The sequence below is a fragment of the Nesterenkonia flava genome, from assembly GCF_031432335.1.
GTDB lineage: Bacteria > Actinomycetota > Actinomycetes > Actinomycetales > Micrococcaceae > Nesterenkonia > Nesterenkonia flava.
In genome coordinates this window covers 1-41,976 of sequence record NZ_JAVKGT010000028.1, presented here as the reverse complement: position 1 = coordinate 41,976, position 41,976 = coordinate 1, and the positions used below count along the sequence as shown (strand labels likewise).

Genomic DNA, 41,976 nt, shown 5'->3' with positions numbered 1-41,976 from the left:
TTCTGAATCCCCTGGACACGCCCGGACCAGCAACACATTTATGGCCTATAACCCGACTCCGGCCCGGAGCACATATCCGAAACACATAAAGGGAAGGCCCTCCACGATTTTCGTGGAGGGCCTTCCCTTTTCACCAGAGCGGATGACGAGATTCGAACTCGCGACCCTCACCATGGCAAGGTGATGCTCTAGCCAGCTGAGCTACATCCGCATGAATCCACATATTACCGTGGATCCGTGCGCGATACTGGGATCGAACCAGTGACCTCTTCCGTGTCAGGGAAGCGCGCTACCGCTGCGCCAATCGCGCCTATTCAACTGTTGCACATCAGAGGCAAGCCTCTGACAAGCGAGGTGGGGACGGGAATCGAACCCGCGTATACGGCTTTGCAGGCCGCTGCCTCACCACTCGGCCACCCCACCGGGTCCCGTTTCCGGGTGTCGGGTTCGTGTCCCGCGAGCGGATGACGAGATTCGAACTCGCGACCCTCACCATGGCAAGGTGATGCTCTAGCCAGCTGAGCTACATCCGCATTATCGTCCTGCCTCAGCTGTTTTGCCGGGGCGTTTCGACGACATGACACTCTAACGCAGATCTTCGGCGAGAGTCCAATCGGACCCTTTCAGAGCGTGTCTGCCCAGTGTCCGAGGCACGTGGCAGACTTGTGGACAAATGACTGATCCCACCCTCGCACACGCCACAGAATTCGGGCGCATGTACTCCCGCTCGCTGTCCTCCGCCCCAGAAGTTCCTTCCATCACGACAGTGATCGGCCAGGAGGCTAAAGACATGACCGGCTGGGCCGGCCATATGGCAGCCACAGAGCTGGTCAACGATTCACGGCTGCCCGGCGCCGTGGGGTCTCCTGCGCAGCTGCGCACACTGGCGCGCAGCGCGTCGTCTGCGGCCGAACGGTTCCGCGACGCGGCTGCTGCACGGGGAGACCGGGTTCACGCCTATGCCGAACAGGTAGCGCTAGCAGCCTTGGGGCGGAGCGATGCGGACCCGGATGGCGCCCACGCTGTTCTTGCTGAGCACGGCGAGACGCGCTTCGCGGATCGCTTCGATGAATGGTGGGAGCTCTACGGCATCACGCCCCTGGCGGCTGAGGTCACCGTGTGGAATCACACGGTGGGCTATGCGGGGACTTTGGATTTGGTGGCAGAGGTCGGTGGACGGATCTGCCTGTTGGATTTCAAGACCAAAGGCCTCACAAGGGATGGCCGGGCCAAGCCGCTGAGCGAGTCGGTAGTGATGCAGCTTGTCGCTGGGATGCGTGCCGAAGAAATGCTCGTGGACGCAGCAGAGGGCACGTGGCAGCCCTGGCCGTATCAGGACGAGGCAATGCTGCTGGCAGTGGCCATCTCCGAGGCCGAGGTTGTACCGGTGCAGGCCTCCCCCGAGGTTCTGCCGGCCCACTGGCGCAAGTTCTGGGCGCTGCGTCAGGTGTGGGAGCACTCCCGAGTGGTCACGGAAGCGGGCCGAGCGCTGCGCCCCATCGGCCCTCCCCCGGCTGTCTCGGCTCCGCGGTAGCCGCTGACTGGCTGACTTTACTGACCCACCCAGTTGCCGTTGTGGTCGTACTGATCGGCAAAGATTGCAGGCGGCTGGTCGCCCTCTTCGAGCTCCACGGGACCGTTGCAGCCGAAGTGGCTCTGACCGCGGCAGGGGCCGGAGACTAATCGGCTCGATGAGCGCCAAATGTCGGCGTCGCCCGGTGCCCCGGAGACGGTGGCGGTGCCAGGGATTGCGACCCAGCCTGACGTTGTCCCCGTGTCGGAGTCAGTGACTCGGAATTCACCGTTGAACGTCGTGGTAAGGCTGACGGTGTAGACCCCGGTGTCGGTGTAGACGTGACTGGTGGGGGTTTGGGTGTCGGTCAGCGCTTGCTCGCCGGCGAGCGCCGCGCCCGTCGTCGTTGTGGTTCGCGTGGTTCCGTCGCCGTAGTCAAAGGTGTACCGGACTGGAACGGCCCTGATCTCGACTTGGAATCCCAGCATCTCTCGCTGGAGAACCTGACTCTCGACGTCCGCATAGACGTTGGTGTGCCGGTTGACATAGCCGAAGCCCAGCAGTGCTTCCTCGAACTCCACGCTGCCTCCGTCGATAGGCAGCTGGCTGAACTCCTCGACGACCTGCGTGTAGACCAGCTGTTCAGGAGGAAGAGAAGCTTCCGGTTCCTCTTCGTCGACGGCAGGCAGCACCGGGGGCTCCGGGCCAGGGCCATCACCCGAGGAAGGAAGCTCAATGAACATCAGTCCCGTTCCGGCACCACACATACTCAAGTAGTTAAGCGACTCGTTGCCGGTATTGACCCCGCCGAAGCCAGCGGACAGCACACACGGAACCGGCACCATCGCCTGGCACAGAGGATTAATCCGTTGCTCTTCCATGCAGTAGAAGGCAGAGCGCCAGTTAATCCCTGGTGACTCCCCGTCCGAGGATTGCGTGGGAGGTAAGTTCTCCCCAGCGGAGTCACCAGGCGACGGATTCGGTTGCTGTATTTGGTTGCTTCCACCGCCTCGACCTCCTTCTGAGCTTTCCCCGACATCAGCATTTATCTCGCCATTGCGCACCCACACTTCAAACGCCCGCTCACGCCGCTCGCCCCCAAAACCATCAGGTAGGTCCTGAGCCGCAACGACAGGGCTGGAACCATTCACCACTGCGCTAGCTATCAAAGCGAATAGGGCGACGACGTGAAGGAAGCGCCTCATCATCTTTCGTCCTCCGAAGTGATTTCCCCCGGATTTATTTCCTCGTCCTCCGGATCGTATACGCCGAGGTAGTGCAGCTCCGAGATACGCCATCCGTCATCAAAGACCAGCACTGCGCTCCAAGATGACTCTGGAGTCGCCCCCTTCTCCACCACGAGTTCATCCGCCCAGTAACCCTCAAAGGCTCCCTCTACGATGCGAAAAAGTCCGGAGGCAATATCGTCCTCCTCTAGGCGTACGTAAACACCGACAATTTCGCTGTCCTCTTGAACGAACCAACCGTTCTCGTAAGCCTCGACGAGATCCGTTTCGAAAGCTTCGCAAACCATACAATCTTCCGTCCCCAGAGACTCCAGGAGCTCCACGTCACCGGTATTTCGGGCGTAGTCATGAACTTTCCAGTAGTGCCGGAGGGCAGCCTCGGCTCCTTCTTCTGTCGGTTCGTAGATCTCCTCTGGCGGCTCAGGGGCGGGCCAATTCTGCGCTGGACCTTCCGATGAGGCGGGAACCGGCGTGGGATCCGACTCAGGCGTATCGGCACTCTCGGAGTCATCGGGCGCTTCTGCAGGAGATGTCTCCTCAGAGCCGACAGGCCCGACCTCATCAGCCGAGGCAACAGGCGTGCCGTTCTCGCAAAGATGCGGGGCACTCTCCATGGGTTCGCAGTCCTCATCGCCATTCCCGCAAGCGCTGAGAAGGACTGCGGCCGCAGCCACAGCTGTCGTCTGTCGAATCGTGCCCCACCGAGACTGGGGCGCCTCTGTTCTCACCACAGAAAATCCGTTCATTCGTCACTCACGATGCTCACCTTCGAACACCGACCCCCATCCCCCGATGAGCGTGTGATGTTCCCGAGCCTAACCAGGCCGTTACAGCCAACACCAGACCTTCAGAAGAATCTGTGGAGAACCTCAGGCCCGCCCGCAGGCCCTCGCCAGATCGCCACACATCACAAACTGCAGGTCATAGGCGTGGGGCAACGGAAAACACCCGCAGATGTTCCAGAGAGGCGTTGAAAAGTCCCCTCGGTGAAACGATCGCGTGATCGGGGCGGCGTACTGCCGGCCAAGAGGACCTACCGCACCCGACCAGCGGCCCCGCAAGATATCGCGACCCCCTCTCGGCGCACATGAGCGGAGGCAGATGAGAGAATGAAGGCCATGTCTGTTCTGAGCATCCGCATGATCGGTGACCCGGTCCTCCGCACCCCCTCCGCCCCCGTCGACTTGGAGGGAGGAGCCCCGGAACCCCGCATCACCAAACTCATCGCAGACATGTACGAAACCATGGACGAGGTCCGCGGCATCGGCCTGGCCGCGCCCCAGGTCGGAGTCGGACTGCGGATCTTCACCTACAGCGTTGACGGGGTGCGCGGCGCCGTCATTAACCCGCAGCTGGAGCTCTCTGGCGAGACGTCCTTCACCCCGCGCAGGGTGGAGGACGGCCCCGCCGAGGGAGAGAATCTCCTGCGCGAGGGCTGCCTCTCCATTAAAGAGATCTACGGTCCTGTCGCCCGTCCTCAGCGGGCGCGGCTGACCGGCACCAACGAGCACGGCGAACCCGTGGACGTCGAGGCCACCGGTCTGCTCGCTGCCTGTTTCCAGCACGAAGTGGATCACCTCGACGGCAAGCTCTTCATCGACCGCCTCACCGGTGACGACAAAAAGACCGCCTACCGTGCACTTCGAGCCCAGGAGGCCGCCCGATGAGTGAACTCGCCCCGCCCGCCGCACCCCTGATCTTCGCCGGGACTCCGCCGATCGCCGCCCAGTGCCTCCAAGGACTGCTCGAGTCCGGACAGCACATCGCCGCGGTGCTAACTCGCCCCGATGCTCCCGTGGGACGCAAGCGCACCCTCACACCCTCCCCCGTAGCTCAGGTCGCCGAAGACGCAGGGCTTCCCGTCATCAAGACCGCCAAGGTCACCGAAGAGACCACTCGCACACTGTCCGAGTATTCACCCGCGCTGGGCGTCGTCGTCGCCTACGGCGCCCTTCTGCCCCAGCACGCCCTGGACGTTCCGGAGCGCGGGTGGGTCAACCTGCACTACTCCGCTCTCCCCCACTACCGCGGCGCCGCCCCCGTTCAGCACGCCATGCTCAACGGGGAGACCACGACGGCGGCCACCATTTTCCAGCTTGAGGCCGGTATGGACACCGGACCGGTCCATGCCAGCGCCGAGTACCGGATCCCGGAGCTGACCTCCGCCGGCACCGTGCTGACCGAGCTGACAGACCTCGGCACCCGCTTGCTGGACCGCCTGATTCCCCAACTACTGAACGGGGACTCCACCCCCACCCCGCAGTCTGGAGTACCGAGCTTCGCGCCCAAGCTCACACGCGAGGATGCCTTCATCGATCCGAACCGCCCCGCACAGGAACTGGTACACCGCATCAACGCCACCATTCCTGAACCAGGGGCGTGGACCTTCAACGGAGAGAACCGCATCAAGCTCGGCGTGGCCCGCGCCTATGAGCAGGACCTGCCCGACGACGCCGAACCCGGGCAGGTCCTCCTCCTCGACTCCGACCGAGATGAGAAATCCACGCTTGTGGTCCTGGCCGCCGGCGACCGCCGCGGCGTGGTGCTGACCCAGGTCCAGCCGGCCGGTAAGCAGATGATGAACGCTGCCGACTGGCAGCGCGGCCTGAGCCGCGATGTACGCCTGGGAGGCACCCCGTGACCGAACACCGCAACAACCCCGGGACAGGCCAGGGCGGCGAGCGCCGCAACCACAAGGGCCGCCAGCGCTCCCGGGGACAGAACCGCTCCGGGCAGCCGCGCCAGTTCAGCAAGGCCGCACCCTCTCAGCGTCGTCGCAGCGCAGACCCGGCACGCCTGACCGCCTTCCGAGTCCTGCGCGCTGTCTCCCGGGACGACGCCTACGCCAACCTGGTGCTGCCCGCCGAGATCCGGCGTGCCAAGCTGGACAAGCGCGACGCCGGCTTCGCCACGGAGCTGACCTACGGCACCCTGCGTGCCCACGGCACCTACGACCAGCTCCTGGCCCAGTGCGTGGATCGCGAGCTCAGCGCTCTGGATCCCTCCGTTCTCGACGCCCTGCGTCTGGGAGCGCACCAGCTGCTCGCCATGCGCGTGAACACCCACGCCGCCGTCAACGAGACCGTGGGGCTGGTGCGGGACCAGATCGGTGCCGGCCCCGGAGGCCTGGTCAATGCGGTACTGCGCCGTCTCAGCGAGAAGACCTTCGATGAGTGGATCACCGAGCTCACCCAGGGCCAGTCCGAGGAAGAGGCCGTGGCACTGCGGCACGCACATCCGGCCTGGGTGGTACGCGCCCTGAAGCAGGCCCTGCGGCTGCATGGACGCGGGGACGACCTGGCAGACCTCCTGGCGGCCGATAACGCTGCCCCCGAAATTCACCTCGTAGGCCTCCCGGGAATGGCGGAGGAGGCCGGGCAGAAGCATCTCGCCGCCGCAGTGGAACACGGCGCCGTGCCCAGCCAGCTGATCGACGGTGCCGCAGTCTTCCGCGGCGGAGACGTGGGCCGGCTTGACGGCGTCCGCGAGGGCCAGTTGCGTGTGCAGGATATCGGGTCCCAGTGGATCGCTCGCGCGCTGGCCGAACCCGCCGTTCAGCCTGCCGAGAAGTGGTTGGACCTGTGCGCCGGACCCGGCGGAAAGGCCTCCCTTCTGGCGGCACTGGCCGCCGAATTCGACGTGACTCTCACCGCCAACGAGCCCGCGCCTCACCGCGCCGAGCTGGTGCGCAAGGCCCTGTCCCCTGTGGCGGAGCGGGCCTGGAACGTGCGCACCGGTGATGGACGCACCATCGGCCAGGACGCCCCCGGCCCCTACGACCGGATCATCGTAGATGCGCCCTGCACCGGCCTGGGAGCCCTGCGCCGGCGTCCGGAGTCCCGGTGGCGTCGTCGCCCCTCGGACCTCGCGGAGCTCACGGTCCTTCAGGAGCAGCTGCTCGACACCGCCGCTGACGTCCTCGCCCCCGAGGGGTTCCTGGCCTACGTGACCTGTTCACCGCACCCGGCCGAGACCGTCGCCCAGGTCCAGGATCTGCTGCGCCGACGCCCGGAGCTTGAGCTTCTCGACGCCCACGAGGTGATGGCCGACGTCGCCCTGCCCCAAGGCGCGGAGCTGATCAACTCTCGCCCGGCGGTCACCGATCCCACGGCTGCCCGCTGTGTGCAGCTGTGGCCGCACATTCACGGCACCGACGCCATGTTCTTCGCCCTGCTGCAGAAGACCGACTGACCCCCTGCAGCTCAACCTCAATACAGCTCAATGACGAGCCCGACCCGCGAAAGGGACCAGAGATGACTGCGATTCACCCGAGCATCCTCAGCGCCGATTTTGCCAATCTCAAAGAGGAGCTGGGGCGTATCTCCAGCGCCGACGCAGTCCATGTGGACGTGATGGACAATCACTTTGTTCCGAACCTGACCATTGGCCTGCCCGTGGTCCGTGCGATTCGCCAGGCTACAGACCTTCCCCTGGACATCCATCTCATGATCGACGACGCCGACAAGTGGGCTCCGGGCTATGCCGAGGTCGGGGCGGAGTCGGTGACCTTCCACGTGGAGGCCGCAGCCCGACCTCAGCAGCTGGCGCGGACTCTGCGCTCGCACGGGGCCAAGGCCGCCATGGCCATCAAGCCCGGCACTGACTTGGAACCGCACCTGAACATGCTCGGCGAGCTGGACATGCTGCTGATCATGACCGTAGAACCCGGGTTCGGGGGGCAGGCCTTCATGGAGGACATGCTCGCGAAGATCGCTGCGGCCCGGCGCGCGGTGAATGACCTGGGAGGCCGGGTCGCAGTGCAGGTAGACGGCGGCATCAACGCCGAGACCATCGCCCGAGCGGCCGAGGCCGGGGCCGACACGTTCGTGGCGGGTTCGGCGGTCTACTCCGCCGAGGACCCCGATGCCGCGGTGACGGCACTGCGGCAGCTGGCGGAGTCCGCGATCACCACCTCGCCTGAGGTCCGACCCCAGTAGCGGAGCGCCGCCCTCCCCTGAGGGCGGCGGATCACTGCTCGAGGATCTTCTCGACCTCATCCATCGTCAGGGGACGCCAAGGGGATCCGTCGGGGTCCACGGCAGCAGCCTCCGGGCTCTCTCCCTGTGTCCACCACTTGGCCTCGTACGGAATGTCCTCGACTACGACGCGCTCACCCCGTTCGTAGGTCTGCTCCCCTGACCATTCGTCGTACGTTCCTTCAGGGAGGGTGGGGCGCGGCATCGGCCGGTCGCCGGGCAGCACCGGCCCGATCAAGTCCCACGGGGTCTCCCACAGGTTCACCACCGGGTCATCGGGCAGATCCCCCCGGGTCCACCATTTGGCCTGGTAGACGCTGCCGCGCCACACCACCTTGGTGCCCTCCAGATAGGCCGCCTCTTCGTTCCAAATCGGATAGGGGCTGGTCTCCGGGTCATCGACGACGGGTGTAGTCTCCTCTGACACCTCAGCTGTGACCGTCCCAGCGGCTCCAGCAGCCCTCCCGGTGAACCCCGTGGCGAGCAGTTCGGAGAACCGGACACCATCCTGCTGAACGCCGCTGCATGCGTCGGAGACTCGGTCGGTGTTCGGGTAGTTAGGGCCGCAGGTGATGTCACGGTTCAGCGACCACATAGACATCCGGCCCAGGCCCTGCTCCTGAGCGAACTCGTTGAGGCCCCGCGCATCCTCGAGAGTGAAGATTTCGCCGGGCACATCGTTCTGCCCGATCATGGGAGTGGCACCGATCTTGTGCCACAGCTGATCGTCGCTCAGGGCTACGCCTGCCTGCCGGTAGAGAGCGCCCAGCTGACGGTGCAGCGACCGCAGAGAATCGACCGAGGCCTCCAGCATGGGCAGGTCGCCACGGGCCTCCCCGTAGTTCATGGTCATGACGTTGACACCCGCGAGGTCAACACCGGCTTCCAGCATCGCTGCGACGACCTCAGCGCCCTCAGAGCTGAGGCCCTGGGGCACCACCGGCAGGGTGAGCCAGACCGCAAGAGGCTTCTGTTGCTCACGACTCATGTGCTGCAGCTCGGCAACGGCCTCCGCCCGGCGCTGGATGCTCTCGGCATCCTGCAACGCGGGGCCCTCAATGTCGAGATCAATCGTGGTGATGCTATACCGGTCGATGACCTGACCATAGGCGTCGATGAGCTCATCGACGGAATCACAGGCCACGGCCAGCTCAGTGTTGATCGCCCCGCCGAAGGAGATGACGATGTCCCCGCCCGATTCCCGCAGTCGCGCTATCCGGCGATCCAGGTCCATCTCGTAACCCGCGGCGTCAAGCGAATAGTGTGTCCCCCAGCTGGGTGCGCATGTGTCCTCAGCTTCAGCGACGATGAAGGAGAGAACGACGTCGTCGGCCCGGGAGGGCACCTCAGCGGGCGCTTCCTCAGCACCCGTCTCCGAGGGTCCTTCGGGATGTGGTGCGCCGGCTTCGAAGGCGTAGCGGGGCACGGCAGTGACATCTACGTACCCTGCGTACCAGGAACCGCCGACGTCGTCTGCCTCAGCCCCACTCATCATCCGGACTCCCAGAACGGTACCCACGACGATGGTCGCGAGAACCACGAGGGCGAGAACCGTTCGAATCTTGGACAGCCGCGGTGCAACCGAACCGCTCATGCTGCCAGCTCCTTCTCGTCAGTTCTGATTCTGGTGTGCCGCGCGGGACCCGCGGAGCCGATACTCGCCAGAGCAGGGTCCGCGGCAGGACGGTGCCGGCGCACCGAGGGTGAGAGCGGCCGCTGCGAAGCCTCTCGGTAGGCGACCCGCCCTTCCTCCAGCACAAGGCGCCAGTCCAGCTCGGGAGCAGTCTCAAGACGATCCTTCGACTCCGTGGACTGGGCGGCGGCCTGACGATCACGGCGGCGTGGCCTGGTGGTGTGCAGCATCTGCCACAGACCCAGGACGAAGTCCACGACCGAGGCACGCAGCCCGATGTAGGCGATGATCGCCCAGCTCGCCCAGAACGCGTTAAAGCTTGCGTAGATCGCATTGCCCCAGTTCTGCTGGGAGAAGTCCCGCCAGAAGGTGAAGATTGAGAACACCACGATGAGGGCCGGGATGAGAACGTACAGCCACGGTGAGGCGGTCCTGTTCTTCACCTTGGGTGTGCGGGCGAACGGGATCTTCTGTCCTGTCATGCCTTGCTGGAGGGACTTCAGCACCCCCGCCAGGTTGACCGGGAGCAGGATCAGATTGAACCCGTAGATCCGGAAGATATCGCTGAACTTGTAGCCGGTCTGCCGCAGGTCTGCGCCCATGGTCAGGAAGTAGGGCACCGCCGCGGCGATGATGAGCGGGCTGAGCAGGCGGCTGTCATACGGATATGCCAGCAGGAACAGCAGCCCCACCGAAGCCCACGCGATCGATGCCATGTAGTTGACCCGCAGCAGCACCTCGCCGGCACGGATCTGTTCCCCGGCTCGGCGTCGTGCCTGGAGCTGGCGCCAGTACTTGGGCAGGATGAGTAGGCCACCGTTGGCCCAACGCCTGCGTTGGACCACCAGGGACCCGAAGTCCGGTGGGGTGGCGCTGTAGGACAGGCGCTCAGGGTAGTTGGTCAATGACCACCCATGGGTGCCCAGATCGATGCTGGACTCCGTGTCCTCGATCACCGTCCGGTCCTGCACGAATCGGGTGACCTCGAAGCCGTCCTCCCACGAGGTCTCTGCGATATCCCGCAGCGCCTCGGTACGGATGACCGCATTGGCCCCCACCCAGAACGTCGCGCCGAAGTGCGTCATCCCCTGGTGCAGCAGATGCTGGATGTCAGTGGTGGCCCCGGCAAGTCGCTCGATCCTGCTGCCGGCTCCGCGGAATGATGAGTAGGGGGTCTGCGCGACGGCGATCCGCTCATTGCCCGGACTCTGCATCAGGTGCACCAACCGCAGGCAGTACTCCGGCAGGAGCAGGGAATCTGCGTCCAGCGTCAGCACGAAGTCGGCCGCAGGGACCACCAGGTCCGCCTCGCCCGCCTCCTCGGATTCAGCCGAGCCGATCTTCTCCAGCACCCGGCCGCAGGGACGCTGCACCAGACGGTATGCCCCGTCCAGCAGCCCCAGATAGGCATTGAGATTCATCGCTTTATTGGCCTCGTGGGAGAGTGAGACATAGTGCTTGCGCTCGAAGCTGCTGAGGCGGGCGGTGAAGATGCGCTCCAGCCGGCGGTAGAGCTGGCGCATCCGATGAGCCCGGGGCAGCTCCCCCGCCTCAACCGCGAGCCGCAGTGCCTCGGCGACTGTTCTCAGGTCTCGGGCCAGCCCGCCCAGCACCTGATCGGTAAAGAATGTGTCCACGTGGTCTTCGTTCCGCTGTGCCTCGGCCAGACTGGTCAGCCAGCGGGAGGCCCAGTAGTAGTGGCCCGCCAGCACCGCGACCTGTTCCTCCGTGACGTACTCGCTGGGCACCGGGAGCACCGAGGTGCTGCGGTACCGGGCAGCCTGACGTTTCGCCGTCTGCTGCCATTCACCCAGCTCTTGCTCGAAGGCGTCCAGCGCTTCAGCCATCCGGGCGCGAGGGACCTCCAGCTGCGCTTGAATCGCCGCCGGAACGGCCCGGGTGCGTTCCAGTCTCTGGCGCAGTTCATCCTCGGTCGGGTGCGGTGCATCGTCGATGAGCAGCACGACGGAAAGCTCGGGGTACTCCTGCAGTGCCGCCGACCAGAGGGTCTGGGCGACGACCTCAGGCTCCTCCGCGTAGGAGGGCACCAGCACCGTCATCGGCGGCTCAGTGTCCGTAAAGTGCTCATCCAGCTCCACTCGGGTGGCACGGTGATGATCGCGGAAGCGAAGCAGCGCGCCGTGGCGAGCCAGAAGGTACATCAACGCGGAGAACGTCAACATGGTCACCACGACCACGTAGGACGCTGCCTCCATGTGGAAGCGGAAGTTGTGCCCGCCGTGCTCGATGAATTCGCGCAGCACGGTGGTGACGACATAGCTCGCCCAGAACAGCAGGGTGGCAAGGATCGCCAGTCGACTCATGGCGATCCTCTGAGCGGTGGGGCGCGGGTGCTCCACCGGTAGAGGTGTGAAGCTGCGCTCAGTGCCGATCTGTCGGCGACGGGCAGTAGCAGGCATAGGTGTCCTCGGGTACGGCTGAGCAGGCTGCATCAGGGCAGAGAAGGGAGGGAACCTGCGTTAGCTTAGGACCGAGCACCGGGGAAATCATTCAAAACTGAAGAAAACAGGTGGAACCAAGTAGTTCATTTCACGAAGTCCCGTGGTTTACCCCGTGGTTGCCACGGGGTAAACCACGGGTAACCACGTGGCGAACACCGGGCACCGGGCACCGGGCACCGGGCACCGGGCACCGGGCAGGAGACTACTGGCGGAGTAGCTGACGCAGCTCGCGCCGGGAGTGCAGCCCAAGCTTGGCGAGGATATTCGCAACGTGATACTCCACCGTGCGCACAGAGATCACCAGGTTTTCGGCAACCTCGCGATTGGTGCTGCCGCGAGAGACTGCTACAGCAATCTCCCGCTCCCGCGGGGAGAGCTGCTCCATCACCGGCAGCACGACCTGCGGAACCGGAGCCGTCAGGGCGGGCAGCGCTCGGTCCGAAGTCCGCTCCGGGGCGAGGCTGCGTGCCTGCGACCGTATGGTGTTCAGCAGTTCGGTAGACCGGGCCAGCAAGGTCTTGGCGTGGCATGACTGGAAGACCGTGGCAGACCAGACGAGGTGTTCCAAGACGCTGGAGCGATACCGATCTAGTCGTTCCGGGTACTGGGCCACCAGCGCCGCCATATCGAGGCCCAGCAGCGCCCTGTAGAGGCCCCGTCCACCGCCCTCTCCGGTCAGTTGGGTGGGACGGAGCGGGGGTGCGGCGTCGAAGTACCGCGCCACCTCTTCAAAGTGCGTCATCGCCTCCTCCGCCTCGCCGCGGCTCCACGCCTCGAAGGCTCGGGTTCCGGTGACTGCGGTGAGCGAGACATCATCCCGTGCAGGAACCTCGCTGGCCAGGGACCGCATGATGACCCGGAGCATCTCCGGCATGCCCGCGTAGAACAGCTCACGGGCAAGCATTCCGGCCGGCTCCACGCCCACAGTGATCCATCCCTCAGAGGAATGGCGCATGGTGGTGAGCAGCTGAGCCGATGCCTCAGCGTCCCCCGTGGCGGAGGCTCCCCAGGCCTTGACCCATGTAACCAGCCCTGTGACCACCGGCCCTGGGTGCGGCAGCCGCTCGAGAGTCTCGACGATCTCAGCCACCGCCTCCCAGTCTCCCCGAGCGGCGGGCACCAGGCATGCCACCGCGTAGGCCATCAGCGAGGTAGTGTCCTCGTTCTGCAGCAGGGTGTGTCCTGCCGCAGCGGCTGCGTACTCCTGCGCTTCGTGCCACAGCCCTGCGGAGAAGAGAACGAGCGCCAGCTGCACCTTGGCGTGGATGGCGTATGACGTCAGGGCGGCGTTGGTCACGGCGGCTGGAAGCAGGTCCTCATAGGCGGCCTGGATATCGCCCAGCTGGCGCAATCTGGCACCGCGAACGCTGCGCAGGGCTGTCCGGACGATCTCTGTGCCCGGATACTGCTCCAGTCGGTCGATGGCTGCCGTGATTTCATGGATGATCGCGCCGGCCTCGGCTGGGTTCTGCTGGCAGGCCACATGCCAGACCTGGATCATTGCCTTCAAACTCGTGACGTGTCCGAGCTGGTACGCCGGAGGCTTTTCACCCGTGGTCTGGGAGATGAGCTTTGCACGTTCATTGCGCAGCTGCTGCTCCCAGGATTCAAGCTGGCGCAGGGTTCGCTGCAGCAGCTCGTTGGACTGCAGCGGCGAGCCGCGCACCACCATATGGGCACTGGTATCTGAGACGGCGTGGGCGTAGACCGCCAAGCCCTCTGGGGACCAGTGCGCCGAGACGTACCTCTCCAGCTCGAAGAGCGCCTGGTCCGGCTCGTTCCGCTCCAGGGCGATCAGGGCCATGAGACCGGCACGGGTTTGGCTTGGCGGCAGGGCCTCGACCACGTCGGCGAACTCTGTCAGCTGCTTGGCCCGGCCGACCGAGACTCCGAGCTGGACCAGCTGGGCCAGGGTGCGCTCAGACGCACACACGGTCGAGGCGAGGTGCGTCAGCTCAAAGGCCTGCTCGATGTCTCCCGCGTGTGCGGCAGTCTGTGAAGCCTCCATCAGCTGCCCGTGCAAACGTTCGCGATGGTCGTTTCCGGAGTCCAGCATCAGGGCGGCGGTCTCGTGGCGCAGCGCGTCGAAGCCTGTGGTGATTCCCATGAGGGCTCGGTGGATCTCTGCCTCGGCCTCACGGGTGAGCTCCGCACGCAGCCCTCGGGCCACGGTGACATGCTCGATGGCGTAGCCGAATGTGGGAGCGTCCCATCGCACCACGTGAGTGCCCATCAGCGCTGCCACATCGACCTCCTGGGCCAGCACCTGCTCCATCTGATGCTTGGAGAGGGGCTGACCTGCGGCGGCAAGGACGTACAGAGCCTGGCGGGTCTGGGCATCCGGTGTCTCCACTGCGGCCGCGATGTCCCTCAGAAATGCGGTGGTCTCCGGGTCAGCGAACAGCGTGCGCAGCGTATGGTCGAGTCCGCGCTTCCCGAGGTGGCGAGCGCACAGCCGGTCCGCGACGGATTCGACGAGCCGTGGATACCCGTCTGTCGCACGCCGGACGGCCCGCGCCACCGCCATCCCCACGGGAAGCCGGAGGCGACTCTCCAGGTACTCCATAATCTGCCAGTCCGGCAGCGGATCCAGAGAAATATGGGTTCCGTGCGGGCTGGCCTGAGCCAGACGGATGAGCCTGCGCACCTCGGGCCGCTGGGTGGGGCGTACGGTCATGATGACCAGCACAGGCCCCTGATCCAGCACGCTGAGCCCCTGCCAGAAAAGCTCGGCGCTGCGTTCGTCCACGTGCTGAAGCTCGTGGACGGTCACCAGCGCCGGGGTGTCGAGGCGAGCTGCGTCCCGCAGCCGCACAGTCAGGACGCGATCCAGGTTCTCAAGGGTAGTTCCCGGAACCTGGAGCAGGTTCAGAGCCGCTCCCCCTGGTACCTCACGCATCCGCTCGTCCAGGACCACACCGAACTCAGGCCAGTCCTCCAGACCTTCAAGTGCCTGACGCAGCAGACTGGTCTTGCCCACTCCGGCGGGGGCTTCAATGACGACGAACTGGGTATGTCCGCGGCGCACACGGGAAACAGCCTCGGCGATCCGCTCCAGTTCGGCGGCGCGGCCGACAAAGGTATGCCCGGTGGTGACCGACATCGGTACATCCTCTCTGCACGGCAGTCATACCAACGACCTCACCTTAGCGAAAGCTGGAGGTGAAATGTACGCCGTCGCGATGAAAGGCACGGACTGCCGCCGGTCAGACCGCGGATCCGCCCCGGATACAGAAAAACCGGCGGCGGTCTCAACCTTCCCCTGAAGAGACCGCCGCCGGTATGGCTCATACTCTACCGATAATTCCTGCGCCTGTCATACCGGCGCCTCTCGGTTCAGTCGACTCAGCGGAAACCGAAGCGCGGCTGGACCACGGTCGGACTGGAACCGGCTGGTTCAAGCTCCTCGCGGCGAAGCTCCTCAATGGCCTTCTCAAAGTCTTCGAGGTTCTCGAAGCCCCGGTACACGGAGGCGAAACGCATGTAGGCGACTACGTCGAGCTTCTTCAGCGGGCCGAGGATGGCCAGCCCGACGTCGTTGGCGTCCACCTCGGCGTTGCCGGAGGCACGAATGGTCTCCTCAACCTCCTGGGCCAGCACAGCGAGGTCATCGTTGGACACGGGGCGCCCCTGGCAGGCCTTGCGTACACCATTGATGACCTTGGAACGGTCGAATGGCTCGGCAGCGCCGGAGCGCTTGATAACGCTCAGCGAGGTGGTCTCCACGGTGGTGAAGCGCTTGGAGCAGACTGGGCACTGGCGGCGTCGCCTGATTCCCGAGCCGTCCTCAAGGGTGCGCGAATCCACCACGCGCGATGAGTCATGGCGGCAGTATGGACAGTACATAGGGCCTCCTCTCCCTGAGCACCAGGATACCCACTACATATCGTGCCCCCAAAGCGGCTGGGCACAATATCTGGTGGTGGAGCGCTCTACTGCTGTCGCCGGGAACGCCCCAGGGGTTGCGCCGAGTCCTGGGCCCGGCCAAGATCGAAGCACACTGTCCGCTCGAGGCCCGGCAGGAGCATCTATGACAGGGTCTGGCCCAAGCACCCGCGAGGAGGCGGCCGCGCGCACAGCCCGAGCTACTGTGATCTCCGGAGCAGCGTTCGTCGGCGTGGCACTGCTGCTGCTCTACGCCGGATCCACCGGCCCCGTGGAGGAGCTGGCACGCAGTCGGGGCACCGACCAGATGAACGGCGCCGCACTGCATGCCTTCGTGGTCTCCATCATCACCGTGGTGACCCTGGGCATCGGCGCGGTGCTCTACCTATGGGTCTGGGTCATGCTGCGCTCGGGGTCCCGTGCTGGACGCAACATCGGCGTGGGCGCCCTTGTCCTCGGGGTGCTGTGGATGGTCCTCTACGCCGCACCCGAGGTCTTTGGCCTGGCGAGCTTGCAGCAGACCGCTGGACTGGGGATCACCGCCACCCTGATGTTCCTTCTCTGGGCCGGAGCCAGCCTCTGGTGGCTGGTGACAGCCTTCTCCTCCGCATGGCGCGGACCCGCACACGACCTCTAGGCCATTTTGAGACAGGCCGGGCCCAGCAGTGCCTTCAGGTCACCGAAAAGGGCGGGCGAGGGCGTGACCTGAAAGTCATTGCCCAACCGCATAATCTCGACCTTCTCGCCATTGACCAACCGGATGTGCACATCCGAGCTGCCTCGATGAGCCTTCAGCGTCTGCCCCAGCTCGGTCACGGTCTTCTCTGTGGCCTTCTGCATGGGCATCTGCAGGACCACCGGCCCTGAAGTGCCGTCCTCGCTGACCTCCGGCACGGTGACGTCCATGGCCTTGATGACCACTCCGCCGTCGTCGCGCCGGTCCACGTTGCCCTTCACCGCCACAATGAGATCCTCGGCCAGCACCATGGAGACGGCCTGGTACGTCTTGCCGAAGAACATGACCTCGATGGAGCCGACCATGTCTTCCACCGTGGCCCGAGCGTAGGGATTGCCGGACTTCGCCACTCGTCGCTCGAGTCCGGTGATCATGCCGCAGATCGTAATGACAGCGCCGTCGGGCGGGCCCTCCTCGGAGACGACGCCGGCAATGGAGCGATCCGCGTGCTGGGCAAGAACACGCTCCTTGCCCTGCAGCGGATGATCGGAGACGTAGAGTCCCAGCATCTCCCGCTCAAAGCCCAGCTTGTCCATCTTTTCCCACTCGGGGATCTCAGGGATGGGCACCGCATCAAAGTCGTCCATGCCGTCGTTGCCGGTGGACATGGCACCGAAGATGTCGGTCTCGTACTGCAGTGAGTCCTTCTTCTGCTTCACCGCCTGGTCGATGGCCTGCTCATGAACCGCCACCAGCGCACGGCGCGTATGACCCAGCTCGTCGAAACCGCCCGCCTTGATCAGGGATTCGATGGTGCGCTTGTTGCAGACGTGCAGCGGCACCTTCTTGAAGAAGTCACTGAAGGACTCGAAGGCGCCCTGTTCGGTGCGCGCTTCGACCATGCCAGCCACCACATTCGCACCCACATTGCGCACAGCCCCCATGCCAAAGCGAATGGTGTCGTCACCGACGGGCGTGAAGGTCAGGTCGGATTCATTGATGCTGGGCGGGGTCACCGTGATTCCCATGCGCCGGCACTCGGAGAGATACATGGCCAGTTTGTCGCGGTTCTCACCCACCGACGTCAGCAGAGCGGCCATGTACTCGGCCGGGTAGTTCGCCTTCAGGTACGCGGTCCAGTACGCGATAAGACCGTAGGCAGCCGAGTGGGCCTTGTTGAAGGCGTAATCGGAGAACGGCAGCAGGATCTCCCAGAGCGTGGTGATCGCCGCTTCGGAGTAGCCACGCTCCTTCATACCCCCCGAGAAGATCTCGAACTGCTTGTCCAGCTCAGACTTCTTCTTCTTGCCCATCGCACGGCGGAGAATATCCGCCTGTCCCAGCGAGTAGCCAGCCACCTTCTGCGCGATCGCCATCACCTGCTCCTGATACACGATCAGGCCGTAGGTGGTGTCGAGAATCTCCTTGAGCGGCTCCTCCAGCTCGGGGTGAATCGGAGTCACGTCCTGCTGCCCGTTCTTGCGCAGCGCGTAGTTGGTGTGCGAGTTCGCACCCATGGGCCCGGGGCGGTAGAGTGCAATGGTTGCAGAGATGTCTTCGAAGTTATCCGGCCGCATCAGTCGCAGCAGCGAACGCATCGGTCCGCCGTCGAGCTGGAACACACCCAGCGTGTCACCGCGGGCCAGCAGCTCATAGGCGGGCCGGTCATCCACCCCGAGCGTTTCGAGGTCAATCTCTACGCCCTTGTTCTGCTTCACGTTGTCCAGGGCGTCGGAGATGATCGTCAGGTTGCGCAGACCCAGGAAGTCCATCTTGATCAGGCCCAGGGTTTCACAGGTCGGATAGTCGAACTGCGTGATGATGGCGCCGTCCTGCTCGCGCTTCATGAGCGGGATGATGTCGATGAGCGGATCAGAGGACATGATGACGCCGGCGGCGTGGACGCCCCACTGGCGCTTCAGTCCCTCCAGACCGGTGGCCAGGTCGAAGATCTCCTTCAGCCGGGGGTCGCCCTCCACGGTCTCGCGCATCTCAGAGGCCTCGGCGTAGCGCTTGGAGCTCTTGTCGAAGATATCCCCCAGCGGCATGGGTTTGCCCTGGGCGTCCGGCGGCATCGCCTTGGTCAGGCGCTCACCAGTCTGGAACGGCTCACCCATCACGCGCGCGGCGTCCTTCAGGGCTTGTTTGGACTTGATGGTGCCGTAGGTGACGATCATCGCCACGCGCTCATCGCCATACTTGTTGACGACGTACTGGATCACCTCGGAACGACGACGATCATCGAAGTCCACATCGAAGTCAGGCATGGACACGCGGTCCGGGTTCAGGAAGCGCTCAAAGATGAGCCCGTGCTGCAGCGGGTTCAGGTCGGTAATGCGCATGGCGTAGGCGACCATCGAACCTGCACCGGAGCCACGCCCGGGTCCCACGCGGATGCCGTTCTCCTTGGCCCAGTTGATGAAGTCCGCGACCACGAGGAAGTAGCCGGGGAAGCCCATCTTGGTGATCACGCCGATCTCGTACTCGGCCTGCTTGCGCACGTCGTCGGGAATGCCGTTGGGGAACCGGTAGTGCAGGCCTTTTTCGACCTCCTTGATGAACCAGGACTCCTCCGACTCGCCATCGGGTACGGGGAACTTCGGCATATACGAGGCCGACTCGTTGAACTCCACCTCACAGCGCTCAGCGATGAGCAGCGTGTTGTCGCAGGCTTCGGGGAAGTCCCGGAACAGGTCCCGCATCTGCGCCGGGGACTTCAGGTAGAACTCCTCTGACTCGAACTTGAAGCGGTTGGGATCATCCAGGGTGGAGTTGGACTGCACGCACAGCAGCGCGCCGTGAGCTTTGGCATCGTGAGCGTGGGTGTAGTGAAGATCGTTCGTGGCCACCAGCGGGAGATTCATCTCCTTGGCCAGGCGCATCAGGTCGGTGCGGACCCGCTTCTCGACCTCGATGCCGTGGTCCATGATCTCGCAGAAGAAGTTCTCCTTGCCGAGAATGTCGCGGAACTCTCCGGCGGCCTTCTTGGCCTCCTCGTACTGACCCTGGCGCAGCCGGGTCTGAATCTCGCCGCCGGGGCAGCCGGTGGTCGCGATGATTCCCTTGCCGTAGGTCTGGAGAATCTCCCGGTCCATACGCGGCTTGTAGAAGTATCCCTCCAAGGAGGCCAGCGACGAGGCGCGGAAGAGGTTGTGCATGCCCTCGGTCGACTCAGCCCACATCGTCATGTGGGTGTAGGCACCGGCGCCGGAGACGTCATCAACGCCGTCGCCGAAGCGCACGCGCGTACGGTCTGTGCGATGGGTGCCGGGGGTCAGGTAGGCCTCGATGCCGATGATCGGCTTCACGTCATGGGCCTTGGCCTTCTTCCAGAACTCATAGGCACCGAAGATGAACCCGTGGTCCGTGGTGGCGATGGAGGACATGCCGAGCTCTTTGGTCTGCTCGAAGAGCTCATCGATCTTGGCGGCTCCATCGAGCATGGAGTACTCGGTGTGGTTGTGCAGGTGGACAAAGTCTTGCTTCATCGAAGGCCCTCCTAGGCTTCCAGGATCTCCAACGCCTGACGCAGGTCTGCCGGATATTCGCTGCGGTAGCTCACGTCCTGCCCCGTGCCCGGGTGGGTGAATCCCAGCTCCACCGCGTGCAGCCACTGCCGCGTCAGTCCCAGCTCGCTGGCCAGGTGGGGGTCAGCACCGTAGGTCAGGTCTCCGGCGCACGGGTGTCCCATCGCCGAGAAGTGCACGCGAATCTGGTGGGTCCGGCCGGTCTCCAGAGTGATGTCCAGGAGACTGGCACGCCCATAGGCTTCCAGGAGCCGGTAGTGCGTGCGCGCGTCGCGCCCGCCGTCGATGACCGCGAAGCGCCAGTCGTGGCCCGGGTGCCGGCCGATGGGGGCATCAATGGTGCCTTCATGGGGATCAGGTAGTCCCTGCACCAACGCGTGGTAGGTCTTGGAGATGGTGCGGTTGCGGAAAGCGTCCTTCAGCAGCGTGTAGGCCCGTTCAGTCTTGGCCACCACCATCACACCGGAGGTGCCGACGTCGAGGCGGTGCACAATCCCGCGGCGCTCTTGGGCGCCGGAGGTTGCGATCTCCACCCCCTGAGCCAGCAGCCCGCCGATGACTGTGGGGCCGTGCCAGCCCGGGGACGGGTGAGCGGCAACGCCGACGGGCTTGTCGACCACCACAATGTCGGTGTCCTCGTGCAGCAGGTGCAGGTCTTCCACGGGTTCAATCCTCAGTTCGCTGGGATCCGTCTTCTCGGGGATGTCCACGGCGATCAGCGCCCCGGCGGGTATCTTCTCCGACTTCTTCACCAGCGCTCCGGCGGCACGTCCGGACTGACTGTGGGCTTGGGTGCGGTCCTGGGCCCATCGCACGCGATCATCGGTCAGCCAGGCTGCCGCCTCGGTGCGGGACGTGTCGCACAGGGCGGCGACGACGGCGTCGGCTCGTTTGCCTGCCAGCTCTGCAGGAACGGTGAACTCGACCGGTCCGGGGTGCTCGTCAAGAGGCTCCTCTGTGATGACCGGTGGATCGGTGGGGAAAGACTTGCTCATGCGGGGGCGTCCTTATCGGCTGCGGCGTCGTCCTCGGGAGCCTTCTCGGTCTCCTCGGCGCTCTTCTTGGTGTGGCGGGTGCCATCCATTTCAAAGCCGAAGACCATCAGGGCGCAGAGGCCGATGATTGAACAGACGATGAAGGAGTCCGCGATGTTGAAGATCGCGAATCGAGGCACTGCGATGAAGTCCACCACATGCCCCTGGGCGAAGGAGACGAACTCGCCGTCTACCAAAGAGGGGGCGCGGAACAGCCTGTCGGTCAGGTTGCCGGCGACTCCCCCGGCCAGTCCACCCAGCGCCAGGGCCCACGCCCAGGAGCCGCCGAGCCGGCGCGAGTGCCAGATGACGAATCCCAGCACGCCCACCATGACGAGGGTGAAGAACCAGGTGTAGTCGGTGCCCATGGAGAAAGCCGCGCCCGGGTTCAGGTGATAGCGCCAGTAGAGCACCGGCGGGAGCGCATCGATCTGCTCCCCCAGGGTCATATTGCGCTCCACCCAAATCTTGGTGACTTGGTCAAGGACAAAGGCTAGGGCCGCGACCCCTCCGGCGAGGAGGAGCGCGGCCCTGCGGCTTGGTGTTGTGGAGGACTTCGGCATCCCTGTGATTCTACTTGGGAGCCGCCGTCTTAGCGATTAGGAGCCGGTGGCTTCCTTCTCGATGGAGCCCTTGGTGTTCAGCTCGTTGAGCTGGGACTCGATGTAGTCCTTCAGACGCGCACGGTAGTCACGCTCGAACCCGGTGAGCTCGCTGACCTTCGACTCCAGATCTGCCTTCTTCCGCTCCAGGGCGTTGAGGGTCCGAGTGGAGGTCAGTTCCGCCTCTTCGATCATGTTCTCGGCACGGGTCTCGGCGTCGGTGATCAGCTCATCCCGCTTGGTCTCGCCCTCGAGGATGTAGGCTGCGCGAGTCTCCTCACCCTCAGTGATGAGTTCCTCACGCTTCGTGGTGCCCTCGGTGATCAGCTCCTCGCGCTTGGCCGTACCCTCGCTAATGAGCTCTTCCCGCTTAGCCTCGCCCTCAGCGATGTAAGCGGCGCGAGTCTTCTCGCCCTCCTCGATGTAGCGCGCACGAGTCTGCTCGCCCTCGGCCACGTACTGATCGTGGAGCTTCTGCGCCATGGCCAGCACACCGGCGGCCTCGGCGGCAGGGCCCTCGCTGCCGGAGGAGGCCGGTGCAGGCTCCTGGGCAGGGGCGGGGCGCTCCTGGGCCGGACGGGTGCCCAGCGCGTACTCGGGGTAGGCCGTGACGTTCGGATCAGCCTTGAGCTCCGACTCCTCGCTGCCCTGCTCAGCGTCCTGCTCGGTGTCCTCGTCCTCAATCCGGTCAAGGGTGCCCGTGACCTCGGCCGCGGTGCCCGCGTAGCCGGAGAGACCGGCGTCCTTGAGATCGTCAGGCTCGACGTGACGAGGATCGTTGTCAAGCTGATCCTGGAGCTTCGAGACCTCAGCTTTGAGCTCCTCGTTCTCCTGAATCAGGCGACGCCATTCGACGACGACCTCATCAAGGAAGTCATCGACCTCGTCCTTGTCATAGCCGGGACGAAACTTGGTCTCCGGGAACTCCTTGTTCAGGAGATCTTCGGGAGTCAGAGCCATGTAAAACACCTCATCGAGTGGCCGGGAAGCGGGCTAGTCACCGCACAGAATACCCACGGTGCGCCACAGCCCTCGACCTCAACCTTCAAGTCGGGGTTTCACGGTGTTAGTCCCGCGGGCGGGGAAACCCCGCCTGCCGACTCAGAACGAGGTGGCGTGGAGGACTGACTTACCGATCACCGTGACAAAGAAGAGGATGATGAACCCCATGTCCAGCGCAATGCCGCCCAGCTGCAGCGGCGGGATCTTCGACTGAATCCACCGAATCGGTGGATCGGTGACGGAGTACACGCCCACCGCAAGCATCAGCGCCAGGCCCTTGGGGCGCCAGTGACGCGAATACTGGGTAGTGATGTCGAAGACGATCCTGATGATCAGGGCAAACTGATACAGCGTCAGGAGCAGATAGAGCGGTGCGGTAATGAGGTCCACGGAGGTTTAGGCTACCGGAACAGCTTCAGCTCTGGTTGAAAAAGCCGGCAGGTGCGGCCTCGGGCTCGGCAGCGCTGCGCTCCTCCGCCAGGACCTCGACGTTCTTCGGGGTCAGCAGGAAGACCTTGTTGGTCACGCGCTCGATGGAGCCGCCCAGTCCGAACACCAGACCGGCAGCGAAGTCTACGAGACGCTTGGCCTCGGCCTCACCCATTTCCGAGACGTTCATGATCACGGGGATATCCTCGCGGAAGGATTCGCCGATGACCTTGGCGTCGTTGTAGGAGCGGGGGTGGACGGTGGTGATTTTACGCATGGGTTCGCTCTCATCCCGGGTGGAGGGGGCACGCTTGATCGGAGTCACCGGAGCCCGGTACTCGGGGTCCACTGCGAGGTTGGTGCTGTTGTACTGCCCGGCAGCGGAGCTGCTCGAGGAGTTGGAGGCACCGGCGCGATCAGCCAGGGAGACCACCTGTCCGGCGTCGGCCTGGGGCGCCTGGGCGGGCGCAGAGGCCACAGCAGTCGGGCGGGCAGGAGCCTGCACGGCGCCGGTGGGAGCAGACACTGCTCCGGTGTGCTGCACGGAGGCCGCACGCTGGGCACCGGCCTCGCTGCGTGCGGGGGCACGATCGTTGGAGAACGATTCGTCCTGGTAGTCATCACCATCGGCCAAGCCGAGGTAGATCATGGTCTTCTTGAATGCACCGGCCATGAGGATCTCCTGGGGAAGGTTGGGTTTAGTGCGCGTGTCAGACATTACCGTGGGGACGGTCGCGCGCCGAGCACATCACGGCCAATACGCAGGTGTGTCGCTCCGTGAGCCACGGCTGCCTCCAAATCCTGGCTCATGCCCGCCGAGATCCCCGTGGCCTCCGGATGCTGGGACCTCAGCTGCTGCGAGAGTGCGGCCAGACGTTCGAACGCTGGTCCGGCGGGCTCGTCCAGGGGTGCCACAGCCATCAGCCCCGCCAGGCGCAGCCCCTCGGCGGCGGTGATCATCTCGGCCAGAGCGGGAATCTGTCCCGGGTCGGCACCACCCCGGCCGTCGGCGGGCACGGGCTGGCGCAGGTCGACCTGGATGAAGCACTCCAGGTCTGTACTCCGGGCCCCTTCCTGGCGGGCCCTGGTGGCGGCTTTGATCAGGGATTTCAGCAGTGAAGTCCGGTCCACCGAGTGCACGGCGTCGGCGTAGCGGAGCACTGACTTAGCCTTGTTGGACTGCAGCTGGCCAATAAAGTGCCACCGCAGCCCCTCGCGGCTGCCCACCTCGAGCGCCTTCGCGGAGGCCTCCTGGTCTTTGTTCTCCCCCACCTCACGGACCCCCAGGTCATAGAGCCGCTGCACATCGGCAGCGGGAAAATACTTGGTGACGACGATGAGCTCTGGCGCCTGATGGGTCCCGGAGGCAGTGACGGCGTCGGCGATGCGCTGCCTCACCGCCGTGAGGTTCTCGGCGAGCTCGGCACGGCGGGCGTCGGGCTGGGAGCTCCCGCCGGAGGGCACCGGCGTCGAAGGGGGGATGTCGGTCATGGTTTCCACCATATGACGCCTGCGATGCGCCCGTCGGGGGTGCCCTCCTGCTGCGAGCGGCGATGAGAGTACAGATCGGGGTCCTCCAGGGTGCAGCCGAAGACGTCGACGACGACGGCGCCATCCTCCTGCAGCACGCGAGTCGCCTCTGCGCGCAGGTCCAGAGCCGGAGTACCCCAGCTGGTCATCGAGGCGAGGGCGGGACGAGCCTCTGCCAGCTCATCCACCATGCGCTGGGGGACTTCATAGCAGCGCCCGCAGGCCGCAGGCCCGATCCAGGCGGTGAGCTGCTCGGCACCTCGTTCGCGCAGCGCCGCCACGGTATTCTCTAGCACTCCGCCCAGCAGTCCGACCCGGCCCGCGTGAGCGGCGCCGATCAGTGGACTGCCGTCCTGGCGGCGACCAGCGAAGAGTACCGGAAGACAGTCGGCGGTCATGATGGCCAGCGCCTGGGAAGCCTGCGCTGATACCCAGGCGTCGCCGGTGGGCACAGCGTCTGGAAACTCCGCCTCTGCGTCCAGTACATCGGCGGAGTGGACCTGATGCAGGAACCGCAGCGCCCCGGACTCCAGCCCCATGTGGCGTTCGAGGTCTCGGCGGTTCTGCTCGCCACCCTCCCCCACGTTCAGAGACAGGCTGCCTGCACCGATGGAGGTGAAGCCCAGACGAATACCGTCCTGGGTGTGTGACCACCAGAACGGAGAGCGCGGGGAACTGTGCTCGGGCGTCTGCAACATAGTCCCCATTGTCTCAGCCCTGCGGCACTGTCTGGGGTCAGGTCTCCTGCACAGCAGAACGGGGGCGCCCCTGCCTGGAACGGCAAGCGGCACCCCCGCACTCGATGGGAAGGTTATCGCCAGAAGTATGAGTTGGGCGACGCGACTACTTCAGGAAGTCGGGCACATCCAGGTCGTCGTCGCGGCTGCCCGTGTAGTCCGACTCCACGATCTCGGGGATCTCCTCGGCCTCGGGGGCAGAGGGCTTGACCCGCGGGGTGGGGGCGGTGTCGCCGGAAGCGGCGGATCCTGCGCTGCGCGGTGCGGCTGCCGCCCCGGCGGTAGCACCGGCAATGGGCGCCACTGGAGCTGCCGGTCGCTGCGGCGGAGCACCGGCCGCAGGGGCTACCGGCTTTGAGGTGGCGTCCACCTGGTCGAAGCCCGCGGCGATGACGGTCACCCGTGCTTCGTCGCCCAGAGCGTCGTCGATGACAGCACCGAAGATGATGTTGGCCTCCGGGTGCGCGACCTCCTGCACCAGACGAGCGGCCTCGTTGATCTCGAACAGGCCGAGGTCGGAGCCGCCCTGGATGGAGAGCAGCACGCCGTGAGCGCCGTCGATGGAGGCCTCCAGCAGTGGCGAAGCGATGGCCAGCTCTGCTGCTTTGACGGCGCGGTCTTCCCCATTCGCCGAGCCGATGCCCATCAGAGCGGAACCGGCGCCCTGCATGACCGACTTCACGTCGGCAAAGTCCAGGTTGATGAGGCCGGGAGTCGTGATCAGGTCGGTGATGCCCTGCACACCGGAGAGCAGCACCTGGTCGGCGGAGCGGAAGGCATCCAGCACCGAGACGTTCTTGTCCGAGATGGACAGCAGGCGGTCGTTCGGGATGACGATGAGGGTGTCGACCTCATCACGCAGGGCCTCAATGCCGGACTCGGCGGAGCTGGCGCGGCGCCGGCCTTCGAAGGTGAAGGGACGGGTGACCACACCGATGGTCAGCGCGCCCAGGGATCGGGCGATACGCGCCACAACGGGGGCGCCGCCGGTACCGGTGCCACCACCTTCGCCGGCGGTGACGAAGACCATGTCGGCCCCGCGCAGGACCTCCTCGATCTCTTCGGCGTGGTCCTCGGCGGCCTGGCGCCCCACGTCGGGGTTGGCGCCTGCGCCCAGTCCACGAGTCAGCTCACGCCCGACGTCCAGCTTGACGTCGGCATCGCTCATCAGCAGCGCCTGTGCGTCGGTATTGATCGCGATGAACTCGACACCACGCAGTCCGACTTCGATCATCCGGTTGACGGCGTTGACGCCGCCGCCACCAATGCCGACGACCTTGATCACGGCGAGGTAGTTGTTCGGTGCTGCCACGTTGATATGTCCCTTGCTTCTCGAGAAGTCACAGATGCACGAAGACCCCCGCTGCCATAATGGGCTGCTCCTGGCTCCTCACTGCCTCGCCCGTCATCCGGTGTGTCCGAGGCTTTCAGCCGATGCAGTTCGCGGATGCATCGGTTGAGCCGCTAGTCACCATCTGACGCCGTGAGCCGCCCAGGCAGTCGGGAGCCTTCGTGACATCTGTCATTCTTCAGTTGTCCTGTCGCCCTCAGCAAGGTTCAAGTTGCACTTGAACCTTAGTCCCAGCGGCGGACCATGCCCGCCACCTCGTCGCGAGGGTTCCCTTATGCGTTGGTGCCCACCCTACCGGCCCGCCTGGAGTTCAGCGGGTAACCGGCGTCAGCGGCGTGGATATATCGATGGTTTCGACGTCGGTGAACTCCTCGGCGTCGGAGGCAAGGATCGCCTGGAGCACCGCGGCCTTCTCCTGGCCCTGGTCGTCGCTGCCCCAGATGATGGTCCGTCCGTCTCGCAGCTGCAGCTGTACGGAATCGATGGAGCCGGCGGTGGCGGTCTCAGTGGCTTCTCGTGCTTCCTCCGGCAGCTGTCCCAGCACGGAGACGATCGTGTCGAAGACTGCCTGATCCTCCAGCGCCGCCTCCGAGGAGATCTCCGCGGTCGGGTACCCCTCAGCCTGCATCGCCTCATGGCCGGGAAACTCGCGGATGATCTGCCCGTGCTCGTTGTAGAAGCGCACCGCATCCTCTTCGTGGACTTCCGCTACGGGCGGGTGCTCCACGAGAGTGATGTGCAGGGTGTGCGGCAGCTCGGCGGTGCTGTCGACCTCGGCGACGACGCTCTCGTCCTCCAGCATGCGGGAGACCTCCCGCGTCCCCACCTGGGGAAGCGGTGTGCCGTAGAGCTCGGAGACCAGCTCCTGCGCCCTGGCGTCGGTGAGCAGGTCATTGCCGGTGATCTCGATGTGCCGAATGCTCAGCAGCGGCGAGAAGTAGAGCGTGGCCACCAGGGCCAGCAGCAGCGCAAAGACCCCGCCCAGCAGCATCAGACCGCGACGCCGCCGCTTCCGCTGGGTGACCGCCTCGGGTTCCGGGAACGCGAGAGTCTCAGCCATCAGGCCGCGGGCTCCCCAGTCTTCTCACGCGAGCTCAGTGCCTCCAGAATGCTGGGACCCAGTTCCGTGACGTCCCCGGCCCCGAGAGTCAGAATAAGGTCTCCCGCACGCGCAGGGGCGACGACGGCGGCCACCGCTTCCTCACGGGAGTAGACCGTGTGGCCCAGCAGCTGGGCGGTCACCCCCTCGATGGGCTCCTCGCGGGCGGGGAAGATCTCCAGCACAGCCACCGTGTCGGCCGCGCGCAGTGCGTCTCCGAACTCTGCGGCGAAGGCCTGGGTGCGGCTGAAGAGATGGGGCTGGAAGATCGCGTGAACCTTCCCATTCCCTGCCGCGCTCTGAGCCGCGGCCAGCACCGCGGCTACCTCGGTGGGGTGGTGGGCATAATCGTCGTAGACAGTCACCCCTGCGACCTGACCTTTGAGGTCGAAACGGCGGGAGCTTCCCCGGAAGGCGCCTACCGAGCGGGATGCAGACTCCAGACTCAGGCCTGCGTAGAGGCCCACCGCCACCGCCGCCGCGGCATTGAGTGCATTGTGCACCCCGGGCACCAGAAGCTGCGCAGCGGCCTGCTCGGAGCCATGGCTGAAGGTGACCTCCTGGCCCAGCCCGACGCCCGCGCGGTCTGTGATCCGCAGCTGCGCCTCGGCATGGGTGCCATAGGTGAGAACGCGCACCCCGCGGGCCGTCAGGGGCTCCTGCACGGCCCCCAGCAGCTTGGCGGCGCCGGCGTCGTCCAGGCACACAATCAGGCAGCCGCCGTCCAGGATCCGCTCGGTGAAGTCCACAAAGACCTGCTCGACGGCTTCTGCGGTGCCGTAGTGGTCCAGGTGGTCCGGCTCCACGTTGGTGACGATCGCGACTTCGGGAGCATAGTTGAGCAGGGAACCGTCGGACTCGTCGGCTTCGGCCACGAACCACTCCCCCGTCCCCGCCGCAGCATTGACGTTGAGTCCGGCAATATTGGCCCCGATGGCGAAGCTCGGATCCAGGCCCGCCTCCCGCAGCATGACTGCAGTCATCGAGGAGGTCGTGGTCTTGCCATGGGTGCCCGCGACGGCGATCCCCCGGGCTTCGGCCATACACGCGGCCAGGCCCTCCGAGCGGTGAAGAATCGGCAGGCCGCGGGAGACGGCGTCGTCGTACTCTGGGTTGCCCGGCTTGGCAATCGAGGAGGCGATCACCGTAGCCACCTTCTCCCCCGACTCAGCTTCTACGGAGGCGATGTTCTCGGCTGAATATCCGATGCGGATGGGAGCCCCGGCGGCACGGAACTCGTCGAGCACGGGAAGCTCTTTGGCGTCCGTTCCCGAGATCGGCACACCGGCGGCCTGCAGCAGACGCGCCACGGCTGAGACTCCGACTCCGCCGAGACCCAGGAAGTGGACGCGGCCCAGTTCGCTCAGCCGCTTCACCTCTGCACCTCGTATCCAGCCGCACGGAGGGCAGCCCGGGCCATGCGCTCATCGGCGTCGCTGATGCCGCGTTCTGCGGACTGCTTCTCCATGGTCAGCAGCAGGCGGGGATCCTCCAGAAGGGGAACAATGTTGCGGCGGATCCAGGCGCGGGTGAAGTGCTCGTCCTTGACCAGCAGCGCTCCCCCGGCGTCGACCAGCCCCCGAGCATTGAGCTCCTGCTCACCGTTGCCCACGGGCAGCGGAACGAACACCGCCGGCAGCCCCACAGCGGCCACCTCACTGACGGTGGCGGCGCCGGAACGCGCCACGATGAGGTCCGCGGCGGCGTAGGCCAGGTGCATGCCGTCCAGGTACTCGCGCTGGTGGTAGCGCTCGGCGGTCAGCGGAGTGCCGTGGCGGTCCGTGACGGCTTTGTCCCGGCCAGTCAGGTGCAGGACCTGAACTCCGGTGGCCAGGATGTCCTCTAGCGCGGAGGCCACGGCGTTATTGAGGTTCAACGCACCGGAGGAACCGCCGGTGACGACGAGCGTGGTCAGCTCGGGGTCCAGCCCCAGAGCCTCCCGGGCAGCGGCCTGCTCAGCCCGGCGGTCCAGCTGGGAGATCGTCCGGGCCATGGGCATCCCCACCCATTCGGCGTTCTTCAGCGGGGTGCCCTCGAAGGCCACCCCGGTAAAGGCGGCGAAACGGGATCCGAGCTTATTGGCCATACCGGGGCGCGCGTTGGCCTCGTGCAGCACTACGGGGATGCTGAGCCGCTTCGCCGCGAGGAAGACTGGGGGACAGACGTATCCGCCCACACCGACGACGACGTCGGCTCTCCTGGCCTGCAGAATGGCAGCGGCGTCGTCGATCGCGGCGCGGAAGCGCCGGGGGAAGGCGAAGAGGTCTCGGGTGGGGCGGCGAGGGAAGGGGACCTTCTCGATCGTCTCCAGGTCGTAGCCGGCCGCGGGGACCAGCCGAGTCTCCAATCCGCTCTGGGTGCCGATCATGCTCTGCCGCGCCTGCGGTGCCAGTCGCCTGATGGCCTCAGCGATGGCGAGCATGGGGCTGACGTGGCCGGCTGTGCCGCCTCCGGCGAGAACAACGGCGGGCGCATCTGCGGCCCCGCTGTCCTTGGTCACGCTGCGCTCGGGCACGGCGGAGGGTCCTTGCTCGGTCACGAAGGGGGCTCCTTAGGGCTGGGTCGGGTCAGGCGCTCAGGCGCTCTGCTTATTCAGCGGTGCCAGTGTAGACCGCTTGGGCGCCGAGCGCCGGGGCTTGGTGGGTTTGGCGGCCTCCACGCGCTGCCGGCGAGCGAAGTTGAGCACCACGCCGACGGCCAGCAGGGCACAAGTCAGCGCCGAACCGCCGTAGGAGATGAAGGGCAGCGGCACACCGACGACCGGCAGCAGGCCGGTGACCATGGCGATGTTGATAAAGGCCTGCCCCACCAGCCATGCGGCCACGCCGACGCAGACCAGCACCACAAAGTGGTCCTTGGAGTTGGCGGCTACCCGGAAGATGCCCACCACGAGCAGAACGAAGAGCCCGAGAACCGTGAAGGTGCCAAGCAACCCCAGCTCCTCTCCGATGATCGTGAAGATGAAGTCGTTGTGGACCTCGGGAATGTAGTCCCACTTCTGGCGGGACTGTCCCAGCCCCACGCCCCAGAAGCCGCCGGAGGCCAGGGCGAAGAGTCCGTGCTGGGTCTGATAGCAGGGCTCGGTGATGTGGTCGCAGTTCATGCCCAGCCAGGCATAGACGCGCAGCATGCGGTACGGGGTCACCCACATCAGCAGGGCGACGGCGGCGATGGCGGCCGCTGCTGCGGTGAGGAAGTAGCGCATCCCCACACCCGCGACGAAGAGCAGGGCTCCGATGATGAGGATCAGCACGATGGCGGTGCCGAGGTCACCGCCGGCCAGAACGAGGGCCAGAACGGAGAGCGCCCCCGGGGCCACGAAGGGCACCATCCAGTGAGAGAACTGGGCCACGAGCCCGCCCTTGCGAGCGAGCACGGCCGCTCCCCAGAGCACGAGGCCGAGCTTCGCCAGCTCCGACGGCTGCCCGCGGACAGGGCCGATCTGCAGCCAGTTGGTGGAGCCACCGCCGGAATCACCCAGGGGGGTGAAGGCGACCAGCATGAGCATGATCGCCGAGAGGATCATGGCGGCCCAGCCCAGGAAGCGCATCCACCGGGTGGGCATGACGGAGGTGATCAGCATGCCGACGATGCCGACCACGGCCCAGCTGGCCTGGCGGGTCACGGTGGTGAAGGGCTGGCCCGAGGCATCCACGGAGGTGGAGGAGAGCACCATCGTCAGGCCGATGGCAGCCAGGGCGACGGTGCAGCCCAGCACAATCCAGTAGTTGGTGTGCGGGTTGCCGCCTTCGAAGAAGTTCCACACCTGACGCACACGCTCGGCCCGGCGGGCGGCGCGTTCCTCGCGCCAGGCACGTCCGGCTGAACCGTCCGATGGTTGCTCGTCGGGGTGAACTGCCTCCTCATCGGAGGCGTCCCGTGGGGCGCGCGGCGAACGGGTGGTAAGCCGGGAGGCATCGGATGTTGCGGTCATCGTGGCCTCCTTGATGTGGCGTCTCAGGTCGGGTCTAGGTCTGGTTCTCCATCAGCGCGGCGACGGCGTCAATGAACGCCTGTCCGCGCTCGGCATAGGAGCGGAACTGATCCATCGATGCTGCGGCCGGGGCCAGCAGCACGGTGTGTCCTGGTTCCGCCGAGCGGTTCGCGGCGCTCACCGCGGCGCGCATCGCCGCGGCTCCGTCAGTGGAGCGCAGCTGCGCCTGCGTCTCATCTTCCCCTGCTCCACCCCCGAGCACCGGCACCTGCGGCGCGTGTCGCTCCAGGCTGGACCTCAGCTGAGAGGAGTCTGTGCCGATGAGGATCACGTAGCGCAGCCGCGAGGCGATCTGCTGGATCAGCGGATCGTAGTCCACGCCCTTGGGAAGCCCGCCCGCGATCCAGACGATGTCGCTGAAGCTGGACAGTGAAGCTTCGGCCGCGTGGGGATTGGTCGCCTTGGAGTCGTTGATCCATAGCACGTCAGCGGCCTTGGCCACGGGCTGAATGCGGTGATCCCCGGGGGTGTGGTCACGCAGTGCCTGCCGGATGGCCTCGGGCTCCACCCCGGCGGCCCGTGCCAGCGCGGCGGCGGCCAGCGCGTTGGCGACCAGGTGCTTGGGCGCCACCGGTCCCAGATCGGAGCGGAGTCCCAGCTCCAGGGCCTGGTGACGACGGTCGTCGAGGAAGGCTCGATCCACCAGGAGGTCGTCGCCGTCGTCGGACCGGACCAGCCCGATCTGAGAGACCGCCGGAGTGTCGGTCGTGAAGGAGACGGCGCGGCAGCCTTCGACGACGTCGGCCTCCCTCACCATCTTTTCGGTCTCGGGGTCCGCAGCGTTGTAGATGCACGCGACCCGGGTGCTGTGGAAGATTTTGGCCTTATCGGCCCAGTAGCCGCCGAAGTCTCCGTGCCAGTCCACGTGATCGTGGGCGATGTTGAGCACCGCCGACGCCGTGGGGCTCAGGTCCAGGCTGCGGCCCTGCTCCGTCTCGGCGCTGCGCTGTGCTCCTGAAGCTTCGGCACCGTGGGCTTCGGTCCAGTGGAGCTGGAAACTGGAAAGTTCCACGGCCAGAGCGTCATAGCCTTCAGGGTCACGGATGGCATCCAGGACGGGCAGCCCGATGTTGCCGCAGGCTACCGCGCGACGACCGTCTGCCTGCAGCATGGCCTCCAGAAGCGTCACCGTCGTGGTCTTGCCGTTGGTGCCGGTGAGCACCAGCCATTGGGGTGTTTTCGCTCCCGGGCGGGCGCCGAGCCGCCAGGCCAGTTGGATGTCCGACCAGACCGGTACGCCGCGGGAGGCAGCGTCGCGCATCAGCGGGGCGTCGGGGCGCCAGCCGGGCGAGGTGACCACAAGCTGGCATGGTCCGGCGTCGAAGGTCGGGAGCTGCTCGAGATGCTCAGTACCGAAGCGCACATCTTTGACGCCCACAATCTTGAGTGTCTCGGCGTCCATCCGCTTCTTCTCGCTGGTGGCCCCGTCGAGGACGATCACCTCGGCGCCCAGTTCCGCGAGGGTGTCAGCTGCGGAGAAGCCGGTGACGCCTAGGCCCGTGACCACCACGCGCAGTCCCGCCCAGTCGGCGTCCCAGCCAGAGAGATGCGGCAGGCTGGGGCTCTCACTCACTGAGTGATCACCCCGTTCGCCCGCTTCCCGCCGCACCGTGGGTGCGACGGGTCCCCTGCGCGCTCACTGACTCGTGCCTGATCACTCACTGAGTGATCACCCACTCGCCGTAGAACACGGCCAGGCCCAGGCCGACTGCCAGTGCGCCGATGATCCAGAAGCGCACCACCACGGTCACCTCGGCCCAGCCCTTGAGCTCGAAGTGATGCTGCAGGGGGGCCATCTTGAAGACGCGTTTGCCACCGGAGAGCTTGAAGTAACCCACCTGGATGATCACCGAGCAGGTGATGATGACGAAGAGGCCGCCCAGAATGACGAACAGCAGCTGAGTGTGGGTGAGGATCGCAAAGCCCGCCAGTGCGCCGCCGAGCGCGAGAGAGCCCGTGTCGCCCATGAAGATCTTGGCCGGGGAGGTGTTCCACCACAGGAACCCGATGAGGGCGCCCGTGATGACCGCGGCCAGGGTCGCCATGTCCATGGGGTCGCGGACCTCGTAGCAGACGCTGGTGACCGCGGTACTCGAGCCGCAGGACTGGTTGTACTGCCAGATGGAGATGATCACGTAGGCCGCGGTCACCATGGCGGTGGCAGCGGTGGCGAGACCGTCCAGGCCGTCGGTGAGGTTCACCGCGTTGGTGGCAGCCGTGTTGATCAGGTTCGCCCAGATCACAAACAGGAGGCCGCCGACCACGGTGCCGAAGACCGCAAAGTCGATCGGGGTCTCACGCACAAAGCTGATGGCCGTGGAGGCCGGGGTCCGGCCGTTCTCGTCCTCGAAGAAGAGCGCCAAGGCGGCGAACAGCACACCTACCGCGCCTTGACCGGTGATCTTGGCCCAGGGGGTCAGGCCCAGGGACTGCTTCTTGGTGATCTTGGCGGCGTCGTCGAAGAATCCGACGAGTCCCATGCCGACCATCAGCAGCAGAAGCAGCAGGCCGGAGGCCGTGGGGCCGCGCGCGGCGTCGTTGGTCAGCACCATCAGCAGGTGTGTGGCCGCGTAGGCGACGACGACGGCGAAGATGATGACCGCACCGCCCATGGTGGGGGTGCCGCGCTTGACGTGGTGACTGGTAGGACCGTCATCACGAATGAACTGCCCGTAGCCCCGCTTGACGAGGAAGCGGATGAACAGGGGCGTGCCGATCAGGGTCAGAATGAGCCCGAGGGCGGCACCGATGACGACGGCGATCACTCAGGTCCTTCCTTCCCGGTGGCGATTTTGTCTCCCAAGAGTCTAAGCCCCGCACCGTTGGAGGACTTGAACAACACGACGTCGCCGGAGCGCAGCTCATTGCTCAGCCACTCTTCGGCCTCTTCGAGGGTCTCAACCCAGTGTGCTTCATTGTCCCACGAGCCCTCGGCGACGGCTCCGCGGTAGAGGGCGTAGGCGTCCTGGCCCACCACCAGCAGCTTGGAGATATTCAGACGCACCACGGTCTCTCCGAGCTGAATGTGCTTGATGTTGTGCTCATCGCCCAGCTCCAACATGGCGCCCAGCACTGCCACGCTGCGGCGCTGCGGTCCCTCTTCGGGCCGGGTGATCCGGGCGAGGGTCTTCAGCGCCTCGCGCATGGATTCGGGGTTCGCGTTGTAGGCGTCGTTGATGATGGTCACGCCGTCGGCGCGTTCGGTCCGCTCCATGCGGTACCTGCTGGTGGGTCCCAGGCCATTCAGGCGTACGGCAACGTCCTCGATGTCGATTCCGGCCCGGAATGCCGCCGCAGCTGCGGCGAGCAGATTAGTCACGTGGTGGGCCCCGGTCAGGCCACTGACGATCCGGACCCCCTGCGCCGAGGCGCTGGCGTCGTCATGGTGGGCGAGGGTGAACACGGGGTGCCCCTCGTCGTCCAGGGTGAGGTCCTGAGCCTGGATCTCGGCGCCTGCGGACTCACCGAACCAGGTCACCGGCGCCTGTGCGCGGTCTGCCATGGCGGCTACCTGGGCGTCGTCGGCGTTGAGGATGACGTGCTCGGCGGCGAACTCAGCAAGTTCGCCCTTGGTCTGGGCGATCTTGTCCGCACCGCCGAACTTGCCGGCGTGGGCCGAGCCCACCATGAGGACCACCCCGATGTCTGGAGCGACCATTCGGCACAGGTACTCGATGTTCCCCGGCGCATCCGCTCCCATCTCGATGATGAGATAGCGGGTCTCGAGCTCGGCGGTGAAGACGGTCAGGGGCACACCGACCTCGCCGTTGTAGGAGCCCTGAGGTGCCACGGTGGGCCCCTCAGGCTCCAGCAGGGAGCGCAGAAGGTCTTTGGTAGTGGTCTTGCCCGCCGATCCAGTGATCCCCAGCACGGTGGTCGGTGAGTGGGCACGGATGCGTGTCACGATCTCTGAGGCCAGCCGCCCCATGGCGACGACGACGTCGTCAACGACCACCGAGGGCCAGGGCGCCCCGTTGGAATCCTTCGTCTCCCGCTCCACCAGGGCCAGCCGCGCGCCCTTGTCGAAGGCGCTGTCGATGTAGTGGTGGCCGTCGGTGGTCTCGCCGGGCTTGGCGATGAACAGCGCATCCGGCGCCATCTGGCGCGAGTCGGTGTCGGCGTGGGTGAGGACGAGGGATTCGGGATCCTCGACGCCGACCAGCCGACCGGAGACGGCCGAGGCGATCTCGGCTGCAGTAAGAGGGATCATCAGTGGTGGGGCTCCTTAGGGGGCTTCCAGAAGGGTCTCGAAGCCGCGGTCCTTCAGCGCTCGGGCCAGTTCGATACGGTCATCAATGGAGTGCTTGCTGCCGGCGAAGTCCTGGTGGTCCTCGTGACCTCGGCCGGCTAGCAGCACGGTGTCGTGCTCGGAGGCTGCGGCCACCGCGGCGGTGATGGCCTTGGCGCGCGGTGAGATCTCCTGCAGGGTCGTGCTCAGGCCCCCGGTGGAGATGGCCTCTTGGGCTCCTTCCAGGAGATCGGCACGGATTTGCGCAGGATCCTCACCGTGGGGGTCGTCGTCGCTAATGATAACGTGATCGGCCATGCGCACGGCGATGGCGCCCATGGTGGGGCGCTTGGTCCGGTCCCGCTCCCCTGCCGCACCGATGACCAGGATCAGCTTCCCGGCTCCGTTCTCACGCGCCGCTGGACGCACCGCCTCCAGGGTGCGGATCATGGCATCCGGATTGTGGGCGAAGTCCACGATGGCTGCCGGTCTGGTGCCGATGACCTGCATGCGCCCTGGGACATTGATATGGAAGGGCCGGCGCTGCTGCAGCACGTGAACCACCTCATCGCGGGTGAACTGCTGGGGGCGCTGCGGATCCGCGGCACCCTCGAGCACCATGATCGCCGCGAGTGCGGCGTTGGAGACATTGAAGTCCCCCGGCAGCGCCGTGGAGGTGCGGATCTCCTCGCCGGTGCGGCGGGACCGCAGGGTGAAGGCGCTACCCAGTCCCTCCGGCTGCACGTCCCGGACCTCCCAGTCGGCTCGGACGGCGGAACCCGGGTTGGTGGCGAGGGTGATGACCCGGCCGGTGGCCTCACCGGCCAAGCGGTGACCCCAAGAGGAGTCCGTGCCAGCGTCGTCGACGATGATCACCGAGGTCCGCGTGCGGCTGCGGGTGAACAGCTCGGCCTTGGCGGCGTAGTACTCCTCCATGGTGCCGTGCAGATCCAGGTGATCCTGAGTGAGGTTGGTGAACCCGGCCACGTCGTAGTGGAGCCCGGAGATCCGCTGGTAGCTGATGGCGTGGCTGGAGACCTCCATGGCCGCAGCGGCCACGTTCTTGGAGCGGAACTGATGCATCAGGGCATGCAGCTGCACTGCCTCGGGCGTCGTCATGTCCGAGGCGATGCGCTCGGAGGTCTCCGGGGTAGACCCTGCGGCGATCTCAATGGTCCCGATGAGCCCGGTGCTCTTGCCCTTGGGTTCCAGCAGAAGCGACAGCAGCGACCGCAGGAAGTAGGTGGTGGTGGTCTTCCCGTTGGTGCCGGTGACTCCGTAGAGAGCGGGTTCGCTGGTGGCCGTGGTGCCGTAGATGGCAGCCGCGGCGGGGCCTGCGGCGGCGCGCACATGCTCCACCTCAATAATCGGCAGGCGGTAGTCCACCGATTCGCGGATCAGGCTGACCCCTTCGGCGTCGGTGAGTACCGCAGAGGCCCCGCGTTCCAGCGCCGTGTCGATGAACTGCGCACCGTGGGCGCGGGCGCCTTTCACGGCCACGAAGAGGTCTCCGGTATTCACCGCCTGGGGATTCATCGCCGCCCCCGTCAGGAGCGTGCGGTGCGCGCTCTCAGTCACCGGGGTGAGAAGTGGCTCGTGCCCTGCTGCTCTGAGCTGTTCAGTGAGGTCACCGGCGGTAATGCCGGTTTCTGTCACCACGGATAGTCCTGTCGTTCTCCCACGAATCCATCATATGACTCCGACTCGGCGCCCGTGGGCGGCACGTCGTAGCTGGAGAGGGTGTAGCTCATAATGTCGCGGAACGTATCGGTGAGGTCCCAGTCCCCGAACTGCCCGGCAGGACGGTGCACGGTCACCGAGACAAGGAACTGCGGATCGTCCAAAGGGGCCACCCCGATGAAGTTCACGGTGAACCCATCGAACCCCCCGTGTTCGCCAGCGGCTTCAGCAGTTCCTGTTTTGCCGCCGACACGGTATCCCTCAATGGCTGCACCCCGAGCGCTGCCGTAGTCGACGACGCCCTCCATGAGCTTGAGCATCTCATCAGAGGTCTCCTCGGAGAAGACCTGCTCGGGGGCGGAGAGGTCGGGCTCGTGATGGGTGCCGTCGGCGTCAACGTAGGAGTCCACGATGTGCAGCGGCATCTTGATCCCGTCGTTGGCCAGGATCTGGTAGAGCTGCACGTTGTGCAGCACGGAACCGGTGTAGCCCTGCCCGAACTGCGTGGTGAGGGGCTGGCGGGCGTCCCACTCCTCGGGCGGGCGCAGGATGGACTGAGCCTCGATGCCGAGTCCGATGTCCAGCGGCTGGCCGAACCCGACTTTCTGCATGTAGTCGTAACGCGTCTGTTCATCGACCTGATTGCCGATCATGACCGTGCCGGTGTTGTAGGACCGGGCGTAGATGCCTGCTGCGGTCATGTCGTACTCGGAGTGTGACCGCGCGTTCTGGATGGTTTCGCCGTCGACGGTGTAGCGGTACGGCACGGTGAACCCGTCGGTGGGCTCGACGACGCCCTCCTCCAGCGCCAGAGCGAACGTGATGGACTTGCCCCCTGAACCGGGTTCGAAGTCCTGAGTCAGGGCGATGGGGCGGCGGAAGAGCTCATCAGACTCTCCGGGATTGGCGGGGTCCACGGACTGCGAGTCCGCCATGGCCAGGATCCGACCCTCCTGGCCTTCGCGCAGGTCTACCACGGTCGCGTTGCCCCAGACCGCGTTGTACTCGTTGGTCTTGGCGGCGATGGATTCCTGCGCGAACCACTGCAGGTCCTGGTCGATGGTCAGTTGGACGTCCTGACCGTCCTCTGCGGGAATTTCTTCGAAGGTACCGGTGGGAATGCGTACTCCGTCGGCGCCGATCTCGTAGATCCGCTCCCCGTCCTCGCCGGTGAGCGCCTCGTCCTGAGACGCCTCGACGCCTTCGAGAGGACCGTCCTCGCCCACGAAGCCCACGATGGAGCCTGCCACCGGACCGGCGGGGTAGCTGCGCTGGGAGACAGGCTCTGCGTAGATGCCCGGAATGTTGAGGTCCATCACCTGTGACCGCGTCTCCGGTGTGACGGTGCGGGCGATGACCGAGTAGTGCGCCTCCCCCAGCAGCCGATCCTCAACGGTCTCAGGCTCGAGGTCCAGGATGCTGGCCAGCTCCGCCACCGTCTGCTCCCGGGTGACGGTGCTCACCAGTCCGGTCTCGGGATCGCGGAGCTGGTAGTCCTCCCCGGTCAGGCGCTGGTCAGCCACGATGTTGTAGCGCTCCACACTCGTGGCCAGAATCCGGCCCTGCGCGTCGAGGATGTCTCCACGGGCAGCGGGGACGGGAACCGTGCGCAGGCGTTCCGAAAGCGCCTGCTGGGCGTGGCCAGCCGGATCGAGGCCCTGAACGTGGAACAGACGGCCGCCCAGGACCAGCAGGACGGCCAGCAGCATCGCCAGGGCGATCCGCATACGGAAGGACAGGATGCGCTGGCGCTGCGCTTTGCTGAAGGTGGGTTTGGCGGTCATACCAGATGGGCTGTCATCGGAGGACGGGGTCACTCTCGTCGCGCTTACTCGAGGCCGGGGGCAGGAATCGAGCCGCCGTTGAGCTCCCTCGCTGAGGGTTCGCTGCGACTATCGCTTCCGCTGCCATTGTGCCCGCTTCCGGAGTCGGCAAGCGTGTTCAACGCGCCCGGCCCGAAGATTCCGCCGGGAGCCTTGGCAGCCTGGCGGGAGACGTCGACCGGCACGGCGTAGTCGCGTCCTGCGCTACCGGGCGCGGCGACGAAGTTCGACGGACGGTCGGAGGAGTCAGCGGCTTCGGCACTGCCGGCCACCGCCCCAGTCTCCAGGTCCAGCGTGCCGGCCGCTGCGGGCATGACCATCCCGAGACTGACAGCGGCATCCGACAGGGACTGCGGAGACTGCAGGTACTGAACCTGTTCCGTGAGCGCCTGGTTCTCGTGGACGAGGCTCTGGTGCTCGTTCTGCATCTGAACCACGGTGTACTGGGAGTTGGCCACGTAGATGTTGATGGCCAGGACCGCAGCCAGGGCCAGCGCCAGCAGCGCGATGATGCCGGCGAACAGGCCGCGCTGGCGCGGAGTGATCTTGGGCAGGGCCTTCAGCGCCGGGCGCTTTTGCGTCTTGGGGGCGACTGCGGGAGCGCTGCCGGCGCGGGAGTCAGCGCGCGGATGCGCGAGGGGCGCGACGCTCATGCCTTGCTCCTTGCCATTGACCTGATCTTCTCAGCCGCTCGCAGCTTTGCTGAGGCGGCTCGCGGATTGTATGTGACTTCCTCTGCCGTGGGTGGCTCGGCCCCGCGGGTGAGGGTCCGGAAGGTGGGTTTGTGCTCTTCCAGCTCCACCGGCAGCCCGGCGGGCGCGGAGGAGGTTGCCCGGGCTGCGAAGGTCTGTTTGACGATCCGATCTTCAAGAGAGTGATAACTGAGCACCACCACGCGACCACCCACAGCGACGGCGTCACACGCGGCGGGAATGGCTCGCTCCAGCACTTCGAGCTCTCGATTGACCGCGATGCGCAATGCCTGGAAGGTCCGCTTGGCGGGGTGGCCACCGGTCCTCTTGGAGGCGGCGGGAACGGCAGAGTCGACGACGGCAGCCAACTGGGACGTCGTCCTCAGCGGGGTCACCGCTTGAGCGCGCAGGATGGCCGAGGCGATGCGCCCTGCGAAGCGCTCCTCACCGTAGTCCTTGAGCACTCGGCGCAGCTCAGCCTCGCTGATGTGGGTCAGCAGCTCGGCCACCGGCTCATCCTCGGAGTCCTCCGAGGCGTCCATCCGCATATCCAGCGGCGCGTCGTAGGAGTAGGCGAAGCCCCGCTCCGCCTCGTCGAGCTGCAGGGAAGAGACGCCCAGGTCAAAGAGGACTCCGAGGAGTACCTCATCCTGGGTGAGCTCTTCGGCAACCTCGTCCACCTGGTCATAGACCGCGCGGACGCCGCGAAACCGGCTGCCGAATCGCTTGAGTCTCTCCCCTGCCAGCTCCAGGGCCTGCGGATCCCGGTCGATGCCGACGACGATCAGATCCGGGTCTGCCTCCAGTAGGGCCTCCGTGTGACCGCCCATCCCGAGGGTCGCGTCGATGATCACCGGGGACGCATCATCCGAATGCTGCTGCGCGGCCTCGAGGAGCAGGCTGACGCAGCGGTCACGCATGACCGGGATGTGCCGGTCTGCTGTTGCACGCTCCGCCATCGTCTCTCCTCTAAGGAGTTGGTCATTGGGCCGGCTCCCCATCCGCCCTGGTGAGGCCTGACATCGGGGAAGGGAAGTCAGGACCCACCGGGCGGCGGGAGAGCTCACCCAATGGTCTTTACGAACATGTGCCGGCTGCCTGCCTCAGAAGAGACCGGGAATCGCATCCTCATCGGTGGATGAGAACTCCGACTCCTTCTCCTGAAGGTAGGCGTTCCACGCCGCAGAGTCCCAGATCTCGGCGCGGTCGCCCGCTCCGATGACTGTGACTTCACGGTCCAGTCCCGCGTACTCCCGCAAGGAGGGCGGGATGGTGATCCGGCCCTGCTTGTCCGGCGTCTCATCTGAGGCTCCGGAGAGGAACACGCGGATGTAGTCACGTGCCTGACGGGAGGTCAGGGGTGCCTGGCGCATCTGCTGATGCACATTGGAGAACTCCGCTGTGCTGAACACGTAGATGCAGCGCTCCTGCCCGCGAGTAAGAACCAGACCGTCGGCCAGCTCCTCACGGTACTTCGCGGGGAGAATCAGGCGGCCCTTCTCGTCCAGCCGGGGGGTGTAGGTGCCGAGAAACATGGCTCCTACCTCCCAGATGTCCGATCAGGTGCCCTGCATTCCCATCGCGCTCCACTTTACTCCACTTCCCCCCACTTTCCAACCACTTATCTGCCCACTTCACCCCCTTGAGGAGATAAGCAACTCGTGACCCAGCCATACACCCACGGCTGACCTGCGGATTCGCGAGGGGCGTGTGGTGGAGGGAAGTGGGGCGCTCGGAGGAGGGAAATGGGGGCACCGTGGAGAAGCGGGGAGAAATACACCCTGCCGACACTCCCTCATCGAGGGTTATAGGCCATAAATGTGTTGCTGAGTAGGCCTGCTTCCCAGTGCTGGGGC

Annotated in this window: 33 protein-coding genes and 4 tRNA genes; 6 read left to right on the top strand and 31 right to left on the bottom strand. The window is 65.6% G+C overall.

Features of this window, described 5'->3' with window-relative positions; genetic code table 11:
* Positions 1-137: 137 nt before the first annotated feature.
* The 4 genes from RH857_RS10560 to RH857_RS10545 all read right to left on the bottom strand — a co-directional run bounded on the left by RH857_RS10560 (position 138) and on the right by RH857_RS10545 (position 533).
* A tRNA-Gly gene (locus RH857_RS10560) sits at positions 138-211 on the bottom strand.
* A 27-nt stretch (positions 212-238) separates the two neighbouring features.
* Positions 239-310: transfer RNA gene (locus RH857_RS10555), tRNA-Val, on the bottom strand.
* Between the two features lie 42 nt (positions 311-352).
* A tRNA-Cys gene (locus tag RH857_RS10550) sits at positions 353-423 on the bottom strand.
* A 36-nt stretch (positions 424-459) separates the two neighbouring features.
* A tRNA-Gly gene (locus RH857_RS10545) sits at positions 460-533 on the bottom strand.
* A gap of 140 nt (positions 534-673) precedes the next feature.
* On the opposite strand from RH857_RS10545, the gene RH857_RS10540 reads away from it, so the two are divergent.
* The gene (locus RH857_RS10540) at positions 674-1,534 is read left to right on the top strand and encodes a cytochrome (protein WP_310537936.1); all 861 of its coding nucleotides are present in this window, start codon (positions 674-676) and stop codon (positions 1,532-1,534) included.
* A 17-nt stretch (positions 1,535-1,551) separates the two neighbouring features.
* Here the strand turns inward: RH857_RS10540 and RH857_RS10535 are convergent, their stop codons facing one another.
* Entirely contained in the window at positions 1,552-2,394 is an 843-nt protein-coding gene (locus tag RH857_RS10535) for a PKD domain-containing protein (RefSeq protein ID WP_310537935.1), read from the bottom strand.
* 323 nt (positions 2,395-2,717) lie between these two features.
* Positions 2,718-3,374 (bottom strand): DUF6318 family protein, encoded by a 657-nt coding sequence (locus RH857_RS10530; RefSeq protein WP_310537934.1) that lies wholly within the window; start codon positions 3,372-3,374, stop codon positions 2,718-2,720.
* 504 nt (positions 3,375-3,878) lie between these two features.
* Between RH857_RS10530 and def the strand changes: the two genes are divergently transcribed.
* The 4 genes from def to rpe all read left to right on the top strand — a co-directional run bounded on the left by def (position 3,879) and on the right by rpe (position 7,697).
* The gene (def, locus tag RH857_RS10525; RefSeq protein ID WP_310537933.1) at positions 3,879-4,427 is read left to right on the top strand and encodes a peptide deformylase; all 549 of its coding nucleotides are present in this window, start codon (positions 3,879-3,881) and stop codon (positions 4,425-4,427) included.
* The gene (fmt, locus tag RH857_RS10520) at positions 4,424-5,401 is read left to right on the top strand and encodes a methionyl-tRNA formyltransferase (RefSeq protein ID WP_310537932.1); all 978 of its coding nucleotides are present in this window, start codon (positions 4,424-4,426) and stop codon (positions 5,399-5,401) included. Before def ends, fmt begins: the two co-directional genes overlap by 4 nt.
* The gene (locus tag RH857_RS10515) at positions 5,398-6,951 is read left to right on the top strand and encodes an RsmB/NOP family class I SAM-dependent RNA methyltransferase (RefSeq protein ID WP_310537931.1); all 1,554 of its coding nucleotides are present in this window, start codon (positions 5,398-5,400) and stop codon (positions 6,949-6,951) included. The genes fmt and RH857_RS10515 overlap by 4 nt, the downstream gene beginning before the upstream one ends.
* Positions 6,952-7,013: 62 nt before the next feature.
* Positions 7,014-7,697 (top strand): ribulose-phosphate 3-epimerase, encoded by a 684-nt coding sequence (rpe, locus tag RH857_RS10510; RefSeq protein WP_310537930.1) that lies wholly within the window; start codon positions 7,014-7,016, stop codon positions 7,695-7,697.
* Between the two features lie 31 nt (positions 7,698-7,728).
* On the opposite strand, the gene RH857_RS10505 is transcribed toward rpe, so the two are convergent.
* The 4 genes from RH857_RS10505 to nrdR all read right to left on the bottom strand — a co-directional run bounded on the left by RH857_RS10505 (position 7,729) and on the right by nrdR (position 15,677).
* Positions 7,729-9,330, bottom strand: coding sequence for a chitinase (locus RH857_RS10505; protein WP_310537929.1), 1,602 nt, complete (start codon positions 9,328-9,330; stop codon positions 7,729-7,731).
* The gene (locus RH857_RS10500; RefSeq protein ID WP_310537928.1) at positions 9,327-11,789 is read right to left on the bottom strand and encodes a glycosyltransferase family 2 protein; all 2,463 of its coding nucleotides are present in this window, start codon (positions 11,787-11,789) and stop codon (positions 9,327-9,329) included. Before RH857_RS10500 ends, RH857_RS10505 begins: the two co-directional genes overlap by 4 nt.
* A gap of 244 nt (positions 11,790-12,033) precedes the next feature.
* Positions 12,034-14,934, bottom strand: a complete 2,901-nt coding sequence (locus RH857_RS10495) for a LuxR C-terminal-related transcriptional regulator (RefSeq protein ID WP_310537927.1) — start codon at positions 14,932-14,934, stop codon at positions 12,034-12,036.
* A gap of 242 nt (positions 14,935-15,176) precedes the next feature.
* Positions 15,177-15,677: a transcriptional regulator NrdR gene (nrdR, locus tag RH857_RS10490; RefSeq protein ID WP_310537926.1), complete on the bottom strand. Its 501-nt coding sequence runs from the start codon at positions 15,675-15,677 to the stop codon at positions 15,177-15,179.
* A gap of 184 nt (positions 15,678-15,861) precedes the next feature.
* Between nrdR and RH857_RS10485 the strand changes: the two genes are divergently transcribed.
* A complete protein-coding gene (locus tag RH857_RS10485) occupies positions 15,862-16,353 on the top strand; it encodes a hypothetical protein (protein WP_310537925.1) in 492 nt (163 codons plus the stop codon).
* On the opposite strand, the gene dnaE is transcribed toward RH857_RS10485, so the two are convergent.
* The 21 genes from dnaE to mraZ form a co-directional block, all read right to left on the bottom strand.
* Complete coding sequence (gene dnaE / locus RH857_RS10480) at positions 16,350-19,880, bottom strand: DNA polymerase III subunit alpha (protein ID WP_310537924.1); 3,531 nt, start codon at positions 19,878-19,880, stop codon at positions 16,350-16,352. The genes RH857_RS10485 and dnaE overlap by 4 nt on opposite strands.
* A gap of 11 nt (positions 19,881-19,891) precedes the next feature.
* Positions 19,892-20,914, bottom strand: a complete 1,023-nt coding sequence (locus tag RH857_RS10475; RefSeq protein ID WP_310537923.1) for an RluA family pseudouridine synthase — start codon at positions 20,912-20,914, stop codon at positions 19,892-19,894.
* Positions 20,911-21,516, bottom strand: coding sequence for a signal peptidase II (gene lspA / locus RH857_RS10470; protein WP_310537922.1), 606 nt, complete (start codon positions 21,514-21,516; stop codon positions 20,911-20,913). The genes RH857_RS10475 and lspA overlap by 4 nt, the downstream gene beginning before the upstream one ends.
* Before the next feature lie 36 nt (positions 21,517-21,552).
* On the bottom strand, positions 21,553-22,515 hold the full coding sequence (locus tag RH857_RS10465) for a DivIVA domain-containing protein (protein WP_310537921.1): 963 nt from the start codon (positions 22,513-22,515) through the stop codon (positions 21,553-21,555).
* Between the two features lie 141 nt (positions 22,516-22,656).
* Positions 22,657-22,947: a YggT family protein gene (locus RH857_RS10460; RefSeq protein ID WP_310537920.1), complete on the bottom strand. Its 291-nt coding sequence runs from the start codon at positions 22,945-22,947 to the stop codon at positions 22,657-22,659.
* A 25-nt stretch (positions 22,948-22,972) separates the two neighbouring features.
* Complete coding sequence (locus tag RH857_RS10455; protein WP_310537938.1) at positions 22,973-23,659, bottom strand: cell division protein SepF; 687 nt, start codon at positions 23,657-23,659, stop codon at positions 22,973-22,975.
* 44 nt (positions 23,660-23,703) lie between these two features.
* Positions 23,704-24,477 carry a YggS family pyridoxal phosphate-dependent enzyme gene (locus tag RH857_RS10450; protein ID WP_310537919.1) on the bottom strand — a complete coding sequence of 258 codons (774 nt, stop codon included), beginning with the start codon at positions 24,475-24,477 and terminating at the stop codon, positions 23,704-23,706.
* Complete coding sequence (locus RH857_RS10445) at positions 24,474-25,214, bottom strand: purine nucleoside phosphorylase YfiH/LACC1 family protein (protein WP_310537918.1); 741 nt, start codon at positions 25,212-25,214, stop codon at positions 24,474-24,476. The genes RH857_RS10450 and RH857_RS10445 overlap by 4 nt, the downstream gene beginning before the upstream one ends.
* A 145-nt stretch (positions 25,215-25,359) precedes the next feature.
* The gene (gene ftsZ / locus RH857_RS10440; RefSeq protein WP_310537917.1) at positions 25,360-26,565 is read right to left on the bottom strand and encodes a cell division protein FtsZ; all 1,206 of its coding nucleotides are present in this window, start codon (positions 26,563-26,565) and stop codon (positions 25,360-25,362) included.
* A 349-nt stretch (positions 26,566-26,914) separates the two neighbouring features.
* Positions 26,915-27,664, bottom strand: a complete 750-nt coding sequence (locus RH857_RS10435) for a cell division protein FtsQ/DivIB (RefSeq protein WP_310537916.1) — start codon at positions 27,662-27,664, stop codon at positions 26,915-26,917.
* The gene (murC, locus tag RH857_RS10430; RefSeq protein ID WP_310537915.1) at positions 27,664-29,079 is read right to left on the bottom strand and encodes a UDP-N-acetylmuramate--L-alanine ligase; all 1,416 of its coding nucleotides are present in this window, start codon (positions 29,077-29,079) and stop codon (positions 27,664-27,666) included. The genes RH857_RS10435 and murC overlap by 1 nt, the downstream gene beginning before the upstream one ends.
* Complete coding sequence (locus RH857_RS10425) at positions 29,076-30,242, bottom strand: UDP-N-acetylglucosamine--N-acetylmuramyl-(pentapeptide) pyrophosphoryl-undecaprenol N-acetylglucosamine transferase (protein WP_374761158.1); 1,167 nt, start codon at positions 30,240-30,242, stop codon at positions 29,076-29,078. The genes murC and RH857_RS10425 overlap by 4 nt, the downstream gene beginning before the upstream one ends.
* Positions 30,243-30,278: 36 nt before the next feature.
* Positions 30,279-31,637, bottom strand: coding sequence for a putative lipid II flippase FtsW (gene ftsW, locus RH857_RS10420; RefSeq protein WP_310537914.1), 1,359 nt, complete (start codon positions 31,635-31,637; stop codon positions 30,279-30,281).
* Between the two features lie 34 nt (positions 31,638-31,671).
* The gene (gene murD / locus RH857_RS10415; RefSeq protein ID WP_310537913.1) at positions 31,672-33,270 is read right to left on the bottom strand and encodes a UDP-N-acetylmuramoyl-L-alanine--D-glutamate ligase; all 1,599 of its coding nucleotides are present in this window, start codon (positions 33,268-33,270) and stop codon (positions 31,672-31,674) included.
* Positions 33,271-33,355: 85 nt separating this feature from the next.
* Positions 33,356-34,462, bottom strand: coding sequence for a phospho-N-acetylmuramoyl-pentapeptide-transferase (gene mraY / locus RH857_RS10410; protein ID WP_310537912.1), 1,107 nt, complete (start codon positions 34,460-34,462; stop codon positions 33,356-33,358).
* Positions 34,459-35,907: a UDP-N-acetylmuramoyl-tripeptide--D-alanyl-D-alanine ligase gene (locus tag RH857_RS10405; RefSeq protein ID WP_310537911.1), complete on the bottom strand. Its 1,449-nt coding sequence runs from the start codon at positions 35,905-35,907 to the stop codon at positions 34,459-34,461. Before RH857_RS10405 ends, mraY begins: the two co-directional genes overlap by 4 nt.
* 15 nt (positions 35,908-35,922) lie before the next feature.
* Positions 35,923-37,584 (bottom strand): Mur ligase family protein, encoded by a 1,662-nt coding sequence (locus tag RH857_RS10400; protein WP_310537910.1) that lies wholly within the window; start codon positions 37,582-37,584, stop codon positions 35,923-35,925.
* Positions 37,578-39,389, bottom strand: coding sequence for a peptidoglycan D,D-transpeptidase FtsI family protein (locus RH857_RS10395; RefSeq protein ID WP_310537909.1), 1,812 nt, complete (start codon positions 39,387-39,389; stop codon positions 37,578-37,580). Before RH857_RS10395 ends, RH857_RS10400 begins: the two co-directional genes overlap by 7 nt.
* A 44-nt stretch (positions 39,390-39,433) precedes the next feature.
* On the bottom strand, positions 39,434-40,081 hold the full coding sequence (gene ftsL / locus RH857_RS10390; protein ID WP_310537908.1) for a cell division protein FtsL: 648 nt from the start codon (positions 40,079-40,081) through the stop codon (positions 39,434-39,436).
* Positions 40,078-41,079, bottom strand: a complete 1,002-nt coding sequence (rsmH, locus tag RH857_RS10385; RefSeq protein ID WP_310537907.1) for a 16S rRNA (cytosine(1402)-N(4))-methyltransferase RsmH — start codon at positions 41,077-41,079, stop codon at positions 40,078-40,080. Before rsmH ends, ftsL begins: the two co-directional genes overlap by 4 nt.
* A 144-nt stretch (positions 41,080-41,223) precedes the next feature.
* Positions 41,224-41,655 (bottom strand): division/cell wall cluster transcriptional repressor MraZ, encoded by a 432-nt coding sequence (gene mraZ, locus RH857_RS10380; protein WP_310537906.1) that lies wholly within the window; start codon positions 41,653-41,655, stop codon positions 41,224-41,226.
* Positions 41,656-41,976: the final 321 nt, after the last annotated feature.

Excerpts from the sequence above, each read along its gene's own strand:
- RH857_RS10540 (WP_310537936.1), top strand. The coding sequence starts at position 674 with ATGACTGATCCCACCCTCGCACACGCCACAGAATTCGGGCGCATGTAC.
- RH857_RS10535 (WP_310537935.1), bottom strand. The coding sequence starts at position 2,394 with ATGGAAGAGCAACGGATTAATCCTCTGTGCCAGGCGATGGTGCCGGTT.
- RH857_RS10530 (WP_310537934.1), bottom strand. The coding sequence starts at position 3,374 with ATGGAGAGTGCCCCGCATCTTTGCGAGAACGGCACGCCTGTTGCCTCG.
- def (WP_310537933.1), top strand. The coding sequence starts at position 3,879 with ATGTCTGTTCTGAGCATCCGCATGATCGGTGACCCGGTCCTCCGCACC.
- fmt (WP_310537932.1), top strand. The coding sequence starts at position 4,424 with ATGAGTGAACTCGCCCCGCCCGCCGCACCCCTGATCTTCGCCGGGACT.
- rpe (WP_310537930.1), top strand. The coding sequence starts at position 7,014 with ATGACTGCGATTCACCCGAGCATCCTCAGCGCCGATTTTGCCAATCTC.
- RH857_RS10505 (WP_310537929.1), bottom strand. The coding sequence starts at position 9,330 with ATGAGCGGTTCGGTTGCACCGCGGCTGTCCAAGATTCGAACGGTTCTC.
- RH857_RS10500 (WP_310537928.1), bottom strand. The coding sequence starts at position 11,789 with ATGCCTGCTACTGCCCGTCGCCGACAGATCGGCACTGAGCGCAGCTTC.
- RH857_RS10495 (WP_310537927.1), bottom strand. The coding sequence starts at position 14,934 with ATGTCGGTCACCACCGGGCATACCTTTGTCGGCCGCGCCGCCGAACTG.
- nrdR (WP_310537926.1), bottom strand. The coding sequence starts at position 15,677 with ATGTACTGTCCATACTGCCGCCATGACTCATCGCGCGTGGTGGATTCG.
- RH857_RS10485 (WP_310537925.1), top strand. The coding sequence starts at position 15,862 with ATGACAGGGTCTGGCCCAAGCACCCGCGAGGAGGCGGCCGCGCGCACA.
- dnaE (WP_310537924.1), bottom strand. The coding sequence starts at position 19,880 with ATGAAGCAAGACTTTGTCCACCTGCACAACCACACCGAGTACTCCATG.
- RH857_RS10475 (WP_310537923.1), bottom strand. The coding sequence starts at position 20,914 with ATGAGCAAGTCTTTCCCCACCGATCCACCGGTCATCACAGAGGAGCCT.
- lspA (WP_310537922.1), bottom strand. The coding sequence starts at position 21,516 with ATGCCGAAGTCCTCCACAACACCAAGCCGCAGGGCCGCGCTCCTCCTC.
- RH857_RS10465 (WP_310537921.1), bottom strand. The coding sequence starts at position 22,515 with ATGGCTCTGACTCCCGAAGATCTCCTGAACAAGGAGTTCCCGGAGACC.
- RH857_RS10455 (WP_310537938.1), bottom strand. The coding sequence starts at position 23,659 with ATGGCCGGTGCATTCAAGAAGACCATGATCTACCTCGGCTTGGCCGAT.
- RH857_RS10450 (WP_310537919.1), bottom strand. The coding sequence starts at position 24,477 with ATGACCGACATCCCCCCTTCGACGCCGGTGCCCTCCGGCGGGAGCTCC.
- RH857_RS10445 (WP_310537918.1), bottom strand. The coding sequence starts at position 25,214 with ATGTTGCAGACGCCCGAGCACAGTTCCCCGCGCTCTCCGTTCTGGTGG.
- RH857_RS10435 (WP_310537916.1), bottom strand. The coding sequence starts at position 27,664 with ATGGCTGAGACTCTCGCGTTCCCGGAACCCGAGGCGGTCACCCAGCGG.
- ftsW (WP_310537914.1), bottom strand. The coding sequence starts at position 31,637 with ATGACCGCAACATCCGATGCCTCCCGGCTTACCACCCGTTCGCCGCGC.
- RH857_RS10405 (WP_310537911.1), bottom strand. The coding sequence starts at position 35,907 with ATGATCCCTCTTACTGCAGCCGAGATCGCCTCGGCCGTCTCCGGTCGG.
- RH857_RS10395 (WP_310537909.1), bottom strand. The coding sequence starts at position 39,389 with ATGACCGCCAAACCCACCTTCAGCAAAGCGCAGCGCCAGCGCATCCTG.
- ftsL (WP_310537908.1), bottom strand. The coding sequence starts at position 40,081 with ATGAGCGTCGCGCCCCTCGCGCATCCGCGCGCTGACTCCCGCGCCGGC.
- rsmH (WP_310537907.1), bottom strand. The coding sequence starts at position 41,079 with ATGGCGGAGCGTGCAACAGCAGACCGGCACATCCCGGTCATGCGTGAC.
- mraZ (WP_310537906.1), bottom strand. The coding sequence starts at position 41,655 with ATGTTTCTCGGCACCTACACCCCCCGGCTGGACGAGAAGGGCCGCCTG.